52 protein-coding genes and 2 pseudogenes are annotated in these 57671 nt (G+C 33.8%); 5 read left to right on the plus strand and 49 right to left on the minus strand.

Annotated elements, in window-relative coordinates:
* Window positions 1-249, plus strand: a 249-nt coding sequence (locus IGI63_RS16020; protein ID WP_429976315.1) for a hypothetical protein, incomplete at its 5' end; no start/stop codon positions are given.
* Between the two features lie 144 nt (window positions 250-393).
* Here IGI63_RS16020 and IGI63_RS16025 read toward each other — a convergent pair.
* From IGI63_RS16025 to IGI63_RS16040, 4 genes are all read right to left on the minus strand, one after another.
* Window positions 394-2583 (minus strand): glycoside hydrolase domain-containing protein, encoded by a 2190-nt coding sequence (locus IGI63_RS16025; protein ID WP_429976316.1) that lies wholly within the window; start codon window positions 2581-2583, stop codon window positions 394-396.
* A 236-nt stretch (window positions 2584-2819) separates the two neighbouring features.
* On the minus strand, window positions 2820-3068 hold the full coding sequence (locus tag IGI63_RS16030) for a helix-turn-helix domain-containing protein (RefSeq protein ID WP_002408036.1): 249 nt from the start codon (window positions 3066-3068) through the stop codon (window positions 2820-2822).
* Between the two features lie 80 nt (window positions 3069-3148).
* Window positions 3149-4549, minus strand: coding sequence for a glutamate decarboxylase (locus IGI63_RS16035; protein ID WP_002408035.1), 1401 nt, complete (start codon window positions 4547-4549; stop codon window positions 3149-3151).
* A 12-nt stretch (window positions 4550-4561) separates the two neighbouring features.
* Window positions 4562-6013, minus strand: a complete 1452-nt coding sequence (locus IGI63_RS16040; protein WP_174126182.1) for an amino acid permease — start codon at window positions 6011-6013, stop codon at window positions 4562-4564.
* A 583-nt stretch (window positions 6014-6596) separates the two neighbouring features.
* Between IGI63_RS16040 and gltX the strand changes: the two genes are divergently transcribed.
* Together gltX and IGI63_RS16050 are read left to right on the plus strand one after the other, a co-directional pair.
* Window positions 6597-8108, plus strand: coding sequence for a glutamate--tRNA ligase (gene gltX / locus IGI63_RS16045; RefSeq protein WP_002408033.1), 1512 nt, complete (start codon window positions 6597-6599; stop codon window positions 8106-8108).
* Between the two features lie 149 nt (window positions 8109-8257).
* The gene (locus tag IGI63_RS16050; protein WP_002408032.1) at window positions 8258-9112 is read left to right on the plus strand and encodes a LysR family transcriptional regulator; all 855 of its coding nucleotides are present in this window, start codon (window positions 8258-8260) and stop codon (window positions 9110-9112) included.
* 746 nt (window positions 9113-9858) lie between these two features.
* On the opposite strand, the gene IGI63_RS16055 is transcribed toward IGI63_RS16050, so the two are convergent.
* The 36 genes and pseudogenes from IGI63_RS16055 to IGI63_RS16230 form a co-directional block, all read right to left on the minus strand.
* Window positions 9859-10662: a CHAP domain-containing protein gene (locus tag IGI63_RS16055; RefSeq protein ID WP_002408030.1), complete on the minus strand. Its 804-nt coding sequence runs from the start codon at window positions 10660-10662 to the stop codon at window positions 9859-9861.
* 1216 nt (window positions 10663-11878) lie between these two features.
* Window positions 11879-12883, minus strand: a complete 1005-nt coding sequence (locus IGI63_RS16060; protein ID WP_429976317.1) for a DUF4767 domain-containing protein — start codon at window positions 12881-12883, stop codon at window positions 11879-11881.
* A gap of 124 nt (window positions 12884-13007) precedes the next feature.
* Window positions 13008-14243: a peptidoglycan bridge formation glycyltransferase FemA/FemB family protein gene (locus tag IGI63_RS16065; RefSeq protein WP_002408623.1), complete on the minus strand. Its 1236-nt coding sequence runs from the start codon at window positions 14241-14243 to the stop codon at window positions 13008-13010.
* Window positions 14244-14359: 116 nt separating this feature from the next.
* Window positions 14360-16132: a phage tail tip lysozyme gene (locus IGI63_RS16070; protein ID WP_002408624.1), complete on the minus strand. Its 1773-nt coding sequence runs from the start codon at window positions 16130-16132 to the stop codon at window positions 14360-14362.
* A gap of 64 nt (window positions 16133-16196) precedes the next feature.
* The gene (locus IGI63_RS16075) at window positions 16197-16427 is read right to left on the minus strand and encodes a hypothetical protein (protein ID WP_002408625.1); all 231 of its coding nucleotides are present in this window, start codon (window positions 16425-16427) and stop codon (window positions 16197-16199) included.
* 289 nt (window positions 16428-16716) lie between these two features.
* Complete coding sequence (locus IGI63_RS16080) at window positions 16717-17658, minus strand: conjugal transfer protein (protein WP_002408626.1); 942 nt, start codon at window positions 17656-17658, stop codon at window positions 16717-16719.
* 13 nt (window positions 17659-17671) lie between these two features.
* Entirely contained in the window at window positions 17672-18676 is a 1005-nt protein-coding gene (locus tag IGI63_RS16085) for a lysozyme family protein (RefSeq protein ID WP_429976318.1), read from the minus strand.
* Between the two features lie 3 nt (window positions 18677-18679).
* The gene (locus tag IGI63_RS16090; protein WP_002408628.1) at window positions 18680-20557 is read right to left on the minus strand and encodes an FUSC family protein; all 1878 of its coding nucleotides are present in this window, start codon (window positions 20555-20557) and stop codon (window positions 18680-18682) included.
* Window positions 20541-23009, minus strand: coding sequence for an ATP-binding protein (locus IGI63_RS16095; RefSeq protein WP_429976319.1), 2469 nt, complete (start codon window positions 23007-23009; stop codon window positions 20541-20543). The genes IGI63_RS16090 and IGI63_RS16095 overlap by 17 nt, the downstream gene beginning before the upstream one ends.
* Complete coding sequence (locus IGI63_RS16100) at window positions 22987-23385, minus strand: conjugal transfer protein (RefSeq protein ID WP_033656129.1); 399 nt, start codon at window positions 23383-23385, stop codon at window positions 22987-22989. The genes IGI63_RS16095 and IGI63_RS16100 overlap by 23 nt, the downstream gene beginning before the upstream one ends.
* Before the next feature lie 183 nt (window positions 23386-23568).
* Window positions 23569-23874, minus strand: coding sequence for a hypothetical protein (locus tag IGI63_RS16105; protein ID WP_002408632.1), 306 nt, complete (start codon window positions 23872-23874; stop codon window positions 23569-23571).
* Window positions 23855-24814, minus strand: a complete 960-nt coding sequence (locus IGI63_RS16110) for a hypothetical protein (protein WP_429976320.1) — start codon at window positions 24812-24814, stop codon at window positions 23855-23857. The genes IGI63_RS16105 and IGI63_RS16110 overlap by 20 nt, the downstream gene beginning before the upstream one ends.
* Window positions 24815-24831: 17 nt before the next feature.
* On the minus strand, window positions 24832-25899 hold the full coding sequence (locus tag IGI63_RS16115) for a PHP domain-containing protein (RefSeq protein ID WP_429976321.1): 1068 nt from the start codon (window positions 25897-25899) through the stop codon (window positions 24832-24834).
* A 100-nt stretch (window positions 25900-25999) separates the two neighbouring features.
* Entirely contained in the window at window positions 26000-26500 is a 501-nt protein-coding gene (locus IGI63_RS16120; RefSeq protein WP_002408634.1) for an antirestriction protein ArdA, read from the minus strand.
* Between the two features lie 22 nt (window positions 26501-26522).
* Complete coding sequence (locus IGI63_RS16125; protein ID WP_002408635.1) at window positions 26523-26744, minus strand: hypothetical protein; 222 nt, start codon at window positions 26742-26744, stop codon at window positions 26523-26525.
* A 17-nt stretch (window positions 26745-26761) separates the two neighbouring features.
* Window positions 26762-27943, minus strand: a complete 1182-nt coding sequence (gene mobT, locus IGI63_RS16130) for a MobT family relaxase (RefSeq protein ID WP_025188438.1) — start codon at window positions 27941-27943, stop codon at window positions 26762-26764.
* 238 nt (window positions 27944-28181) lie between these two features.
* Window positions 28182-28502 carry a hypothetical protein gene (locus IGI63_RS16135; RefSeq protein ID WP_002408638.1) on the minus strand — a complete coding sequence of 107 codons (321 nt, stop codon included), beginning with the start codon at window positions 28500-28502 and terminating at the stop codon, window positions 28182-28184.
* 16 nt (window positions 28503-28518) lie between these two features.
* Window positions 28519-29523 carry a DNA cytosine methyltransferase gene (locus IGI63_RS16140; protein WP_002408639.1) on the minus strand — a complete coding sequence of 335 codons (1005 nt, stop codon included), beginning with the start codon at window positions 29521-29523 and terminating at the stop codon, window positions 28519-28521.
* Between the two features lie 11 nt (window positions 29524-29534).
* Complete coding sequence (locus tag IGI63_RS16145) at window positions 29535-30890, minus strand: FtsK/SpoIIIE domain-containing protein (protein WP_429976322.1); 1356 nt, start codon at window positions 30888-30890, stop codon at window positions 29535-29537.
* Window positions 30890-31264 (minus strand): YdcP family protein, encoded by a 375-nt coding sequence (locus IGI63_RS16150; protein WP_002408641.1) that lies wholly within the window; start codon window positions 31262-31264, stop codon window positions 30890-30892. Before IGI63_RS16150 ends, IGI63_RS16145 begins: the two co-directional genes overlap by 1 nt.
* Before the next feature lie 2 nt (window positions 31265-31266).
* The gene (locus IGI63_RS16155; RefSeq protein WP_429976323.1) at window positions 31267-31593 is read right to left on the minus strand and encodes a YdcP family protein; all 327 of its coding nucleotides are present in this window, start codon (window positions 31591-31593) and stop codon (window positions 31267-31269) included.
* A gap of 103 nt (window positions 31594-31696) precedes the next feature.
* Window positions 31697-34922 (minus strand): annotated as a pseudogene (gene ecbA / locus IGI63_RS16160) (MSCRAMM family collagen-binding adhesin EcbA).
* Between the two features lie 449 nt (window positions 34923-35371).
* Window positions 35372-36520, minus strand: a complete 1149-nt coding sequence (locus IGI63_RS16165) for a tyrosine-type recombinase/integrase (protein WP_429976324.1) — start codon at window positions 36518-36520, stop codon at window positions 35372-35374.
* A gap of 58 nt (window positions 36521-36578) precedes the next feature.
* Entirely contained in the window at window positions 36579-36941 is a 363-nt protein-coding gene (locus tag IGI63_RS16170) for a DUF771 domain-containing protein (RefSeq protein ID WP_429976366.1), read from the minus strand.
* Between the two features lie 372 nt (window positions 36942-37313).
* Window positions 37314-37523 (minus strand): helix-turn-helix domain-containing protein, encoded by a 210-nt coding sequence (locus IGI63_RS16175; RefSeq protein WP_429976325.1) that lies wholly within the window; start codon window positions 37521-37523, stop codon window positions 37314-37316.
* Between the two features lie 75 nt (window positions 37524-37598).
* Window positions 37599-37988 carry a sigma-70 family RNA polymerase sigma factor gene (locus IGI63_RS16180; protein WP_185420938.1) on the minus strand — a complete coding sequence of 130 codons (390 nt, stop codon included), beginning with the start codon at window positions 37986-37988 and terminating at the stop codon, window positions 37599-37601.
* Window positions 37989-38002: 14 nt separating this feature from the next.
* Entirely contained in the window at window positions 38003-38467 is a 465-nt protein-coding gene (locus IGI63_RS16185; RefSeq protein WP_429976326.1) for a hypothetical protein, read from the minus strand.
* Window positions 38468-38866: 399 nt separating this feature from the next.
* Complete coding sequence (locus tag IGI63_RS16190; RefSeq protein ID WP_429976327.1) at window positions 38867-39577, minus strand: dihydrofolate reductase family protein; 711 nt, start codon at window positions 39575-39577, stop codon at window positions 38867-38869.
* A gap of 5 nt (window positions 39578-39582) precedes the next feature.
* Window positions 39583-40749, minus strand: a complete 1167-nt coding sequence (locus IGI63_RS16195) for an MFS transporter (RefSeq protein ID WP_429976328.1) — start codon at window positions 40747-40749, stop codon at window positions 39583-39585.
* A 9-nt stretch (window positions 40750-40758) separates the two neighbouring features.
* Window positions 40759-41394 carry an NAD(P)H-binding protein gene (locus IGI63_RS16200; RefSeq protein ID WP_429976329.1) on the minus strand — a complete coding sequence of 212 codons (636 nt, stop codon included), beginning with the start codon at window positions 41392-41394 and terminating at the stop codon, window positions 40759-40761.
* Between the two features lie 27 nt (window positions 41395-41421).
* Window positions 41422-41733, minus strand: a complete 312-nt coding sequence (locus tag IGI63_RS16205; protein WP_185420948.1) for a carboxymuconolactone decarboxylase family protein — start codon at window positions 41731-41733, stop codon at window positions 41422-41424.
* 14 nt (window positions 41734-41747) lie between these two features.
* Window positions 41748-42161 (minus strand): cupin domain-containing protein, encoded by a 414-nt coding sequence (locus IGI63_RS16210; RefSeq protein ID WP_429976330.1) that lies wholly within the window; start codon window positions 42159-42161, stop codon window positions 41748-41750.
* A gap of 31 nt (window positions 42162-42192) precedes the next feature.
* Window positions 42193-42705 carry a flavodoxin gene (locus tag IGI63_RS16215; RefSeq protein ID WP_429976331.1) on the minus strand — a complete coding sequence of 171 codons (513 nt, stop codon included), beginning with the start codon at window positions 42703-42705 and terminating at the stop codon, window positions 42193-42195.
* Between the two features lie 95 nt (window positions 42706-42800).
* A complete protein-coding gene (locus IGI63_RS16220; protein WP_429976332.1) occupies window positions 42801-43682 on the minus strand; it encodes a LysR family transcriptional regulator in 882 nt (293 codons plus the stop codon).
* A gap of 309 nt (window positions 43683-43991) precedes the next feature.
* Complete coding sequence (locus tag IGI63_RS16225; RefSeq protein WP_429976367.1) at window positions 43992-45458, minus strand: 6-phospho-beta-glucosidase; 1467 nt, start codon at window positions 45456-45458, stop codon at window positions 43992-43994.
* A gap of 18 nt (window positions 45459-45476) precedes the next feature.
* Entirely contained in the window at window positions 45477-47333 is a 1857-nt protein-coding gene (locus IGI63_RS16230; protein ID WP_429976333.1) for a beta-glucoside-specific PTS transporter subunit IIABC, read from the minus strand.
* A gap of 216 nt (window positions 47334-47549) precedes the next feature.
* Between IGI63_RS16230 and IGI63_RS16235 the strand changes: the two genes are divergently transcribed.
* Window positions 47550-48434, plus strand: a complete 885-nt coding sequence (locus IGI63_RS16235) for a MurR/RpiR family transcriptional regulator (RefSeq protein ID WP_429976334.1) — start codon at window positions 47550-47552, stop codon at window positions 48432-48434.
* Between the two features lie 65 nt (window positions 48435-48499).
* Here IGI63_RS16235 and IGI63_RS16240 read toward each other — a convergent pair whose 3' ends face one another.
* From IGI63_RS16240 to IGI63_RS16265, 6 genes are all read right to left on the minus strand, one after another.
* On the minus strand, window positions 48500-49492 hold the full coding sequence (locus IGI63_RS16240) for a cyclophilin-like fold protein (protein WP_429976335.1): 993 nt from the start codon (window positions 49490-49492) through the stop codon (window positions 48500-48502).
* Between the two features lie 17 nt (window positions 49493-49509).
* Entirely contained in the window at window positions 49510-49911 is a 402-nt protein-coding gene (locus tag IGI63_RS16245) for a MerR family transcriptional regulator (RefSeq protein WP_185420966.1), read from the minus strand.
* 87 nt (window positions 49912-49998) lie between these two features.
* Complete coding sequence (locus IGI63_RS16250; RefSeq protein WP_429976336.1) at window positions 49999-50943, minus strand: alpha/beta hydrolase; 945 nt, start codon at window positions 50941-50943, stop codon at window positions 49999-50001.
* 288 nt (window positions 50944-51231) lie between these two features.
* Window positions 51232-52527: an MFS transporter gene (locus tag IGI63_RS16255; protein ID WP_429976337.1), complete on the minus strand. Its 1296-nt coding sequence runs from the start codon at window positions 52525-52527 to the stop codon at window positions 51232-51234.
* A 236-nt stretch (window positions 52528-52763) separates the two neighbouring features.
* Complete coding sequence (locus IGI63_RS16260; protein ID WP_429976338.1) at window positions 52764-53627, minus strand: aldo/keto reductase; 864 nt, start codon at window positions 53625-53627, stop codon at window positions 52764-52766.
* 12 nt (window positions 53628-53639) lie between these two features.
* Window positions 53640-54515 carry an aldo/keto reductase gene (locus IGI63_RS16265; RefSeq protein ID WP_429976339.1) on the minus strand — a complete coding sequence of 292 codons (876 nt, stop codon included), beginning with the start codon at window positions 54513-54515 and terminating at the stop codon, window positions 53640-53642.
* Between the two features lie 113 nt (window positions 54516-54628).
* Here IGI63_RS16265 and IGI63_RS16270 point away from each other — a divergent pair, with 113 nt between their 5' ends.
* Entirely contained in the window at window positions 54629-55492 is an 864-nt protein-coding gene (locus tag IGI63_RS16270) for a LysR family transcriptional regulator (RefSeq protein ID WP_429976340.1), read from the plus strand.
* A 196-nt stretch (window positions 55493-55688) separates the two neighbouring features.
* Here the strand turns inward: IGI63_RS16270 and IGI63_RS16275 are convergent, their stop codons facing one another.
* From IGI63_RS16275 to IGI63_RS16285, 3 genes and pseudogenes are all read right to left on the minus strand, one after another.
* On the minus strand, window positions 55689-56309 hold the full coding sequence (locus IGI63_RS16275; RefSeq protein ID WP_429976341.1) for a hypothetical protein: 621 nt from the start codon (window positions 56307-56309) through the stop codon (window positions 55689-55691).
* Between the two features lie 89 nt (window positions 56310-56398).
* A complete protein-coding gene (locus IGI63_RS16280; protein ID WP_429976342.1) occupies window positions 56399-56722 on the minus strand; it encodes a winged helix-turn-helix transcriptional regulator in 324 nt (107 codons plus the stop codon).
* A gap of 109 nt (window positions 56723-56831) precedes the next feature.
* Window positions 56832-57650: pseudogene (locus tag IGI63_RS16285) on the minus strand (IS30 family transposase); the annotation flags it as partial.
* Between the last annotated feature and the right edge of the window lie 21 nt (window positions 57651-57671).

Raw genomic sequence — 57671 nt, forward strand, 5'->3', positions numbered from 1 at the left:
ATTGATTTTCTCTATATAGGAATAATATCTATTTCGGATGGTATTTTACTCCTATTTACTCGCAAAGTTGACAAAAAAAAATCCCTTATACTTCAACAATATTTAAAAACACATCCAGAAAACGAACTGAACATTGTAAAAATCAAATCCGAAGAGAAAGAACAAATCAATACTCATATCACAAAGTGTAGTCGTATACTATTTTTACTAGGAATATGGGGAATTATAGGCTATTTATTTTTAAACTAACAAATGACAAACGAGGGACATAAGTAAAAACAATTTATGTCCCTCGTTCTAAATCTTAAGATAATCAGTTGTACAAAATCAGCTCCTTCTTATTTTTTGAAGCTAAACACTTTTGCTCAGTCTTGTTTTTCTAAATCAGTATATTTAAAATTTGATTGAGCTCATAAGCGAAGTTAAAGTAGAAATAATGAATGAGAAGGCTGCCACAGCTGTAACTGACACACCACTAGAAATAGCCCCCCCTGCCAAAACAATCACCACAATTGCAAACAAAAAGTAACCAAGAAACTCATTACTTACTTTTCCTTTAATCCAATCAAATGCATCTTGGAATGGTTTACCAATTTTGCCTAAGTCAATCTCAAGATTATATTTTACAGACGTTGTAATTTCTGTACCATCCACTGTATTTTTTGTCATATTAAAGGTAATCGAACCAGAAATGACACCATCCTTATAACCACCACTAAATTCAGCATCACCTGTTTCAATGGCACTTGTTAATCCAGAAACACTGTCTTCAAGTTTCGCCGTAATTCCAGATCCCAAAACATCTTCAATTTTGGCAATAAAGGCTGGATCTAATTTTCCATTCATTATACTAAATTTAAGTGAAAAGTCCTGTGCATCTGGCGATTGAGCTTGAGCGGCTAATGTTTGCGTTAGTTTAAAGATACCCCATTCAAAAATAACAAATTCTTTGCCAAATTCAAATTGTTGACTATCTAATATGTCATTAATTAATTTAATTCCTAATCCTCGCAACATACTAACGGCGGGATCTTTTTTTGACACTGCTGTCACACCTGAGTCCGTACCAGATACATTCACTTTATCAATCATAACCAGTCCAGCACCAGTGCCAATACCGTCTGCTGGCTCATCAAACTGATCAAAAGACCAAGAAGCTGGCTGCGAAAATCCTAAGTTACCTGACCAACCGGTAGACATATTGGATACATAACTAGCTACTGCGTATCCTGCATCAACTACACGCATGCACGCATTTCTTGTCCCATAAATCCCGATGTTGTAGCGTCTATTATAGTTCATCGTATCAAACAGACCGTTAAAATAAGGAATAATATTGGTAGTAATATCTGAGTCTAACGCATCAACATCCACAGCAAAATAAATAATGGTCTCCGTAGCAAACCCTAGATTGTCTGCTGCTGCAAAAGCTGATCGCGCATCTGAAACCCCTTGTCCATACGTGTAATAATCAACCGTTGGAAAATTATCTTGGTAAATAGGAATAATGGCCATTCCAGCTCCGATAATATTATTCGCTTCACCAATTGTTAAATACTTAGGTTTAAATTCAGAACCGACTGTCCCCGTTAAATAACGTCCTACATATTTAATACCAGCCTTTTTTAAAGTTTCAATTTGGGCAGGTGTCAACTGTGCAGCAGTATCCACCGCGGTAAAAATACGATTTGGGTCTCCTGAAGATAGTAACAATGACATCACCGTTGATAAATCGGGATACCCTGTTTCGACATTCTTTAAATGCAAGAATGATTGGAATAATCCAATAGCAAAAGAAGTTTCAACGTCTAGTGATCCTGAAAAAGGGACACTACTTGGTAATACGTTGATTAGATTTTGATACAATGCATACTGGATTAATGTTACTAATCCAGGGTAAGAGGCTAATTGATGATTACCTGCAATTTCTCCGTAGTCTTTTTGAGTGGTGGGACCAAACACGCCGTTAGCGATATCCCCTAGTTCTTCTTCAACTTGCACTCCATAAATCAAGGCTGTATTAGTTGCACGCTGATAAATCCCATCACATGGTAAAATCCCTGTCCATTGGTAATATTTATTATTTAAATCTTGTTGCATTTGTCTTGTTCGTTCATCACCGCCAGGCACTAATACAAAGGCACTCATATCAAATAATGCACGGGCCCACATCGAATTGAATTTACTATCTGGGTTGCTAAATCCAGCAGCTTTTTTTAATTCAGTTAAAGCTGATACATTTTCTTTTGAATAAGTATCATCAAATTTTCCAGAACCCATTCCTTTACAACGAAATCCTGCATCAATTAACTTTACAATATTTCCATTTTTATAACCGATAGCTAAGTTAGGAGTTACTTGATTATCCCAAGCAGCTGCAGTTCCAGCTCCAAAATTATTTACTGGTGTATCTGTAACTTTCAGCTCTAACTGAATTGCTCGAATGATTCCATAGACTGTATCCCACCCTGTTTGTCCTGTTTCTGCTACAGTACCGTAGTTTGGATTGCTTCCAAATGTTTTATTTAACCATTGTTGGACCTCTAAAACCCAAGGATCTCCTAGATTTTTACGTGTGGCCATTTTACTCTCCTCTTTTCTCTTTTTTTGTTTATAATTGGTGCCTACCTGTGTTTATTTAGTTAGTATCAGCTATGTCTTTGCTGTCATTACCAAATATATTCTTGCTAAAATAACCTCTCGATGACTAATGCGTTGCGATAAATTTATCAACTCTCACGTTCAATTTTTTCTGTTGTGACCACCATAATTTTTCTTAATAACTCCACCGATTTCCATAAAATTCTATTCCTTGATATCTAGTGATTAGGAACTTGGTATTTCAGAATGGCTTCTATTAATTTGGTTTCTAAACTCCTACGAAAAAATTCATCTACATGAACAGATACACTGCCTTGCTCATCATAAACCTTCTGTAAAGCAAACCGACAGATATAATTTTGGTAGTGACTTAAAACCAGTGCTATAGACTCTGCATCCCCTTTCTGAGCAGATAAAATAGTAGAGACATCCAACATATGCAACTGCTTTTCACTTCTTTTTTTCACTTAGCACCTCCACTGAATTAGACTAATTAATAAATTTTCCGAAAGATAACGGCTATTAATCATTTCTCTAGCTATAATCGTTAAATGATTGATTGCATTGGTTTAATTATGGTACAAGTTTCCAATTCTTTAATACTTAACTTTAAGTCTTCAATAAAATCACCACACACTGTCATTGACATTGACGGTCTGACTACAATGCGACTGATCGTGGTGTCTTCTCGATTTTTAGGTAATGGATACGCAGGAACTTGCCAGCCATGTTTAGATAACACTGACTCTAAATCGTATAAAGACCACGGAACATCCATATCCTCTCTCAGTTTCCAACAAACGATAGGCAATTGAGACCCATCATTTATAATTTCAAAAAATCCTGTATTTGAAATTTCTTTTGAAAGTTGTAAAGACACTTTTCGAACGCCTTCCATAATTTTTTTATAACCATAATATCCAAAGCGAATAAAGTTGTAATACTGTGCAACAATGTGTGCACCACTATGAGAAAAATTAATCGCTATCGAATCCACTCGATCGCCTAAATAAGCGACTTCAAAACGCATACTTTTAGGTAAAATGTCATAATTATTTTTCCGCCAAACAATCCAACCAATTCCTGGATATACCATTCCATATTTATGTCCCGAAACATTAATTGAAACCACGTTTTCCAGTCTAAAATCCCAAGGTTCAAAGCCATCCATAAAAGGAGAAAACAATCCGCCAAATGCAGCATCAACATGAATACGTAGTTCAACTTTTGCTGTTCTATTGTACTCGGAAACTAATTTATCTAATGTTGCAATATCATCCACTGCTCCTGTATAAGTTATTCCGTGAATGCCTATGACTCCGATAGTATTCTCATCAACATGATTCATAACCGAACTAGTGTCCAAAGACATATGCTTTTTATCGACAGGCACCGCTCTTAATTCAACATCCCAATATACACAAAATTTTTCCCAGACAACTTGGTATCCAGACATAATTACTAAATTCGGCCGATGATTTTTTAAATCTAAAACATCTATTCCAACTTTTGAAGCACGCTCTTTCCATGACTTCAAAAGGGCCAAACCTCCTAACATACATCCTTCTGAAGAGCCAACTGTCGAAGTACCAATAAAATCTTTATTTAGTTTTTTAGAATCCCCGATATTCCATAAATGAGCAATCATACTAATACAAGCATTTTCTAATGCCGCAGTTTTTGGATATTCTGATTTATCAATGGCGTTTGTATTCAAACTATCTAAAATCAATGCATCGGCCTGTTCTTCCATTTGGGTTGTGCAAAATGTGGCTAAATTTTGATTTGCTTTCGCTTCATTCAAGCGAAAATGTTTGATTAAATCTCTTGCTAAATTTGCATACATTGGACCTTCTGGTAATTTAGTATTTGGTAATAACTCCTGAGAACCTTCACTTCCTAAAAACGAAGCCTCTAAATATTTTTGATAATCTATTGATGTTGTCATCCTATTCTCTCCTTATAATGAATCATTATTTTGTAATGCTGACTTCCAACTCTTTCTTTTTTTGTACATTAAGAATGGAATAATAAGAACTATTACAAAAGCAGTTAGTAACATTAAAAGATACGCATGCTTTTCATTTGTAGGCAAGGTTTTATCAGGAACGAACGAGACAACAAACCCAAGTAGAGACAATAAAAACCCTACTATGCCAACTAAATATTTTATAAATTTAGATTTTGTGAAACTATAACTAGGAATTAATCCTTCATCTTTTTTTGTCTGGAGCACGATATAGCCAATAAACATCATCATGTACATCAAAGTATATATAGCAACCGTCAAACTCATCGCAGTTCTAAACGATAAGTTATCTTTCGAGCCGCCAGCGCCAAAAGTTAATAGTGCTCCCATTATTGAAACAATTACTCCTTGTAAAATCATGATATTGGTAGGGATATTATAGTCATTCACCTTAGAAAATCGTTTTGGTAAAAATCCTTCTTTTGCTGCTTCATACATACCAGTATTCGGGCCTACTACCCAGCTGCTAATTTCTCCTAATACCCCTGTTGCAAGAAGTATTCCTGAAAGTTTTTCAATAATAATCCCATGACTTGCAATAGAATCTAATAATCCACCAAATGCATATACTATCCCGTTACTGAGTATGATTTTTTCATTTGGAATGGTCATCGCAATTGCCATCGATCCCACAATATCAGAAACCACAGCACAGATTCCCAAAGACAGCATTACTTTGGGATATGATGCTGGATTTTTTAAATTTTTAACATGTGGCGCTGAACCTTCTGCACCTGCAAATGCTAGAATAAATGGTACAAAACCAATTAATGTTTGAATACCTAAGCTATGAGGCATAATTGTATGCCAATTAATCGTTATATAGTGATCATGACCTTGGATCAAATAAATAATAAACATAACTAACAGAATCAAAATTGGAAGAATCACTCCAATGGTAAAACACCATTGTGCAATTTTCCCAGTAATTCTCGTCCCATGTTGTTGTAGAGCAATTAACCCCCACAAAATAATCATCATCAAAATAAATTTAACTATAGGGTTATCATTGATAATTGGTATATTCAATGAAGCGCTAAAACAGCCAATAATAAAGTACATCATCGTATTAATTCCAACTGTTATATGGATCCATTGATAAAATAAAGCTAGCCAACCATTTTTTTCTCCCAGTGTCCCTTTTACCCACGTAAATATTCCACCTTTTTCCCATCCATCAATAGAGGCCATTTCTCCTGAAGTTAGTATCACAGGTAAAAACCATAAAACAGCGGCTAAAAATAAAAAGAAAAAAGCACGTGGTCCTTGTTTCGCAAAAGCAGCAAAACCATAAACCGTCATAACCATAGATGTTGTCATTGAAAACAACTGAAGCGAGGTAATCTGGTTACGACTATCTTTTTTATTTGATTCGTTACTCATTCTTAAATTGCTCCTCTTCATGCATCTTTTTAGTTGTGCTATTTTGCAAAATAGACTTCATTACGACTTACTATATGTTTACTTCCTTTCTTTTTCATTGACATTACATTTAGTCAATTCTGATTTGAGCTGTATACTAGCTACGCTAATTATATTAGTATGGTTGAACATCTATGTATAACGATTATTTTTCATATTAAATATTCTAAAAAGGAATATTTTCTTTTTAACTAGATTTAACAGCTATGAAAAATGAAAATAAATAAGTCGAAAAATACTCTTAGATCTTTATATATCAATAAAAAAACATCATTCAGAAGGATTTTTAACGGATCAAAAAAATAGACAAATTAAAAAAAACGATTCTAAATAACTAAATCAAACAACGATAAAAACTTGATGAGCATTGTTTTATTTTATCCCTATGCTATAATCAGCGCATATATTCAATAAGTTAATAAAACGATTAATTGTTAATTTTTTCTTACATTTTTTTTACGGAAGGAAGCTGGTTCTATTGATTTTCTACACAGAACAAATAAAATTTTTTATTTTATAAGAGGTAAAAATTGGAGGGATTGACTTGAGAAGAGAAAAAATAGAAATAACCGGAGAAGTTCGAGTAAGATACGCACCAAGTCCAACAGGGTTTTTGCACTTAGGAAATGCCCAGTCCGCTCTTTTTAATTATTTATTCGCTAAACATTACAAGGGCACCTGGGTTTTAAGAATTGAGGATACTGATTTAAAAAGAAATGTACCCCACGGTGAAGAAAGTCAAATGGAAAATCTCCATTGGTTAGGTATCGACTGGGATGAAGGGCCAGATAAACCAAAAGAAGAATTTGCACCTTATCATCAAAAAGAGCGTGTTTCTTTATATCATAAGTATGTTCAACAACTATTAGATGCAGGGTTGGCCTACAAAGATTATGCAACTGAGGAAGAACTAACTGAGTTGCATGATCAACAAATGGCAGCTAAAATTGCTCCCCACTACGATGGCCGTTGGTATGGTGCAACAAAAGAACAAATAAAAAAAGCCGAAGCTGAAGGTAGAAAACCAACAGTTCGTCTTCACTTGCCTAAAAATCATGTCTATTCTTGGGATGATATGATTAAAGGGACTGTTTCTTTTAACTCTGATAATATTGGCGGAGACTTTATTATTGAAAAAAGTAACGGGATGGCAACCTATAATTTTGCAGTCGTAATTGACGACTACTTAATGAAAATCAGTCATGTACTACGTGGCGATGATCACATCGCCAATACGCCGAAACAACTTGCTGTTTATGAAGCATTAGGTATCCCTCAACCACTATTTGGTCACATTACATTAATTTACAGCTTAGAAACCCACAAAAAATTAAGCAAGCGTGACAAAAATACCTTACAGTTTATTAGTCAATACAGAAAATTTGGTTATTTAAACGAAGCATTAGTAAATTTCATTGCTTTTTTAGGCTGGTCCCCTATTGGCGAAAAAGAGTTGTTTACTAGAGATGAGCTAATTGAAGCTTTTGATATTCATCGAATGTCTGCTTCCCCTGCTTATTTCGATCAAAAAAAATTAGACTGGATTAATAGTGAATATATTAAAAAAATTCCAATTGCTGAATTAGCCAATCGAATAGTTACTTTAATAAATGCAGCTGAAACAGATACAGCATTAAAATTAAAAGAGCTAAAAATGCAAGAGAATCTAGATTTTATAAAAAAAGTGATTCAACTTTACCGTGCTGAAGCAAAAACACTAATGACTTTTATGGAAAAAATTTATTTTATTAAAAATTCAGATAGACACAAATTTTCCTATGCAGACTTAGCAGAATTTGATAAAAATAATGTCCATAAAATTTTATTAGTTATGCAAAAAGAAATCCAAAATACTGTTGAACCAATTGACTATGACTCCATTCTATTAGTTATACAAAAAGAAACTGGCCAAAGTGGACGTAATCTCTATATGCCATTAAATGTTGTTTTTACAGATAATAAATCTGCTCCACAAATAACTGAACTGTTAGCCATTATGCCAAAGAAAAATGTTGAAATTATGATCGCTAACGCCTTAAAGTCGTTAAATCAATAACAAATAATTATTTACGAATTAATTTAGATAAGCAATGTTAAATGGAAACTTTGACCAGTAACCAAAGCTTTCTATTTATCATTGCTTATATTTTTTCAAAAACAACTGATTTACTTGAACTATCAATTTTTAAATGAGGATGTGTTTTTATGAACCTAGAAGATATATCTATTTATTGTAAAATCTGTCAAGAAGAAACTTTTTTTAAAGCATCTGAACATGAGCATATGTCACAATCAGCAATTTCTAAAACTATTCTTAGATTGGAAGATTTTCTTGGCAAAAAGTTAATCGAGCGTAGCCGTGGAAAACATAAAATTACTTTAACTCATGATGGAGAAATCTTTTTGAATTATGCAAACAAAATTGAAGAAACAATTACTGAGATGAACAAGCATTTTCTATTAAACGATTTCAGACATATCCCAATACTTATAACTGATTACGCAATGGAACAAAATGTTTCTAAAATTTTTAATCAATACGAAAAATTATGTCTGTTTAAAGAAGATACTTGTAGACAACTTAATGTCCAACAAGGAGAGATTCGAATAATAGAAAGTCCAATTAAATTAGATTCTAATCCTCATTTTGAAACAACCTTATTTTACCAAGAAGAACTCTTTCTGGTTTGTTCAAAAGATAATACATTAACCGACTACTCAGATTATCGTGCGTTATCTTTCATTCAAAGCCAGGTTAATTCCTCTCTAGCTCATAGCGTACAAATTTTTTTCGATTTGTATAAAATACCGAAAAATAATATAGTCATTCGAGAAGATTTACAAATTGTTAAAAACATGCTGACTCTCAGTAACCGTGTTACCATTCTTCCAGCAAGTTTTATTGGCAGTAATGATGGACTTCAAAAAATACCCTTAACCCACAAACTTTTTTACTATCACTATTTAGTTAACAGCACAACAATGTCGGCAAAAGAACAAGAAGTTTTAGAACTGATAAAAGATAAATTATTGGGTTTGGAATCAATCACTGTTAAATAGCTTTTTACTTTTGATATTGGTATTTTTATCAACATCAAAAAGTAGAGAGCCTAAAATGAATAATAGTAGAAGTTCATTTTAAGAAAATTTGCTTTTTAACAACAAATTATTTTGCTACTTAAAAAGAAAAGTAACAACTATCTAGTTTTATAGCTAAAAAAGGCTCAAAAAATTTTAAGTTTTTGACCTCTTTGTTTTTAGGTAAAAATTACACAACTAGCTTGTGTCTTATTCATAACATAGTATTTTATTGCAAATCCAAAGAGCCGAATTTTTTAGTTTCGGCTCTTTTTTTGTATCTATTTTTCTTTAACTACTTTGGGACAAGTTTAATCCGTAAGGGCGAATTATTTATAGGGAGTTAAACACCTATAAATATTACGAAAGACGGTGTTCCAAATGAATCCATTATTAATTGAAGCAGTTAAAATTTTAATCGTTGAGTTCTTATTTTTGCTTTTCCCAAAAGAGTTCGATAATCCTTTAACAAGATGGATTTTCGAATGGGCTATTTCCAATTTGTTAAAGATAATTTTTTACTATGTGAAAAGAAAACTGCAAGAACACAGATCAAAATAGTCAACAACAGGAAAAAGGGTATAATTTCCTATATTCTGTTGAAGTATGCCCAACTTGAATGTCCTGCTACGTATCTAATAACAATTTGAACATAGAAAAGAACCAACAGGGTATACCCTGTTGGTTCTTTTGGTTATTTATCTATACTTGCTTTGTCAATAACATCATTAAGCAATATTTCTCCAAGTGTAAGTTGCTACATGATCAGCGTGACCGTAGTCTACAAACATGTTAGGGAGTGCATACGGAGATACCAAACGTCCAGGTATAATCATTCCATTTCCATTATTGGCAAACCAATAACTGTGAAATACTATTTTAGAACAATACGTAGGATCTAAGCTTGTAGGCGCACCTGTAATTCCATAACTAAAATTTTTTCCTCTTATATTATTGTTTCCCCAATTGGCAGATTGTGCTGGTTTGTAAGCAGCCTTTGGTCTATATACTTTTGTCCATGTATCTTTTGTAGAATTACGAGCAATCATCCATTGAAACAGACTAATTGTTGATGGGTGCTTTTTGGGTCCGTCTATACTTAAGATAGTACCATCACCTAGGTAAATTCCTGCATGACCTACTATCGGACTAGACGAAGTACTATTGGTAACTAGAATATCACCTGCTTGTGGTCTCTGAATATCTCTTTTTTTCCGAGCATGTTCTACAACAGGATCTTTAGGTTCCGGATATGTGACAAACTCATAAAATTCTGAGTATGTTATGGTGTTGTCTAATTCACCTTTTTTTATTAAATCAGTGTATTCCTTCTTAATAGCACTCTCATCTAAACCAATATCTCTCTTTTGTCTAACTGCTTGTTCTCTTGCTTCAAAATTATCTAGTTCGACTCCTGTTAAATTGTATTTGTCCAGAAAGTCGTCTATTTCATCAGCACTTGCTTTTGATGGAGCTATAAAGAACAATCCAACACTCAACAGAAAAATAATCCCCAATAACATTTTTTTCATTTACTTCTTCCTTCTTTCTTTTAAATATTTTTGAAAACGCTTCCCTTCTTCACTTTACCATAGTCTTGAATCCTTTTAAAGGATTTCTAAGTTAAATGATATAATAATCATTATTTTCTATATATGATATAATTAAAGAAAATATCTAGGAGTTGAATAATATGGATCTATTTTTTGAAGTGATACGTGTTACTGGTGGTTTTTTGTTATGTTGGTTAGTATTTGTTATATTTTGTGCCACTTTAATTTTTCTATCAATAAAACATTTTAAAGAGTCACATATTCTTCATTCGTTTATTATTATTTTAGCATCCTTATCAATAATAATTACTACTTATATGGCATTGGGACTTTTCATAGCCATTCTTAATAAGTAGTTTACTAGCAAATATCAAGTAATTACATCCAATATTTTCACAATCTTTGGTGGTCATTACTTTAGAGGTTAGTCCCCCAATCGCATTATTTGTCTCTTTATTTTCTAGTAATCTAGTATCTATTTTTTCACTCCCAAACTTTTATTATTTATCTTTAGTAAAATATTTGTCTACTCACTTGTAAAATGCTATAAAAGAATTGTAGGAAGCACAAATCACTTCTTTACAAATCTATCTCTTTGGTCAGTCGGCGGAAAACGACTGGCTATTTATCTGGTAACAAAAAAGCAATCAGTGGTCGTTTGCTTTTTCCATTATCATAATGTAATTTTATTATTTATCTCCTCTTAATTGTTGGTAGTGAGTCAATTCTTATTCATCCGCCGTTTGTCTTAACCATTGAATTAATCCCACTGTATCAAAAGTTAAAACTACTTTTTTCGTTCTACTTCCCTCATGTGTTCCTTTTTTACTAAGTATAATAGTACTTAGCCATTCTACTGGTACATCAGGAGTTGCAATTACATAGGAAAATATTTATTCTGAACACAAATTTTTCAAAACTATTGAATTCAACAAGTACAGCAAGACAAACCAAATAGATCAAAACTTTTGATTTTTTGACCTCTATACTTTGAATTAAAACAAGACTCAATAGCTTGTGTCTTATTCAAAACATAGTATTTTTCTTATAGATTCCTAAAATTAAAAAAACTCCAAAAGCTAGACTTTGAGGTCTAAATTTTGGAGGATAGCTCATAGTTTGGAGTATTTTTAATTTTGAAATGAACCTTAAATTATAGAATACGACTATGATAACAAGTAAATAGTAAAGATTTCTATTGATGATCCAAAGTCCTTAAAACTTTATAATCACTGTTTTGCACGAGTAAAACGCTACTTGGGTTATCGGGATAAGCGGCATTACCATCAAATGATACAACAACAGTATTCGTACCGACTTTCGTGAATTGTGTGTATGAGCCCCCAGCACCGCCCACGTTGGCAAAATGCAATGTCAACGTGTCGCCTTTTGTTTCTACCTCGCGCCAATTTGCCCGCTGATAGTTATGCCAGTCAATTTGAGTTGAAATTTCGTTTGCCGTGTTTTTATACATTCCTTCATAAAAATCAATCGCTTCCTCTTTTGAAGACCACGGATTTACTGAAATATTTGGGATTTGTTCTTTAGTAATTGACGGGGCACCTACAATTTTTTCAAACCCAGCCCTCAACTCTGCATTATCTGTTGCTCCAAAATACAGATAGCCATAACGATCTCCTTGATTTTGCATCGTCACTAAAACTAAGGGCTGATTGTTAACGATGGTGAATAAATACAAATGCTTTTGCATTTCTGGTTGCGTTTCTGCATCAGAGTAAACAGCAACTAACGCATATCCATCCTTCACTTGTCCATTTTCAGACCATTCTAAATAAATGGGATGCTTACCAATCGCTGGTTGCATAGTAACCTTTCCTACTAGACCATCAGGCGCTTGAACACCATTAAAATTGATTGAATTTCCTGGTGTATATTCTTTATACATTTGGTTCATCCGTTGCCCCCAATCAGCCATAAATTGTTGTAGCTGTTCCTTTTTTTGCGCAGACCACAACTGATTTTCGGTTTTAGTAGAAATAGAAGGATTCCTTTGAGTCGTACTAGATTTTGACTCCGTGCTCATTTGACTTGCTTGGCTGCTGTTAACGGTAACAGGTGCTTTCATTTCTGATGTTGCTGTTGGTTTGCTTGATTTGCTTGCAGTGCTATCGCCACTTTTGTTGGAAGAACATCCTGATAAAATACTCAATAAAAGACCTATCAAGATTATTTTTTTCATTGGGAATCCCTTCTTTCTGACAAGAATACTATACAACTTTTACTTATAATAATTGGTAATTACTTTTTATTTTATATAAATATTAAAACTATTAAAAAAATCAGCACTAATTGTACTGATTTTTTTAATTTTTCAAACTTCGATAAACCGTTTTCATTACTTGGTAAATATTATATTTGATTGGATTTACAATTAACAGATAAGTTCCTAACTGTTCTTCAACTACCCCACCAAATCCTTTTTTAAAGTTTAATACACCATCAGAACCATCATAAACTCCTTCAACTCCATAAAGATTAAACCAAGTTAATCCTTTATCAATAGCTCGTTTCATCATTATATGTTGTAGAAAATAAGAAGGTGATAAAAAATTCTTATATTGCTTATACATACCTCCAAATAAAAATATCATATCTTCTGAACGCTCAATAAATAATCCAACAGCTAGAATCTTATTTTTATTTTTTTCATTTAATGGTAAAAACACTTGTACATCTTCTAATCGTTTTTCTAACGCTATTAATTCTGTATCAATATTTTTTTTCTGACCACTTTTAGAAACATCAGTATAAATTTTCTTTTTTTTCTGCTTTAGTCTTTTTATTTTCTTTAAAGTTTCTTCCACATAACTATTAAAATTAATTTCTACTGCCATATATTTTGCTTGATTACCAAATGAATCATATAAATCCTGATAATAACTTAAACCTTTATCTTGAAAATTTTGACGACTTGCCGTATGGTGCATAACATCTTCAAATAATGGTAATTCTTCTCGAGAAAATTGATGAATCGTCATACCACTTTTTATAGATTTGTTTACTTTGGTTCGAGTAGATGAATGATAAGATTTTAACAAGTCCCTTTCAGTGAATCCAGTTAAATTTTTTTTGAAAATAACTCTTGGATTGTCATTAATATAAGTATGTGTGAATCCATTGTGCTTCAAGCCGCAGTTAAGTAATTGTTTATGAATACTCGCTTGTGGTTCATCTAATGGTACACCTTCTGCGTTTAAATGTTGATAAAAATAATTTGGTGTAACTTTCAATAATAATCCGTGATTTTTTTTTATATACTTTTTTATTTTAAAAAAAAATTCAATTACAAGTTCATTATCTTCATAATTCATTAATGGACCAGCAGAGATAGAATAGTACTTTCCTATCTTAATAGATTTAGAAGCCATTAGAGCCGCAGCAATAATTTTTTGTTTTCTTTTTAGACCAACAAAAATAGTCTGCCATTTTCGCTTTCGTAATAATGTACACATCTCTAAAGATTGTAAGTAGGAACCTTGTGGATGTTTATAAGAAAAAAAATAAAATTCATCATTTGTAAGTTCTACAAAATCACTCATATACTCACCTCTAATTCCAAAAAGATATTTTTTAATTTATCTTTTTACAAAATTTTGAAAAAACGAGTATCTGTGACAAATATCTTTACGTATTTGTCACAGAACCCAAATTATATTTAATTAAAGAAACCTGTCCCCCACACTGTATTTATCTTACCGTCATCTGGACCTACTGCTACATAACGTCGAATACCAGTTGAACTTACATAACTAATCCATGCATAACCATTAATAAAGATATAACTATCATAGTAAACCGCATCACCTGAATCAAACGCCCCCACAGCTACACTAGTTGGATCCGTATCAGCACTAATAGGAAGAGTTCTGTCTGGATAAAAAGTTCCAGTTTTAGCTATTAAAATAGGATGACCTTCATCACCTTGACCCGTATCTCTTCCTGGATAATCATTTAAGAAGCCTGTTCCCCAAACAGTATCTGTGCGTCCATCATCCGGCCCTACTGCTACATAACTTCGTGTACCTCCATATGATATATAGCTAATCCACGCATAACCGTTAGTAAAAATATAACTATCATAAATAATTGGCATACCCGGACTATAATAAGCGATTGCAGGACTATTAGAATCTGTGTCTCTACTCACTGGTAACTGTATGGTTGGAATAAATACTCCTGAATATGGAATTAAATTACCATTTCCTTCAGGAATATTATTTAAAAAACCCGTCCCCCAGACAGTATCTGTGCGTCCATCATCTGGTCCTACTGCTACATAACTTCGTGTGCCTCCATAAGATATATAGCTAATCCATGCATAGCCATTAGCAAAAGTATAACTATCATAAAGAATCGGCATACCTGGATTATAATAAGCAAGTGCTGGGCTATTAGGATCTGTATCTCCACTCACTGGTAACTGTATAGTCGGATAAAACACACCAGAATATGCTATTAATCCAGTATCAGTACCTGGATCAGGATTTGGGCTAGGAATTCCATGACCATTTCCAATGTAATGATAGATAGTATTGGGATAATTATCACCGCCGCTGTTTGTCCGCCACCAATCATGATCATTAGTAGAAATACCACGATCTGGTCCACAACCGACGGGACCATGACAATGAATAATATTATTAGCATCGACGAAAATACCTGTGTGACCAAAGTTTTGTCCTGTAGAATGTCCGCGTACTCCCCAAATAAAAATATCACCTCTTTGAGCATTTATCTGCCCACTAACAACTGGTAATTCAGTCCACTCAGTACTCTCCAAATCTCCAAATAAAGTATCTGTATTTCCAATAATGTGATCAGCCGAAATGAATCCTCCAGCTTTTAATGAATTATAAACTGAGCTTGAACAATCGTAAGTATCTGGACCGTATCTATTGTCCATTGAATAGCAAACTTTTCCTTCATGATCTTTCATCCATTTAATCATTGCCTCAATCGCCGTATCTACTCTACTAGGATCTTGGTTATTAAATTGATTATACCAATATCTAGCTTGAACTTGACGTATTGGTTGATTAGGATTACGCGGTCTTTCGTAACATTTAATAAAAATATCCGCTAATTCTTCAGGTGTAAGCGTACTTTGAGTAAACTGAAAAAAACTCATATCTGGATTATAAAATTGTTCGTTGTTAGTAACTTCCCATTCTAATCGATTACATTGTGAAATAACATTTTGATAAACTAATCCATTGCTTTGCGCCCAATTAATATATTTGGAAGCTGGTGTCCATTGGACTAACCCATAACCACCGTTCATATTACCTACTATATCCGACTCCCATCGATCAGCAATAATGCCACTTTCAGATTGCATATTTCCTAATAAACCAGCAACAGATTGTTGGGTCCATCCGTTTGAAGTCAGATAGTCCCAAATTTGCTTTGCAGTTTCTCGTTGTCCCATTGCTTTCCCCCGCTTTAATAAAATATTTTTTAATTCGAGATCCCTCCTTTAAAAAATTAATGATTTAGTTCTTAGTTTTAGCAAGCATATATAGTACGAAAGAAAGAAAAAGTATGCTTAATCCATACATAATAATTCCCACTAATCTGCCCCATTTTTTTGCTTTCTCATTAGAATAATCATTAAAAATATTTCCGGCTATCAGAAATAACCACTTTTCTCTTCTAAATTGCCTACCTACTATAAGGAAAAAAAATCCTAGTATTATCAATATAATTTCCACTAATAAAACCATCGAATACTCCTTGTTCTAAAGAATATAGTTTTCTATTAATTTCCATATGAATAACCAATGCTTAAATAGAAGTTAATAAAAAGCATTTGATTGTTAGCGCATTCATAACTACAATTTAAAACTACTTCCGTTTTAAACACATGTCAATACTTGACTGATTATAAGAAATAAACTTTCTCTTAATCATTACATTACTCGCCGATTAAAAAGAATATACATTAATATTTATAAGCTTCTATTAATTTATATAGATATTATTTTTGAAACTTAGCTATTCCTAAATTTAAATCTAATTTATTTTATCAATCACCCAATTCTGTTTCTTCTCCAATTTCACCTGATACTGACAAACTAACGTAGCTTTTGTTTCTTGATTCAAGTACTTAACTGAAACTTCGACTCCTAATCCATCCTTATCTTTTCTAAAATCAGGTATTTCCAGTTCTGAATACAAATAGTTCTTATTTAACGGCTGAATAGTTTTATCTTTTACGTAGTAAGCCAACTCATCCTTAGTTGCTTTCGGATACAACTTGAAGAATGTTTTCAAAAACTTCGTCACTTCATCCCGTGTTTTGGAATCAATCGTACTATCGTTCTCCCATTGTTTTGGATGAAAATTCGATTTTCCTGGTTGACTAGTAATCGTTGGATTTTGGCTAATTACCTTATCTCCATTCTCCGCTTGATGGACAGTGACTTGGTATGCAGAAGAAATAACACTTGATTTTTTTCCTTCGGTTATTCGTTGTTCTACCGTGAAATTCACTTGAAAATCTCGTTTACTTTTCTGAGTGATTTTAAAAATATGAATAGCTTGAACTTGGGAACTCGTAGGAATATCCGTACGAATCAACTCTTGATTCAGCTGTTGAAGTTCTTCTGTTAAATAACCATTGATTTTCTTGGTACGATTTTCAATCGCTGCTTTTCGATTCTCCCAAGTAAAGTAGTCTTTCGCAAAACTTTCTACATAGCTTTGAATACCTGTTGTATCCACTAACTTTTCTTCTACTTTCACTTTTTCGTGAATCGTTTGACGATCAATCGCAGTAAAATTTTTATAAATTGCAAAGCCTAAACTAAGACATAATACTGTCCATAAGAATAGGACAGATTTTCGTCTCTTGCCTATTAATAATACTGGGACTTTACGGTTGTTCTCAGTTTTTTTGAGCGTATTCTTTTTTACTTTCTTTTCTCTTTTTGTCTTTTCAATCGTAATCTTCATTTCTTCACACCTTTCATCTTTTCACACGTCCAGCACCAATTAAATGCGCTTGCCAATAACTATCGGTTAAATCACCATATCCAATTGGATCTCCGGCGTTATACATTTTCATCTTTCCTACATAAATTCCCACATGGGTCACGTATTCTCCGGCATCATACGTTGAGTGAAAAAAGACCAAATCGCCAGCCTTTGCTTCTTGAATGGAAAGGTGTGTCGTAACATCATATTGGGCTTGTGCGGTTCTTGGTAATTGAATTCCTACTTTTCCATAACACCATTGGGTTAAGCCACTACAATCAAAACTCGTTTCTGGGTTAGAACCGCCAAAAACATAGGGATATCCTTGATACTTTAAGGCTTCATCGATAATTTTTTGAACGATCTTATCATCAAACGTTGGTGCTTCCTGTTTAAGGTATTGTTTCACCAAAAGTACATAAAATTGATTCCCATAAGCGTATCGCCAATAGCCTTTGGCTGCTGCGATTTCATTAGGATAAGGAACCTTTCTACAACCTGATTTTTCTTTGGCAAAAGCTGTTGCTAACTCATAGCTGTATTTTTTACCATGTTTTGTCACATAATCTAGAAAACCAGAGCCATAATTATAGCTCTGGATTACACTTTCAATATCACTGCCTTCTCGTTTCATCTTAGTCACCATTTGTGAAAAATAAATACAAGCTTGTTTAATGGATGCTTCGGGACTTAAAGAATTAGGAGCTAGACCTAATGATTCGGAACTTTGCATCACATCTTGTCCTTTTCCACCTGTCTCCACTTGCATAATCGCCAATAGATAATAACTGTATTCACTAATATGATTCTCTTTTGCATATTTATTAACAAATTTTTGATAGTTAAGAACTTCTTGACTAACGGATAACTGAGTTTCAGAAGGTTCAGCGGATGCAGAAGAATCTTGATCCGTTGAAAATAGTAATAGACTAGTTAACAACAAACCTAATAGGCTTAGAAAAAAACTACTTCCGAAAAATAATATTTTTAGTTTCATAAATCATTCCTTCTTCTTCACAGATTTTGTGGAACTATTTTTCTGTTTCACTATATTAGGTCTCGTATATTTTGGAGGAGTCTTTTGAGTTTTTCGTTGATGAACTTTTCTTGCTGTACGATCTACTTGGGTCATTTCCCTTTGAGATCTAAGAAGTTGATAGGTTCTTTTTTTATCTTTTAAAGCTTTATTTTTATAGGTAACGGTTGGCTGTTTTTGGTGATTTTTATAGTTCTTTTTTGTTACTTCTTTAGCTAAAATTCTTCGTTTATTCTTTTGATTCGCTATATTTAATTCGGGATTCTTTTTATTTGAATACTTATTTTTATCGATTGTTTTTTTATGTTTGTTCAGAGGATTTTTATCCTTAATTTGCTTATTTTGCTGTCTGTTGTTAGTGGTTAGTGTTAAATTCTTACTGCTGTTTTTCCGATTAGGTGAACTAGTTTTAGATCCTTTTTGCTTACTTGGTCGTTTTGACAGAAGAGAAGTACCTACTAACGTTCGTCCAATGTTGCGTTTTAGACTTCGGATATTTCTTTGCGCCAGTCTTTTGGGTCTCTGGGTGATTCTTCGTCCAAAATGTTGACTATCTCCACTGTGCAAACTAAACATCCCCATCAAGTCACTTAATTTGAGATAAATGCCACCAAATGTAACGATTTGTAAAAAAGCAACCATAAAAAATGGATAGTTTCCTGATAATGCATAAAACATAGAAGAGATACTAAAAGCTGTCGTAATAACTAACGTTATCCCCGCACGCATCATAATTGTATTGAATAGCTTTTCAATTGCCTTTTTGGCCATTCCTTGATACGTCGGTAGCATCGAAAGTAAAAAACTGATTGGTAGAAACATCGCAAAAATCACGAATAGTATTTGTGAAAAAATCATGATGCCTGTTAATAAGAAGATAAAGACCGAGATGCCTAAATCAAATAGAAAGAGAAACACCACGGTTCCTAAACGATTCATGGTTTTGGTAAGCGTCAAATTTTTATTGTTGTGTTTGGTAATTTCCTCTTTGACCACTTCTTCACGTTTCTTTCCATTTTCACTATTTGGATCAACGGCTAATAATTTATCTACTCGCTTTACACCAATTTTTTCTTTGTTCGAATCATTAAATTGTAACAATAGCCAAGGCTGTTGAACTTGAATAGCAAATAAACTATCTCGAATCAAATCTACACTATCTTCTCCTTTGGTTGTCTCATCTGGTACTACTATTTTCGTACCTAAAGATAACGCTGCTGAACTAATATCCGTTGAAAAATCATTAATCTTCTTTATATAACTTGGCGCATAGGCAATAAAGGAAGCAGACAATAAAAAAACAGTCACAAAATTAATGACTGCACGTATCCCTTTAGATGTTTCCTTTTTAATTAAACCCACATAAGTTACATAAATCCCCATAAATAGAATAAAAATCAAAAGAAAGCCAATGTAAAAGCCCTCTTTGGAAAAACCGTGGCTGGAAATTCCAGCTAAAACTTGAATATTTTTACCAATCGCATCTGCAGTATCTGAAATAAAATCGAGCCGATATGCTTCTTGAATCACATAACCGGTTGCATTTGAAATATATAAACTAACGGTCCATAAAAAGTTAGTAATAGCATATAGACCATACATGACAGATTTACCTACCCCATCTGACCAATTCCACGGTAGCCAATCCCATGAACTATCTACAAAAAAATCCAATTGATAATGATCTAAGCTATACGTTGAATAGAGATTACCGGCATCAATTTTATTGTCTACTAAACCACTAGCATTTGCTGAAAGGGTAAAAAAGCTCATTAGTCCCCATAGAAAGAAGAGTATCACTACTATTCCTATGAGTATTTGTTTTTTAGTTTTCTTTTTCATGAGACTCACCTGCTTCTTTCAATAAAGGTGGTCGTGTATCAAAGGCTTGAAAGAGTTCTTCAAAGACAGGATGAAATTGAAGAATCCCCACATGACCATATAAATCTTGAAATAAACATTGACCATTTTCTAAATTTCGCAACCGTTTTTGATTCTCTTCATCTTCTTTATCAATCCCAAAGAACTCTAGTGTTTTCTTAATTTCATGAATATCTGTACTACGAAAAGCAAATTTTAAGCCAATGTTATTTTTCAAGCGCTCATCCAATAAATCATCACTGTTTTGCGTAACGAAATATACCCCAGCATTCATGGAACGCCCTGCACGAACCAGTTTATTCGATAATGTTTTTCCTTGTGCTACTTGCAAAATTGACCACGCTTCATCTAAATCAACAATTTTAAAAACTTCCCGCTGACTATGAATAAAATCTAAGGCAAAGGTACTAATAACCATCAACATAGAAACACTCAATAATTCCATCGTGGTATATTCTTCAAAACTTGTCTCCGCATCTGGCAACACTAAGTCTGCTACTTGGATAATGTTTAACTGTTTTTCTAAGCTAATAGATTGCTCCACTGAACCATCAGAAAATAACAATTGAGCAAAATCGTAATCAGTAAATGATTCAATGTGATCGGCAATATTCAGTGAAATAGCACTATTTTCTTTACGTAATTCTTCAATCACACAGATTAATCCACGATTATTGCTTTGAGTAACAGAACGAATGGCTTTACGTAAGACAGGAAATTTTTCGCCATCTCGACTAGAAATTCCCGTTAAGAACGTTAAAATATCAATAGCTAAACTTTCTGAATCCTTACTTCTTTTCATGATGACATATGGATCTAACATTCCTTGATTTTCACTTTTACTGGTTAAATTCAAAATGTTAATTTCATTGGCAATATCTGGTAATTTTTCTTGCCAATTGCCTCGTTCTGCTTTCGGGTCAAGAATCAACGCTTGACCACCAAATAATACTGCATAATAAACGATTAAATTGTTACTAAAAGATTTTCCTCCACCTAACGAACCAAGGAAAGCCGATGCTAGCGCATTCGTAACAGAACCCTTCACTCCTTGGCTAGCTAAACTAGGTTTTAAATAGACATTTTGTCCTGTGTCTACATTGTAGCCAACATACATGCCTTCTCTTTCCCCTAATTTTTGAGTAGCACCAAAACCTAATCCAGCTAAGAAATCTGAAGTAATATATTGAATATAATCGTTGATATACCTCTTACTGGCTGGTAAAAATTCTTGATGTAAGCCCAGCATATCGCCAAACGGTCGAACTAATTTAACATTTAAATCATCATAAAAATCCATGACTTCTTCACAACGTTGCTTTAATTCTTCTTCATTTTTAGCTGAAACTCGGACGACATAGCTTAACTTATACATAGATTCTTTGGACTTATCTAAATTAGTTTCCAATTCATCAACAGAATCCAATGCTTCTACCACACTATTTGTTGTTTCATTATTTGACTCCCACGCATGATTATCTAAGTCTTTTAATTCTTTTTTCTTATTACGAACTGTCGATAACGCTTTTTTATTGGGAACAATTTCAATATTCATACTTGTATCAATAGGAAACGAGAATTGTTGTTGCTGGTAGTAAAAGATTTCTGACGATGGAAAATCCAACTCGCCTACAATTAAGTTGATGGTTAAATAGGCCACTAAAATGGACTGTTTTTCATGCTCAATTTTTAAATAACGCTGTTTCTCTGTGACTAAACAACGAGTTGGACGAATAAGATCGTAACGTTTGATTAGAGTTTCCTTGCTTAATTTCCTCTTAGGGAGCACATACTCATATTCTTCATAGGTTGCTACTTCTCCTCCATAAATATGTTCAATTAAATAAGCAAAGTCTTTTGAGAATAAAGGTTGAATTTTAAAGCGGCGTGAAATTTTAGCCACTAATAATTTTTCCAATTTCTGATAACGAAAAACTTCCTCTTGAGGGATTGAAACAAAATCACCCATTAACTGATGATTCACTTGATACGTAAATGCATGAAGTATTTCTTTAAATTCCTTACCAATATTTTTAACCGTCAATTCCTGATCTGTAGATACGAGTTTAAACCCAATAAAAAAACGATAATCCAATTGATTATCGCCAATCATTGAGACCAAAGCTTCGGTCTGCTCTTCTATTTTTTCTTGGGCAATTGCCTTTAAACGTCCTGTAATTTCTGCTTTAGAACGTTCTTGCGTTGCTCGTAGACTCGTTTCGGTGGAGATTTGAAGTGCATGGATTTTTCCTTCACGATTTTGCGCAATTAATTGTTTAAATTGTTCATGTACTTCATATTTTTGTTCTTCTGATAAAAACGAATAGTTATACGGTAGTAATTCATAATACGCAAAACATTCGCCATCCGTATTCCAGACTAAATTGTTTTCAATGTACTTGATTTGGGTCATAGACTTTACTCCTAACTGTTGTTATTTCCAGTTGCACTTTTTGTTTATTTAACGTTACTTTCTTTCCTGCATAGGTTACCTTTGGACGAGCAAGATACAAAATAACTGATCGTAAAAAGCCATAAGGACGTTTTCCATCAAACGTTTTCTTAGACATAAACCATGTCACACATGTAGGAATGGCTAAATATTTTAGAAACGCGCCTTGGATAAATACTAGTGGTGGCAAATTTCCGAAAAGAATCATTGCCAATAAGGTTAAAACGAACCATGCCATTTGGCTAAAGGTAACAGGAAAAGGCAGTTGAAAATCGTTGATCGCGTAGATCACCTTTTCAACTGCCCAGATACTGGTGTAGCTTTTTAGTTTTTTCATAGATTCCTCCAAAAAAGTGGCAAATAAATAATCTGCCACTCTAATTCTAACCTCTTATTCAGAGTAATATGTTTTTTACTTTTATATAATTCAGTTGTATATCGAACGAAATTTATTATAAATATAAAACTATCACATATACATTTGTAGAAATCACTACTATAAATTTACTTAATTCAATATTTACTCATTGGAGTATTTTTGAAAAGCTGTTGAAAATTGCTGGTTTACTCTATCAATTATGCTATCCTTTTCTTGTTTCAACTCTGTAAATTTAGTATATAAATTTCTATATATAATTTTATGGACTCCATGTTGTAGTATTTCTTCATTAAATTCATCCATTTCAAATGATTCACTATTCTCAATAGCAATCAAGATTTTTATTAGTTCGTATATATCCTCTTTTGAAATTTTATCAATTTCATTCCACTCGTGAGATCTTGTCAAAAAATAACCTTGATTGTTTTCAATCTTCAAGTATTTCATATGCTTCTCTTCTTTCTTTATATGACTTTTCTCCAGCTTCTAAACAGTTCAATTGAACTGACAAATTACTTATTCTTTCTCCATTCTTACTAATTAATTCTTTATCAGTCGGAAATCCATAATATATTCTATATACTGCTTGATTGTTCTCGACAATTCTTTTCGTGTGTATCACAAAATCAGGTTTTATTGACCCACCAATAGTATTATTGTGTGTAGAAACAAAAACTGGCATATTTTGTGAAATACTCCTTAAAACTTTATTTATCTTATTATTTAAGAATATATTATCAAATGATGATTCGGGTTCATCTATTAGAAGTAAATCGTAAGAAAGTGCCCCTTCTATTTTCCTCAAAAAATTATATTCAGCTCGTTGTCCACCTGAAATAGGTTTCATATCCTTATTTAGTATTTGTACTTCAAGTTTTACAAAATATTTATAATAATTAGCTGGCTCAAGAACCGAATTATCTTTGATTGCTTGTAAATACTCAAACGGATTATTATATTTTTTAAATATATCTAAATAGGATGTTTTTTTACCGATTACATTAATTACTTCCTGTGCTCCTTTAAAAGGTCGCTTTGAATTTTGAATAGTAAAGTCATAAATTTCTCTTGAGCTTAGAATTTGCTCAGATTGTAAAAAGTGAACTAATTCATTAAATTTTTGAATTTTTAAATAGTCCTGAGCAATATTTCCAAAATCTATGTTTGCTATACTTTGAATTCTAGTTTTTAAAGAAAGTTCACTTTTTATTTTATTGACTAATGAATTAGTCTTCTCTTTTATTTCAATTTCTAAATATATTTGTCTATATTCTAAAATCAATTCTTTAATCAATTGTTTCAATTGATTTTTTGGAATTGAATTTAGAATTATGTGTTCGTATTCTTTATTTTCTATTAAAAGTTGAGTAGCATTAATAAGTTCCATCAATGTATCTAGTTTTTTTATTTTAAATATCTCTTCTGAAAAAAGCTTTGCCTTTGCAAAAGCATCTTTTTTTCAGTACTTTCTGCGTTTTTTATCAAACTAGTTACATACTTTTCTATTTCTTTTTGCGTATTTTTAGGATTAATTAATATTAAGTCTTTAACTATTTTTCTGAATTCTGATAGATAATCTGTCGTATAAATACTTTCGTCACTAGATAACTGCTGATTAAAGTTTTTTTCTGATTCTTTGTCATCTTTTTCAACAAGTTCAAATTGTTTAATATACCGCACGTTACTTTCATTATTATATATTTCATCTAATAAATGAGTTTTTCCTGATGAACGTTCTCCTATTAGAATATTAAGCCCAGTTGAAGCAACTATACCCTGATGTAATTCAAATAAATTTTTACCTTCTTTTGTAGATAATGCAACTTTTGTTTTATCGCTCAAAGCTAATTTAATAGCAGAAAGTGTAATCTCTGAAATATTTAAATACGTTTGATGATTGCTAAAATTAACTAAATCTTCTGATATTCGTTGATCACTGAACAATACTGGTGTTAAATCATCAGGTCTATTTTTCAAATCCATAAACTTTCTAGTTGAACTAACTTCTCCAGCATATATATTACAAACATCTTTTAAACTTTGTAATGTTTTATCCGAAATTTCTGGAGATTTAATATAATGAGGGATAACTAAATAATTTTTTAGTTTTATAGGAGGAATAACTTCAAAAAACTGATTTAAAGTCAACGACGATGATTGCTTTATAATATACTTTGAAAATCCTTCACAAGTTATTGCAAAATCTTTAATCTCTGCGTCCGTCTTATTATCAGCTATAACTAATAAGTGCCCTTTTTCTAAATCGACCTCCACTCCTGGAAATACAGTTATGTTTAACTCATCCTTGATTAGCTTAAATTGTTCATAATCAAAGACATTATGATTTGTAATTGCTATTGCATCAATTTTTCTTTCATTAATATAATTTTTCAATGTCTCTATTGAAAAATTAAATTCTTTAGAATCACTTATTGTTCTGATAGTGTGTATATGTAGGTCTAATTTTTTCATTAAATCACTCCTTATAGACCATTATTACACATTGAGAAAATAATCACAATACCGTAGTATTATATCTAGAATAAGTAAGAGAAATTCACTAGTACTGTTTTCATCCCTCATACTCAAAAATCCCATTCCTAGTAACTAAAAAATTCCCTTCCATTTCCAAATCTCGTCCAAAGGCTTCATAATTAATATAATTCACCAAATTTGCTGGTATTTCTCCTAATACACCTTCTTCTACTAAAGAAGCAGCGACATCAGCCATTGTTTCGCAATCTGAATAACAGACAATATCATCTTTATGTTCCACCATTTCTTCAAAGCTATTAAAAAAGGCTTGCTGAATTTCTTGAATAGAATCTTCAAAAGGCATACCTTCCAACTCTTGTGCTAATGCGGCTAATCGATTTAGTTCTTCCAAAGAAGTATATTCATCGACTTCAAAAGGTAACTCATAATCGTGAATCGCATATTCTTCATAAATTTCATTTAAACCAATCTGCTCGACTACTTTTTCTTCATCAACTGGTAACGTAAACCATTCACCAACTAGTTCTCCTTCGTTATATTTTCCTAAATTCGCAATATAGACACGCAGTTCATCCATTTTATTTTAAATTCCTTTCTGTCTATGCACCCACGATTCGGTTGAAAAGTCCTAGTAAAACATCTTTCACTCCTTGGGCATTAAAAACCAGCCCGACAGCTATCAAGGCAATCACTAGAAATCCAATCAACTTGGAAAATTCTCTTTTAAAGCCTAGGTATAAGCCAATCACAACGATAGCTAATAACACTAAGGACTGAGCGTTACTCAAAAACCATTGATATAAATTCTGTCCAAAATTCATTCTTTTTCCTCTTTTCCTTATAAAATTAGTTCATTAAGTTTGTGACTTTGTTGTACCAAAATCTTTTGATGTTTTTCGGTTAATTCTGCTTCTGCAATCATTTTGCTCACATGATTAGTCTGCTGAAGCTGGTCTAATTTCATCGCCATTTTTAAGGTAGGAGCTACTTGATGGGCTAGCCAGTTTAAAGTTCGTTCAATGGTATAAGGTTGCGGTTCTGTCGTTAACCGTAGTTCTTGGCGATTTTTCCCAATAAACCAGAGCCACCTCTCATTGGTTGGCCACTTCGATCGTTGCTTACTTCCATCATTATCCGCAAAGCGTAAATAATGGTTAATAATGGAAAAAGCCGTTTTTTCAATGTTTTTATTTTTCACAAAGTCCATTAATGCTAAATACGCACGTTCATTTTTCAAGCGAATTTCAAAACGATTTTTTGTTTCTGCTTCTTCTAGTGGAATTCCTAATTTCACGTATTGTTCGTAATCTTTTTCATACAAACAAAAATATACCTCACTTTTTAAACTACCAATGTACAAGGTGTTGCCCATACCAACTTTTTCATTATTCCTCAATAATTCACCAGAACGATAGCTTTTAAAACTACGAAATAAAGAAATACATTCTTCGTTTTTACATTTCTTCGTTAATTCAGGAATAGCTAAAATTCCCGTTCGATCATTAATGGCTAAATCCAAGCGCTTAATTACTGCACCGACTGCCAAACAATCGCAGAAAAAATCATGCCACGTTCGTTGTTGGGCTAAGAGAAACGTTTCATATTGACGACAACCACGCCCTTTTAGTTCAAGCAAAACACCTTTTTCTTTCTCTTGGGAAACCATCACAATAATATCTCCCATCGCATACTGTTCTTGATAAGAATAAAACGCATAATCTTCATGAATCATATAATCAAAACGCAAACGTAAAATTGTCTCCACTATTTTCTTAACATTAGTCGTTGGAAAACGAATCCGGATATAATCAAACAACAAGGTTAATGGTAGTTCTGGATTAAAGCTTTCTAAATGTTGAAAAATTTCTTCTCTCAATGATTGAGAGGGTTCTATTAATCCAGTTTCAATTTTATTGAAATATTCTCGAGAAATGCCACAAGCTAAAGCTAACTTATTTTGTGATAGCCCATAGTCTATTCTCTTCTGTTTCAATTGTTCAAAATTAAATTTTTGTGCCAAACGCATTTCCTCCAAATCTGTGAACCAAAAAGTCTTTGTTCACACTTTGTATACTTGATATAAATGTTGATAATACAATATTTGTTTATCCTATTTACACATTTGTTTGTGTTTTTCTACCCCCCTGTTAGATAAAGGGGGCTTGTGCCTCATGATTGGACTTCGTCCAATCATGAACAGGACAAATCATTGTGAAGGGCAGTTTGCTTGAGGCAAAGCCCTCCACAATGATTGCCTATCATGGTTTTAATCCATCAATTCCTTCCTTTTGAAGTTGTTCTCTTAAACCATCTAAATGAAGACTGACATTTGGAAAAGGCGAACAATCTGAAAGTCGAGAAAGAGTCGCTAAAATAGATTGAAATTCAATGCGTGCATCGTCATCCACGTCTTGTACTTCTGGCTCTCCCAATCCTTTCACTCCATTTTTACGTACCTCAAAATTTAAGGCATACAACTGTTGAAGATAAAGTAATTCTTTTTCATCTTCTCTCGTCACATGATTTTCATATTCATGACAAATATCGTATAATTCACCGATCAGCGCATCGTAATCCATTGAATTCACCTTTCTTTCAATCCTTTAATTGTCTGACAATATCAAAAATAACCGGAACGGTGACAGAGTTTCCGGCTTGTTTGTATAATTGTGTTTCTGAATTGACTTTGGCTGCTCGTTCAAAGGTCCAATCTGGGAAACCTTGTAGACGCCAGCATTCTCTTGGCGTTAACTTTCTGATTTGATAATGATCAGTAATCACTGCTTGATTGTCGCTCGTTAATAAGGTATGCGCCACTTGTTTACCTACTCGGCCTCGCCGCGTTTGAGAATTGGGATAGGACAAATTGACGCTATCTCCTGGGTAGACACGTTCGACCTGTTGATTGGGCTTTCGAACTAATATTTTTGGCGATTCTACCTTTGTAGTTAACGTTGGTGAAAGACTATCCGTTGAGAAAACGCGACTGCTTTGTTGGTATTTTTCTGGTAATTTTCCTACAACAATTATTCCTTTCTTCGGATGAATAACTGGCTTGTCTTCTCTGGTGAGAGGAAATATTTGTGGGGTACGTTCTGCTCGAGAATGTCCAATAATGAATACTCGCTCTCGATTTTGTGGTACATAGGCTTTAGAGTTAAGACACGCCCATTCCACATCATACCCAAGTTCATCCAGCGTTCGGAGAATCGTCTCGAACGTAGCCCCTCTTTCGTGGTTGAGCAATCCTTTGACATTTTCAAGGAATAAAAACCGAGGTCTGAGAATAGCGGTGAAGCGAGCAATTTCAAAGAAGAGAGTTCCTCGAGTATCTGCGAAACCTTGTCTTTTTCCCGCAATTGAAAAAGCTTGGCACGGAAATCCGCCACAGAGAATGTCGGTATGTCCGATAGATCGAATAAATTCGTTTGAGACACTAGTAATGTCATGTAATTCTATTTCTCCTTTCGTCTGATGTATCGCTTGATAACTCTTTCTGGCATATTTATCAATTTCACAAAAGCCAATACAATGGTGACCTGCCATTTCCATTCCTAATCGAAAGCCACCAATACCAGCAAATAAATCTAAAAATTCCACAAGCTCCTCCTTTATTGATGGTTATTTTTTTCAATAATTGTTTGAATTTCAACTAAAAAATCATGCCCTTTTGGTACAATTGGTGTATAAAATTCACTAATGACGTTGGTTCCTGTATCAATATAGCCACGGCCTTTGATTTTCTTTAAGAAAAATTGTTTATTGGTTTCACCAAACATCATGGAATAGCCTAAATCACTCATTCTTCCCAACGCCACACGCAAATTAAATTGGTCTCGAATGCCATCACCTAAATACTTTGCATCGGGACGTTGACAAGCCAAAATTAAAAAGAAACCAGCTTGACGTCCTAGCATGACAATTTGTTTCAATTTATTTAGAATATTGGCACTTTCTTTTGGCGTTAACATTTCCATAAAGGCTACATACTCATCAAAAATTAAAAAGTTAGGAGCCAAGTCTAAATAAGCATAGTTTTCTCCTGTTTTATAGTTGGGTATCTGCTTCATGTCTTTGCTACGCCGCATCATTTGACTATAAAAATCTTCCACACATTGAGAAATATCTTCTTTAGAAGAAGAGACATTCGGCATCACGGTTTGTAAGTCAGCTAAATCCGCATTTTTAGGATCCAAGACAAATACAGTGGCTTGGGCTTTTACTAAAGCTTCAATCAGCGTTAAAATAAAATAGGTTTTCCCACTACCTGTTCCACCTGCAATTAACAAATGTGGTAAGGTATCATAGGACCAATTCAAATTTTTCATTAACTTTAAAGAACCTTTTTCTGAATACATCTCCTCACTAGAAATTCGGTTGGCAATCATGTCGTAAAGCAACGTGTATTCTACATATGAGTCTTTTAGCTCTTTCTCTGTCAACTCACAATAAAGCCCACTTTCTAATTTCTTTTCAAGATTCAATAGTGGTTCTTGGTATTTTCCTAGAGAAATTTCAACTAAAATATGAATCAACCCATTACTCTGTCGATAAAAAGCTTTAGGAAAATAAGTTATTCTTTCTGTTGAACGTGGATTAAAATCTTTAAAAAAGTGAGTATTTTGTACTTGCGTAACTTCATACCAATGATTCTCCATGAGCATTCGCGCCAATTTCTGACGATGTTTCAAACTTTGCCAATGATTTGGGAAACCCTTTAAATACAAAATCATTACTATCCCTTGAATAAACAATGAAACAAAAAGAGACAGCCAGTGAAATGTACCTAGCTGTCTATCTAAAGGTTGGTTTTGAATAATTGTATTCGTCATATTGTAAAGTTGTTGCCAGTGAAAAAAGCCTACTATAACAAACAAAATCGTCATATTTACACTAAAGACAAAACGATAAATTAACTGCGTATCTCTTGGATAAATCTTTTTGCCTTTTCTACGTTGAAACCTCATTATTTCTTAGCAATAGGCTTTTCTTGTTGTTGTGAAACAGTGCTATTCTTTTTCAAAATTAAATCTTCCGCTTTAATGAACCAGCTAACAGTCGTTCCTTCTCGGAAGACATAGTTAGCCACAGTATCTACAGTTGGTTGTACCAGTTCAACTTCCGCATCATAAGGAAATTCTCTTAAGGGAACTTCCGCGGGAATACTAACTTGGATCATTCGTCCTTGCATACTGGATTTTAAATTATAGGTTCGTTCTTTGATTTCTGTACTAACCGTACCATCTTCGTTTTGTTTCCGAACTTCTCGACGTAATGCAGAAAACTTTAATGTCCCAAATGTTTTTTCTTGGTTAATAATCATTCCTTCAGCTAATCTCATATTTACATTCCTCCATTTACTTTCACTAAATCATCAACCATCAAAAGATAATTCGTATAGCCACGGTTATCAATTTGATAGCCTTCTACTTGAATCTTTGGATTCACTACTTTGACTAATTCCCCAGCCTTAAAAATCTTTTCACCTGCTTCTGGTGCTACAATAATTTCAATATCATCTGCTCGTTGGATATCCGAATATAGGTGATAACTGCGACCAATAACTACCCGATTTCTGCCACTTCCTTCAGTTAGAACTTCTCCTTCTCCGGCATAGGTCAAGTGACCAAAGGTTTTCTCCATATTCGGTACGACAAATTTTAATTCCATCTTTTTTCCTCTTTTCTTTTTATTAAAATAAGCACGTTATTTCCAGCAAAACTGGTGGATAACGTGCGCGCTGTAAACCATGATTCTGTTTTTCATTCATCCATTAGTCACGATGGCGCCAAACATAATAGCCTGCAACAGCAAACATCAAAGTAAAACCAATTACCAATAATGCAGAAGAACGTTTTTCCCCAGTATTTGGGAACGATGCTTTCCTTTGATTTGGTACAGAAATCGTTGGTTTCGATTCTTGCGGAACGACAGGTTTTTGTTTTTCTTTTGGCATTAAAGTTTGTGTTTGTTCTTTTAAATCTTTGTTGTGTTCGCCATTTACTTTACCGTTTTTATCATAATTGGTTTCTGTAAACGTAAAACGAGTCCCTTTAGGATAACGACTCGTATCAATTTTTTCTGTCAAAATTGTTTTAGTAAACATGGCATCATCCACTACATAATCAATTTTTCCAGAAGACCAGATGAGTTGATTGGTACCATTAGGAAGTAACGCATAGAGTTTTGTTACAAATGCTTCTTTGGCTCCATCTAAAAGATCATGGGTAATTTTTACATCATCATACATCGCCAAAATATCGCCATAAGTAAAGGTATTACGACCATCTGCTCCATGTGCTTTAGTTTGAATAGTTACCTGTTGTTTAGTTTTTGCTTTCACAATTTGTGCTTGGTTATTCAAATCATCATCAATAGCGATTGGTTTTGCTCCTTTGTCATAAACTGCTTGATTTTCGTACACTTCATTAAACAAAACCAACGTTTTACCGGCTACTTGTTCTGTCGTTAATGAATATTTCATTTCCCAAGTTCCTGCTTTTTGCTCATTTGCTAGAGTTGTTTTATCTTCCTTAACAATGATTGGTTTCGCCTGTTTATCTTTTTCTTGGGCTTTTTTCGTTGCTACAACATCTACAATTTTTGTGACAACATACCAATCTTTTTTGACCGTATTCAAGTTATAACTTAAACGATCCACTATCGTTGGATTTTTCATTGTTTCTAAATTTTTCTCTCCTGATTGCCAAGTAGCTAAAGAAGAAAGGCGATTTTCTGTTTCTGGTTTGTCATAAAGCATAAGTCGGTTTAAGTGAACGGAAAAAGCTTGATTCGTTAATTCTTTATAGGGTACTTTGACTATTTTAATAGGATCTTTCTGACCTTCTTCGGTAATAGTAAAAATGTACTGACTAGCTTCATAATTCGTAGTATTTTCTTGGAAGGTAGAATGAATTACTAATGGTTGAATCTTTTGAAAACCAGTTGGTGCTTTTACTTCTTCAAAACGGTAATCGCCAAAAGGAATATTTTCAAACTTGCCATAGCCATCAAAACCTAACACTTCGTTAAAGCCAGTTGTTGTTTCATCTTCTGCACCTGTAATGGGTAACGTTGGTTTAATCGGAGTTAATTTAAAGGTTAAATCATTGAAACCACTACTAGTTGAACCAGAAGCTGAATTCGCAAATTTGAAAAAATCAAAACCAAAACGAATCACTTGTTCTTTGGCAGTTACGTTTTGTGTAATCACGGCATTTTCTTGATGATCATCTACTTTGGCAATGTCTACTGGGTATTTTGTTTGGTCTAAGGTATAACCAATAGGTGCTTTGGTTTCTTTCCAATAATAGTTGGAAATGGCTAAGTGTTTCACCCCCACTTGATTTTCTTTATCAACGGTTAACGTTACTTCTTGTTCAGAAGCTTTCTCTCCTTTTATAACTTCTGGATGACTTTCATCTTGCCATTTTACAGGTGTATCTTTGGCATGATTTTGATTGGTTTCTCCATAGAATAAAGTATATTGTGCCCCTTTAAACGTAGCATTTCCTTGCGTATCCGCTCCTGTATCTTTGTCTTCTTTGGTTAAAGTAGTTTGTCCTGTAATTTCTTGGTTGGTTCCTTTTACATATTCTACTGAAATAGGCACGGTTTGATTTTGATAAGCTAAGACCACTTTGACTGGTTTAAACGTATTTACAAACCCTGCACTAGTTTTGCTCTCAGTTACATAATAGGTTCCTAATTCTAATGCTTTCAAAACATCTTTTGACGTTTCTGCATGTCCTTTTGCATCCGTAGTTATCGTTTGAACAATCGGTCCATCTGGAGTCTCTTTACTTATTTCAAACTGATTACCCGCTAATGAGTAATGTTCGTTCCAAAGGGTGGTTCCTGTTTCAACACCTTTTTTATCTAAAACAATCTGTCCTTTTTCTCGAAGATTTTTGGACACTTTTTCAATCGTTTCACCTGCTTTGATGGTGGCAGAAAGCGGCGTTGGGTCAATCGTATAGGGCGCTGGAACAGATTTTTCAGTGATAGTCACTTTGGTATTATGAGGAATCCCTTCAATTAGGCTAGTTCCATCATTTCCTGTTGTCACTTCTTGTGTCGGAAACTTTCCGCCAAAATCTAAATGAAAGACTGTTCCTGGTAATTTTTGACCTGACTCTTTATCTATTTTTGTAATTTTTAATTTGCCTTTTGTTTCTATGTCCAGTTTGACTGTATAAGTCGTTGGTTTATCAATGGCACCTGCCATCACGGTTTGTACACCTGCTTTTTTATAAGCAACTGGTGTTCCTGTTCCTTCTGACTTTTCTAATGTGAGTACACCCGATTTTGACTGTTCATTCGTACTCAAAGTTAATTGGTTACCATTCACATGATAGTCAATGTTCGCAGTATTTTCGACCACTTTATCAAATTCTGACAAGTTTAATTGATTCGTATCTGTTAAAAACAGTCGATTTTCCTAAGTTTAGTTTGGTTGTCGTTCCATCAAAGCTGGGTTTCTTTTGATAGTCTTGGACAACTTTATTGATTTTTGCTTCAATGCTTGGAATATCTACTGTACTTCCATCTGGACGAGTCATGGTATGAATGGTATAACCATTGGCTGCTTGCCAAATGATTTTTTGTGCAACGGCTTGGGTATCAGGATCTTGACCAACCTTTTTCCATAAAATGGAAACTAATTTTGCGCGGTCTGGCATATCGGGTAAAGGATTTTTTTCATAACCTGGATTGATTGGATTAATAATATTCACTTCTGGCTCAATGCAGAAAACAGGTTGCTTCTTCCCTTTATAATTAGCATAGGTAGGGGCTGTATGCGTATTAAAAACTTTTCCATTATTATATACCCCCGAAACATTGTAAATATTATTAGCATCATACTCAATTGTTACTTCTTCAGGATAATCTCTTTCTTCCGCATGAGCAACAAGTGGTGTTATACCTGTATTTACAGTTTGGAATAGCAATACTAAAGTAGCTAGTAATTTACTATTTTTTATTTTTGGTCTTCTCATCTTTTTCCTCCTCTCGTATGTTGAATATAAAAAAAGACGCTCAAATTTTGAACGTCTTAATTTCTTATTTGATTATATATTGATATATTTAAATCTTCATTTGTTAATTACTTTTAACTAAGTTATTTTATATTTTCTAGTAAAATAATAGTGACCATATTCAATAACTATTAAAAGCCCTTTATCTAATTAAATAACTACTTTTTTTACAAGAAAAAATATAAAAAATTTCATTCGCACCATTTTCGCACCACTATAACGAAAAAAGACTGTTAAATCAATGATTTAACAGTCTTTAGTATACCGGCGGCCAGAGCCACAGGATAAAAAATACCATTAAATAGTTTTCAAATCTCTTTTATTTAGCGGTTCCCCTAAAAATACCTTTAAATATATTTCAATTACTCGCACCATTTTCGCACCCAGCTTTTTCATTATTGAATAACGACTTAAAAAAGTGAGTTCATCAAACCACGAGTTTTAGACCTAGTTCTTGCATCATATTCTTGAAAAACATGATAATATGTTTTTCTAATTTCTTCTGGCATGTCTCCAACAATTAAAGCCACTTCTTCTACAGCATATCCTTGATAAATTAAGAAGGAAACAAATGTATGTCGACAGCAGTGTATAGAAAATTTTGGCTTATCTATTATGCCACACTCAACAAGAATTTTCTTAATCTCAATATTGGCTTTACGGTTATTACATATCCCATCTTGCCAATCAAAGAAAACTTGTTTACGAGGATTGGGAATATTCCTAGCTTGGCATCTTTTTGATTGATACTGCCATAACTCTCTAACAAGCTCAGCCAAATTCTGTGACATTTCTACTTTTCGATAACTATTGGCATTTTTACAAGGAAGCCAATCAGTCGAATTTGAAGGAGGTTCAATGTAGTCATAGGTCTTGTTGATGTCTATAAAACCCTGCTCAAAATTCAGATCATCAATGGTAAGTCCAACAATTTCAGAAAAACGACATCCTGTTAACAAAGCAAAGATTATTGCATAGTAGATAGAAGAATCCTTATTTCTATGTTGCACCACATATTGCACAACTTTTTTATACTGAGCATCATCAATATATTTTTGATAGACTGGTTTCTCCTTTGTCTTATCTCCTAGCCCTCTTAAAGAGCTTCCAGAAGTAAACTCAACAGAGATATGACCTAGAGCAAACGCTTGTTTTACACATGCACGCATGTGAGTGTGAAACTTTTCAAGCGTAGCTGGTGCATAATCTCTTGAGAACCTATTTAATAAATCCACGTACCTATCATTAGTTAAATCAGATAATGAGAGTTCTCCAAGATAATTTTTAATATATCTCTTGCTATCTTGATAATGTCCTTGGGTCTTTCTTGAGCTAGATTCCTTTTTATATTTCTGAAAAAACCATTCAAAGTATTCATAAAAAGGAACAGCAAAAGCCATTTGTCTATCCTTTGAAGAGATTGATTGTGCATATTCTACTGCTTTCACGGCTTCAAACTTAGTTGAAAAGCTACCTAATGCTTTATTTTCATACCCTCCAGTTTCTTTTTTTACACTTATAAAGGCACGCCATTTTGTACCACGCTTGCTAACACCCATTCAAACACCATCTCTTTCCAGATGAGTGTTTAAACAGCTATATATATGGTCAATATTATTATACCTCATTTTTTTCAAAATTAGTAAAAATTTCTGGAAAATTCTCTTCAATAAAAGTTAATAATTTGCTTTCTAGTATATAATATTTTCCTGAGTTACCACCTTTAGGATATGCGACACATCCATTAGGGTTCTCTTTAATATCTAATGTCTTTTTGAATTTTGGATTTAAAAGAATTAGCTCATTAAACATGGGTCTACTAAGGCAAGTATGCTTCTTTCTAAAATCCTCTACAGAAACGCAGTTTCCTTTAAACCCTAATCCCTTTAAAGCTTTATATTCATCTTTTTGGATTAGAACAAAATTTTCGGGCAATACGATACGTGCCTGATACTCAATGATTTGTTCCAAATTTGTCACCTCCAATTTTTAACCTATCTATACTTACTTTTCTTATATAACTGTTTCATTTTCTAACCACTTTTAAATCGCTTTAGGTAAAGCACATAGGAATTTCACCTCTCCTCAGTCTACGGGAGCCTTGCGGAAGTATCATTATATTCTGCCACCGTCATTGCAACTTGATTGCCTAAATCAAATTCTGCATTAACGATAGATCGCTCACTAAAGTCTTGGCGTAGCTATGCTGTAGCTCTGGCAACAGAAAACGTAATTTAAAAGTTCATTATTCAATTTTCAAGGAACGGTTGGCATTATTTTTGCCTTCACTAGATAAATAGACAAAGACAGATATTTTGAAACTTTAAAATTTCAAAACATCTGCCTTCTTGTTTATTCTTTTAAATATTTATCAATATCAAATGTCTGCACCGCCACAATAAATTGAGCGGCTAGTTCTTGGTAACAATCCTTATTCACTTGCTTTGAGTATCGTCGCGAATGATTAATAATTGACGGCTCAAAAGAAAGGAATAATTTGAGCAATGCCTCTTCATCTCCATTTTTTGCTTTTTGAAGAAGAGGTACTAAGTTAACTGCCATAATATCTCCACCTTAATCATCAAATTTATGATTTTAAACTTTTTTCAGGTGGCGATTTATTTCGAGCAACTAACTCTAAAATAGAAAGTATTCTTTTAACTTGGCAAAAGCTTTGCGCTTTTTTTTAGAAATCATTTGGCTACTTAAATGAAGTTTCTTTCCAATTTCTGCATCTGAAAGTTTTTTTGAATACTTCTCACTAAGAATAAAGAATTCGTCATTAGTTAGACATGAAAGACTTAAACGAAGCTGTTCATTTTCAAAATTCATTTCAAAAATTTCTTCTGGAGTAAATACCTTTTCATTGAGCCTTTCCGTTTGTTCTCTTTGATTAAACTCTGTCAGTTCTTGAGATTCGTGAGAAAATATCTTTCCTTGCTTATTATAAAAGGCATTTGCTTGACGTTGTAAAGTAACAGTAATATAACGAATAAAAATATAAGTAACGTCCATTTCTGTTTTCATTTATCAAACGCCTCCTACAATTTTGGCAGGTGATATTGCCAGTAACCACGATAGGCACGCTCAATCGGCAAAGAGCGCTCTTTTAGCATTTTAGGTAAAATGTTACAAGTTAAGTTCTTGTAGGAAATACATAGTTCATATTCTGTATTTATTTTTTTTAACAATTGCTGATTACTCAATGGTACTGGGCTTTGCTTTAAAATAGACAAAATATTTTTAGATACACGATCAAAGGAAACATAATGTTGCGTTTTATTTTTTCTAAATAGGTAGTCTTTACTCAGTGTTTTTTCTTTTTCTAATACTGAAATATTTTTTTTATTTCCAGACAATATTTCAGCAGATACCTGCTCCATAGAGTTTAAGTTATCTAAGCGTTGCTTTAGTTCCTCATATTGCTTGTTTAGCTCTCTTCTTTCATCAATAAGTTTTCGTAACAGGTCGTAGATCAATTGCTTTTCTTTTTGAATATCTGACATAAATATCCCTCCTACATGATAAATAGGTGGGATCCTCTTTTTTGAAACCTTAAACTATTAATAATTTTTCAATTTGGCTATTTTTGCTTAAAAATTTTTCTTTGATTCATAATTCTATAAAAAAAGTGCAAAAAGACATTAGACTTTTCACACTTTAAAGTTTGACAAAAAAATTATGATTTAAATTTGGCTAAAATTTTTCTCTATCAGAGCTACACAGCTAATGTTACCATTTCCATCAACTGATAATAGAGATAATAGAAGTAAAAGAATATCAATAATCGTACTACAATCCACTCTTATTGAAAGAATTTCTTTAAAATAAATTTTTTCACTGGTAAAACTTAAATGACTAGATTAACTAATGACCACTTTATATAGCTACTTATTGCGAAAAATTTAGATAGCAAGATAAGTCAACCACAACGTGTCTTTTTCAATAATTTCAACTTTTTCTAAATTGAACCCGATTGGTGTCATTGTTTTTTCTTCGTTAGCATTTTCAAAAATAGTATTTGTCTCTCTTTTCCCATCCGTGACAGGTACCATTACTATGCTCACCTCATCAATAATTCCTTCATCTAAAAAGGAACAATTAATTACACCACCACCAGAAACCATGAGTGTTTTAATCGCAAATAGTTCATACAATTTTTCAGAAGCAAGTGTACAGTTAATTCTTTCTTCACCGGCAAAAATATATGATATATTTTTATCTCTTAAGAATGCTACATAGCCATCACTAGCTTTATTCGTCAAAATTTCAATAATGTGTGCATTTGGTCGATCCGAATAATTAATTGAATTACTTTCCCATCCAACTTTACCTGACGGGTCCGCAGAAACAATATACATTTCTGCATCAGACACGGCGACAAAATCTTCTCTTGGATAAATTTTATAATCATCCTTTATCACTGGTTTTTGGAAATTCGTGAAATTTTCTTCCATTGTGACTCTACCACATAGCCAAGCTTGACTATGATAGCTCTCATTTATTGTTTCATATGCTTTACTTCCACTTTTAGCATACTTCGAACTCATATAATCTCCGCTGATTTTTCCATTGATTGATGTGAGCATGTGGCACACAATATATGGTCTTGTCATACTAGTTATCTTCCTTTCTTTGAAAACTCTTTTGTATTCAAAAAACTTTTTTCTACTATCGGTAATAAGAGAGCTAATACCAACATCAACAAGGCTTCTCCATAGAAAAGCCCGGATTGATTTAAAAAAGGAAAAGCTTTTTGTAGTAATGAAATTGTTATAGGGGTAAACGCAGTACCAATATTAAAAAAGATTAGCAACTTTGAGGTATTCGCTTCTGCATTTTTACTGCTCTGGTTAATCTCGTTGAAGACATAAGGAATAAATGTCCGAAAAGATAGACCACAAATTACAACAGCAATTGACGCTATTAGCATATTTGGTGCAATTGCTAGAAGTAACATTGCTGTACTCATACAAATAAATGAAACAAAAATCGTCCATTTCTTTAAGAGTCTAACTGTTTTCCCAAAAAACATACCCGCAGTCATTGCACCAAATCCAACTAACGCCAATAAATTGCTTCCATCAGTCGCATCACCGATTCCTTTAAAATAAAGTAACGACGTCACCTTTACTGCAACAGACATATAAACAGTGACCGTGACAAAAACCAAAACAAGATATTTAATGAACGCACCATCAATTGTCCTCTCTTTTTGTTCTTCCCTTTTTTTTAAAGGAATTACTTTCGTTTCAGGTACAAATAGACTGAAAACAATTAGAATTGGTAACGCTATTAAATAGACACTAAAAGAAAAACGCCAATTAACTATCAATAATTGTCCCACAAGGAAAGTGATTAACATGCCTCCAACACCTTCAAAAGCACTTTGCATTCCAATGACCGTCGCTAATTTACTTCCTGAATATAAATTGGATGCTATTGCATACAGCAAGGGGTTAAACAAACCTACTCCTACACCAAAAAGAATTCTGCTAAAAAAAAGGATTGAAAAGGATTTTACAAAAATTGGAATAAGTCCTGCAACTAAAACAATACTAATGCCAAGTTGTACTGTTCGTTTATAACCAATTTTTCTACCAATTTTAGGACTGATTAAAATGGTTAAAATGATAAATAATGAAGGCAAAGTGGTTAATAGTTCTATGAGCATTTCATTGATCGTTGGATAGGTTTGAGCAATAGCTGGAATATTTCCAGCTATTGCTCCTGCGGAAACGACTAAAAGTGAAACGGACAGTAAAGATATCCTCGTTAATTTATTCATAGTCCCTCCTTAAAACATCGGACGATTGCCATCGGTACCAGGTTTAGAAATTCCCAAACTGGAATAGCTATGTTCTTCATCATTTTTGATGATTTTTACGATTAAATCAGCAATACTTGCTCTTGAAATAATTGTTCCCTTATATGGTTCTCCTTTTTCTGTTAATTCATAATCAACCTCTGGATTATTATCCATATATGCTGCTCTTACGATTGTATAGTTGACATCCGAATTCTCTATTACCTCTGCTGCCCTACGCGTATCATTCATCACTTCTGAACCAATTGATTCTTCAACCCATTGTCCAAATTCACCTGGTACTTCATGATACAAACCAAGTCCTGTTACATATATGAGGCGAGATATGTTATTTTGATTCATTGCTTTGACAATGTTTTTAGCCATTGGTTCAAATTCTCCACCTAAATTAGCATAAACAATATCCTTATCTTTTATCTCATTACTAAGTTTTGAATAGTCGTTGACATCTCCTTCTACAACCGAGACTCTATCTGATTCCATTTCTCTTAATCTTGAACTATTTCTAAGGTAAAGTGTTAATTGATCATCTGTTTCTTGTAAAAGTCTTTGTATGACCAACTTCGCAATTTGACCATTTGCTCCTAGTATTAATATATTTTTCATTACTATTCTTCTTTCTTCGTAAAATCTTTAGTCAAAAATTTTTTTTGCTATAGAAAAAGCACTCCAAGCTTTTGGCCACCCTGTATAAAATGCTAAATGCGTAATCAGCTCTACGATTTCAGCTTTTGTCACTCCATTTGTTTTGGCGATTTTTAAATGAGCCTCAAGTTGTGGGGCACCCATTGCTAAAAGGGCAGAACAGGTAACCATACTTCTGTCATGAGCTGACAACTCATTTTCTCTAGCCCACACTTCACCAAACAAAACATCATCGTTTAATGCTGCAAATTGTGGGGCAAATTCTCCTAGTTGTTCTCTGCCGGCTGTTTGTTTTTTCATTATAGTTCCTCCTTTTATTTTTCTAATTTGTTGTACCATTCATCATTTACTGATTCTAACCATTCAGGGGTTCCAGCAGTGATAGCAATGTGTTCAAACCAGCTATCCTTTGTTGCACCGTGCCAATGCTTCACACCATCATGCGTAACAATAACATCTCCCGCTTTTAAATATTGCGCTTGCTTACCTTCTTCTTGATACCAGCCTTCTCCTCCAGTTACTAAAAGTAATTGAAATCCCTCATGATGGATATGCCAATTATTCCGACAACCAGGCTCGAAGGTTACGTTCGATACACCAACATTAATCTCAGGATCTGAGATTAATCCTTGCAAATAACTTTGTCCTATAAAATACTGTGCATAAGCATCATTTTTTTCTCCAATTGGAAAGATTACCCCGTTTTGTACTTCTTCATGTTTTGCCATTCTAAATTCCTCCAATACTATTATTTTAGTTTTACTCGTAAGCAAGTAACCAATTTGTAATTGCTACATCTGAACGTTCTACGCGAGAACCTCGAATTGGTAATCCGCATTTTATCATTGCATTTGGACATTGCTTTTTTAATTCTTCTAAACTGCTACCCATTGCACTTCCTTCATGAGTGCAAAATGGAAAAATAGTAAGATCAATTGTATCAATTTCATCTAAAAAGGTTGCGATAACCCTTGGATAGCTTCCCCACCAATTTGGATAACCAAGAAAGAGCGTGTCAATCTTCTCACGATTAAATTTAACCGATTGATAAGCAACTTTTTTACCATTTAATTTTTCCTTTTCTGCACGATTAACAGTTTCATCATAGTTGAATGAGTATGTTTCTATTTCTTCCAATTTAATGAGATCAATATTTAATTGATCAGCTATTTTTCTGGCTACTACTTCTGTATTACCAACTGAGATTTCTTGCTTTTTACCGTTAATAAAATTTTCTCCGTTTCGAGAAAAGAAAACGACTACCGCAGTCACACTAATTCCTCCCTATAAATAAAACGAGTAGTACGATAACTATGTTAATCGTACTACTCGTTTTATTCTTCGTCTAATGCTTTTTTTATATACCGCTATGCTTTAAAAGCATGTTTGAAACGGAGTAATAATTCTTGAACAACAGGTGTTTGAATGCGATCTTTCCAAACTAACATGCAGTTTGTTTTCACTTCTGGTTTCATTGGAATAAACTCTGTGCTTTCTAAGTTTCTCTTTGCAACAGCTCCTTCAATAGTCAGAGCAACACCTACTTTATTTTCAACTAAAGAGAAAACGTTGAACAATAGATTGAAGTTTCCAACAATATTTAATTGATTAAAAGGCGTATCTGCCCAAGAAGCCAGCATTTTTTGAACTTCTTCTCTATTAGAACATAAAATTGGTAATCCTTTAATATCTTCTCGAATAATACTGCTTTTCCTTGAAATAAATAATTCCTTAGAAACCAAGAACCCCCATTTTTCTTCCCTTGGTAATTTTAATATATTTACATTTTCTAATTTTACTGGCTCAAGCAAAACAGCTAAATCCAACAATCCCTTTTCAAGCCGATCACTAATATCTTCACTAGTGCCTGTTACCAAATTAAACGTGACATTCGGATAGTCACTTACCATCTCCTCAAGCATCATTGCCACAGTATCAGAATTATCAGCTTCAACACATCCAATTGTGATAACTCCTTCCAATTGAGATTTTTTTCTTTCAATAAAAGTGCGTTCCAATTTGTCGCTTAATTGAATTAATTCTTCTGCTCGTTCTTTTAGAAAAATACCATCAGGTAATAGATAAAGATGGTTTTTTTCTCTATGAAAAAGGGGAACACCAACCTGCTCTTCTAAATCCCGTATTTGACGACTCAAAGTAGGTTGGGTTATGTCCAATAACTTAGCCGCTCTTGAAATATTTCCTTCTTGTGCAACCGTCCAAAAATAACGTAAAAGTCTAATTTCCATATCAAACCTCGCTTTTTCTTTTTACTATACCAGATTTTTCTAAGCAATACCCCTTTTAATATTTTTCGTTCAAAACACTTAAAGATTAACAATTATTTTTTTAGTGGAAAAAATTTCTAATTTCTCTTATTATAACCGGTATTCAGAATAAAACTCGTCCTTTTTTTATGCTGGTCATATCAGACAAATACTAAAATTTTGAAAACTAAATTTACAAAAATAAACTAGAGAAGCGATTTTATTAAAAATTTCCTCAAATATTTAAAAGCACTTCTACAAATTGTCCATTCATAGAAGTGCAATTTTATACTATTTTACAGTTGTATCAATTGAAGTGGAAATATTGTCACTTGTCAGATTTTCTCCGTTAGATTCAATTACTTGTTTGTACCAATAGAAGGATTTTTTCTTAGTTCGCTTCATTGTTCCATTCCCTTCATCATCGCGGTCGACGTGAATAAATCCATAACGTTTACTCATTTGACCAGTACTTGCAGCAATCAAATCAACACAACCCCAGGTGGTATAGCCGAGTAATTCAATACCATCAATTTCTACCGCATCTTTAAACGCTTGTATATGTTTGCGAATATAATCAATACGATATTCATCATCAATAAACCCATTTTCATCAGGAACATCTACTGCGCCTAGGCCATTTTCAACAATAAATAACGGTTTTTGATAACGATCATACATTTGATTTAATGAGTTTCTTAACCCCAGTGGATCAATCTGCCACCCCCATTCTGTTGATGGCAAATTAGGATTTTTTATGGTTCCAAAAATGTTTCCCGTTGTGTGTTCATAATCTTCAGAATGCGCGCTAACTGTTCGTGATGAATAATAAGAAAACGACACAAAATCGACAGGAGCTGAAGCTAAAATTTTGACGTCTTCAGGTTCAATAATAATATGCAGATTCTCACGCTCAAATTTCTTTAAAGCATAGTTTGGATATTTTCCTCTAGCTTGTACATCAATAAAGAAATAGCCTTCGCGATCACGGTTGATTGCTTCTTGATAATCTTCAGGCCGGCACGTGTAAGGATAGTTGTTTCCTCCAGCTAACATACAACCAACTTTATTTTCTTGATCAAGTTCATGAGCAATTTTTGTTGCTAAAGCACTTGCAACTAGTTGATGATGTGCAGCTTGATATTTAACTTCTTCTTGATTTTCTCCTTCCTCAAAAACAATTCCTCCACCTACAAATGGTTGATGTAAAAGAATATTAATTTCGTTAATCGTCAACCAGTATTTTACTAATCCTTTGTATCGGGTTAACACTGTACGAGCATACTGGGCATAGAAATCTATCAATTTGCGATTTCTCCAAGAACCATACTTTTTGATGAGATTTAATGGAACATCAAAGTGAGCGATAGTAACTAATGGTTCGATTCCATATTTATGAAGTTCGTTAAAAATATTCTCGTAAAAAAGCAAGCCTTCTTCATTTGGTTCCGCGTCATCACCATTTGGAAAGATTCGTGACCATGATAATGACATACGATAGACTTTAAAGCCCATTTTGGCAAATAGTTTAATGTCTTCCATGTAGCGATGATACATGTCAATCGCTTCTTTCGCAGGATAATAGTAATTATCATCCCACTCGAGCATTTTCATCGTTCCTGCCGCCACTTTCTTGCGATCTGATCCGCAAGGCATCATATCAATATTGGCTAGACCACGTCCCCCTTCAAGGACACCGCCTTCCACTTGATTGGCAGCGGTCGCGCCGCCCCATAAGAAATTTTCTGGTAATGTCATCATTTATACTCTCCTAACTTAAACTTGTATTGTTAACATTGCATTGTCATTATTCTTCGCTCCAAAGACATCATAATTTATTTCCTTGTAACTTGCTGTATTTGTCACAACAACTGGAATTTGCGTCACATAACCTTCTTCTTTCAATTTGTTTAAATCAAAGGTAATTAGAGTTTGTCCTTGAACGACTTTATCTCCTTGTTGCACATGAGCCTCAAAATATTTTCCGTTCAAATTAACTGTATCAAGACCCACGTGAATTAATAGTTCAACACCATTTTCACAAACCAAACCAATCGCATGCTTCGTTGGAAATAGCGTAGCAACTGTCCCATCAAATGGAGCAACCACTTTTCCTTCGCTGGGTTCGAACGCGACACCTTTTCCTAACATTCCAGAAGAAAATGCCTCATCTTTCACTTCTGATAGATCTAACATTTTTCCAGTAATTGGACTATGAATCACTATCGAATCTACTGCGATGGCTGGTGCAGATGCTTTTTCATTAGACTCTTCATTCTTCTCAAAACGAATACTAAGGAGATATGTCGCTACTGCGGTGGTGATCATTGTGATCACAATAGCGATTAAGATATTTACCAAATTCGAAATGTCCTCTCCAATATAAAGAGGAATTGCTGGTAACCCAGATGATCCTGTAGCAAACCGAGAAGCACCACTAAGACCTGCATAAAGTCCGCCTAATCCTCCACCAATCATAGTAGCAATCAACGGATATTTTTTTGGTAATGCAACCCCGTATAGTGCTGGTTCTGTAATTCCCATCAAGGCAGTAATTCCACCAGAAGTAGCCACTTGCTTTTCTTTCTGATCTTTTGTGCGTGTACTTGCTACTAATGCAGCCACGCCTGTTGCGATATTTGACACCATCGCTCCTGGTCCAAAAATATTTGCATAGCCAACAGAAGTCAATTGTAAAACATCTAAAGGTCCGATACTTGTATGAATACCGAACATTACCATGATTGGCAACAATGTTCCCACGATGACGGCTGGTGCCCAAGGAGCAACCGCTCTAATTCCGTTAAAACCAGCGGCAATAAATTCACCAACATAAGAACCTAAAGGTCCAACAGCAACTAATGCGATGATTCCTGTAATCAAAATAGTCAACATTGGAACAAATACGATTTTTACTGCATTTGGTATAATTTTATTGAAAAATTTCTCAATAAATGACTGGCAAATAACAATTAGCATTATTGGAATAACACTTGCTCCATACCCTACCAATCGAACGGGCATTGCAAACAAGTTTACAGGTTCACCTGCTGCAATCAGTGCCGCAAAATTTGGATGAAACAAGACGCCTGCTAAAGCCATTGCTAAAAATGGGTTACATTTTAATTTACGAGCTGCAGTATTAGCTAAGAAAAATGGCAAGAAATAGAAAACTGCATCCGCCATAAAATTGACAATGTAATATGTTTGGCTTTCATTTGACACTAAATTTAACAAAACCAACAATGCTAAGAGAGCTTTGATCATCCCAGCACCACTCATCGCTGGAATAATTGGACTGAAAGATGTGGAAATAAATTCAATCGCTAAAGTCAAGAAATTTTTCTTTTGTCCGTCTCCAGATTCGACTGATGTGTCAATATCGCCTAGCAACGGTAATACTTCGTCGTAAACTTCTGATACATGAGTACCAATAACTACTTGGAATTGACCGCCACTATTGATAACACCTGCCACACCATCAATTTGCTTCAAGTTATCCATATCAACTTTTGATTCATCCTTTAAATCAAAACGTAAACGAGTTTGACAATGAATTAAGTTTTTAACGTTTTCTTTCCCACCTACAAGTTTTACAATACTATGTGCTAAATTGTTATACTTATTACTCATAGTTATTTCTCCTTTCAATATCGCCGCGCGCTTTGTTCAACAAATATAACGGCAATTGCATCCGCTTTCAATGTTTTGGATAAAAATTGGTCCATAGTTTCTCTGTTTTCTATTAATTCATCAATTTTTTGAAACTATCTGAAACTTCCTTTTGATAATGATTGAACTTTTCTAATTTCGAGTATAAACTTATGATTAAGGGAGTGGACAAAAGCGATGAAATTATTACAAAGAATAGAAGAATACACTGTTAGCCAAAATAGTACCAAAAGAGAAATAGCTGAATTCATTTTAGAAAATAAGTACGATATTCACAAATTTTCAATCAACCAAATAGCTAAGAAAACTTTCTCTTCAAAGTCTGCTTTAGTAAGATTCGGTAAAGCTTTAGGATTTAATGGATGGAAAGATTTTTCGAATAAACTGATTGAAGATGTCCGCTATGAACAAACACATTATTCTGAAATCGATCCCAACATCCCTTTCACACACAAAGATAATTATGACGAAATCATAAAAAATATAGCGACAATACAAATGGAAAGCATTCAAGATACTGCGGATAATATTGATATCTTACATTTAGAAAACGCAGTAGAAATACTTCTTAATTCAAGAAGAATTGTGGTTTTAGGTGTCAGTCCTAATAATCTCTTAGGAGATATTTTTAGGAGAAAAATGACAACAATCGGAAAATCAGTGGAAGTTATTCAAAGTGGAGAAATTGGAATTACGGTAAGTGGATTAACAAAAAGTGATGCTGTAATAATAATTTCCTACTCTGGAAACGATGTATCAAGAGAACCAATGAGCTTTATTCCACAATTGAAACAACAAGGTGTTAAGTTAATTGGATTGACTAGTGACGGAGGAAATTATATACATCAAGAAATAGATACGATTTTAGGTATCTCTTCAAGAGAAAGACTTTATAAAAAGATCAGTAATTTTTCAACTGAAGAATCAATTTTATTTTTGTTAAACGTTCTATATGCTGGAGTTTTTTCCAAAAATTATATGAAAAATTACAACTTTAAAGTTCAAAACTCAATGAATCTTGAAGAAACTCGAATTTTTCATCAAACAGATATTAAAGAATAGAAATATACTAAAATTAGAGGGTAAACTCGTTGACGGATGAGCTTACCCTCTAATCTTAGTATATTTTACTTAACAAGTCTTATTTCTATATCTACATTATTATCTAATCTCTCCACTTCCTCAATATTAGAAGTTACTTTTCCTAAAATCATTAGTCCTTCAGGATCGGTATCCGGTTCAGCAAAATAGAGTGCAAAAAGATTTCCTGGTGTCCAAAAGGCTAAGTCGCCAATACTATATCCAGTTTGAAGATTTTCTGAAGGAGCTAAATTTTCTTCTAGTCTGCCGTAATACTCATGATCTCCCATTCTTTGCATCGAAATAGTTTGTGGAAGCTGTTCTTTAAATTTTTGAGCAGCAAGGCTATTGTTTAATTCAGCTTCAATCACAGTATATCCGGTTTTAATTTCAATCTGATTACTATTCGAACTCTTTATTTTTAAAGAGTTTCGACTCGCTGTATCCAATGTCTTAAACCATATGCTTACATTTTCTGTAATCTTCTGGTCATCAGATAATTCGGAAGAACTAACTCCGAGACCATTTTCTAAATCATGATTTGCGAGTAAACGCTGAAAGTGCTCTTCATAATTACCCCTACTATTTGCATAAGTATAGAAAGGGGCAATTCTCAATTTTGAGAGTTCTTTTGTCTGGATAAAGCTTTCTAATGGAGTGGCTAGTGTATCTGACCAAACGGGTCCTCCAAATAATACTAAATCATAAGCGCTCAAATCCAGATTATCCTTTTTTAATTCAGGCAATTTGCCAGATGAACGCTCTTCTTTGGAACGTTTGTGTGCTTCAGATAAGCTTTTGGGATAAGGATTTTTCAACTCAATTTCATATATGTCGCCACCTGCTACCTCATGAATTTTCTCCGCCAGCAGTTTAGTATTCCCTGATAAAGAATAGTAAACCACTAAGACCTTTTGTTTTCCGATATCAGAAGAAGCTTTAGACGAGGATTCCTTTGAATTTGTCGATGAGCATCCAGATACTAAAAGAACTATGGCAACCAGACCAGTAACCAACATCAATGATTTTGATGTAAACAATTGATTCCTCCCTATTCTTAGTGTGATGATTCCATCTCCTTAAATTTATCAAATAAATCTTCTCCTAGTTCATTTTGATAGATACTTATTTTTTCATTTAGGATGTCTAAGTTTTTCTGATAAATTTCGATTTGTTCAATAACTTTTTCCCTATGTCGAATTAATATGTCTATCAATTCTTTAGGATTATAGTCTTCACTCTTTCTCAATTCAGTATATTTCTTCATATCCAAGATCGACATTCCCGTCTCTTTCATATGAAGTAAAAACTCCATCCATAATCGATCTTCCTCTGAATAGTAGCGCAGATTCCGTTCTCTTTTTTCGGGAATAATCAGACCTTCTTTTTCGTAATAGCGAAGGGTGTGAACACTAACACCTAAAATTTTAGCAAATTCACCGATTTTATAATCTTTCATCGTACACTCCTTATCATGTCGAAAAGCTTTCCAGTTGGAATTTTTGGATCTTTTTTTACTGTCATCGCACTCTGCTTGCAGCCTGTTCTATGCGAGATGTTCACCAAAGAAATCAGTGAGTTTATCAAATGGAATCAAATCAAGTTTGTCATATAAATCAACATGTCCTGCATGAGGAACAACATATAATTCTTTTGGCTCGCTAGCTTCACCATAAACATCTTCGCTGAAGAATCTTGAGTGTGCATTTTCTCCAATAATCAATAAGATTGGTCGTGGAGAAATAGATTTAATATACGTTAACAAAGGAAAGTTCATAAATGACATACTACTAGTAATGGTAAACTGAGTTATTGAATTAGGGTGATACCCTCTAGGAGTAGAGTAAAATTCACCAAATTCTTTACCTATAGGATCTGTAGTTTCATCAAATCCAATAGCAGCACCTCTAGGCCCTAGAGTTGGTTGATTATTTTCAAAGTCTACGTAGCGTTGTTCATTTATGTCATCTAACATCTTGTTTCTTTTGGCCTCACTTAATGAATCTCCTCGTTGTGCCCGAGAAATATCATACATACTTACAGTAGCTATCGCTTTGATTCGACGATCGACCTGAGCTGCGCTAAGCGCAAAACCACCGCTGCCACAAATACCGATTGCGCCGAGTTTCATTTTGTCAACAAATGGACGTGTACCAATAAAATCAATTGCTGCACTAAAGTCTTCAACAAAAATATCTGGAGATGATACATGGCGAGGCTCACCACCACTATATCCATTATAAGAAGGATCAAAAGTCAGTACAACAAATCCTCTTTGAGCTAATTCATTTGCATATACCCCTGGGCCTTGCTCTTTAACCCCTCCATACGGCGTTCCAATAATTAAGCCTGGATAAGTCATTTTTGAATCTGAATTTTTAGGTATATACATATCTCCAGAAATTTTAATCCCATAACGATTTTTATACGAAACACTCTTCCTTTCAACATTTTTATTCAATTCAAAAATATAATTTCCATTTTGTGTCATTTTACTTCGTCTCCAATTCTGTTTAAATTAAATCCTTATTCATCACTTTACTCTACTCCTTTTTATCAAATTTATTCCTTTAAGGATTTGACTATGGATTTATCATAAGTAATAGAGTTAACTCTATGTCAACCACTTTGCTTCCAATTTGCATTTGTTAATTTAAAACAGTTATTTAAAAAGTGAATTTGAAGACTCAGAAGTCAACTTCTTCTTTTTTTAGCAGCCTTAACACATATCAAAAAATGAGATATAATACATTGATTATCTGGGAGTCAATCACTCCAATCATTCAGACCTAATAAAAACAGCTATTACAACAATTGAAATAATGGTAAACACAGCCATCAAAATCATCTCAATCTGAAATTGATTCGTGAGAGAGACAATCAAGGACAATCCAATAGGACCTCCAATTTGGTGCATCGTATTAGTAACACCACTTGCGGCTCCTGAAAGTTCATTTGGCGCTTCGTGTACACCAGCAGAAGTCACTGGTGCAAGGATTAATCCTTGCCCTAAACCAAGTATTACCATTGGAATAAAAATGGCCGACCAATAACCACTAGTAATATCAGAAAAGGCCAAAAGAATTAATCCCACAGCAAGAATGATTTCGCCTATCAGTAAGACTCGATTGTTGCCAAACTTGGAAGTTAATCTAGGCAATTGCATGGCGATTAGAAAATTAACGAGTGTAAGAGGTAAAAAAGCCATTCCAGATTGTAATGCTGAAAAACCATACTGTGCTTGCATCATTTGTGGCAAAAAGAACCAAAATGGGAGCATCGCCATCATAAATAAAAGTCGCACAACGTACGCTCCAGATCGAATCCGATTTCTAAAGAGTACCAATGGCAAGATGGGAAACGAAATACTTTTTTCACGAAGGATAAACAACCCTAAAATAAGAATTCCTAACAATACCAAAAATCCCATACCTTCAGTAAAACCATAGATAATACCAATCAAACCGACAACTGATAACAGGCTACCAATATAATCAATTCTTTCTTTCCTCATTTCAGAGTTCTTCACAAAGCGCAATGTGAGATAAAACAGAATGATTGTAAATGGGACATTGATCAAGAAGCCTGCACGCCAAGAAATAAGACTTGTTAAACCACCACCTACTAATAGTCCAACACTTGAACCAATACCTGCTGTTGCTCCGTAATAGGAAATAGCCTGTTGTCGCATATTATTCTTGTAGTTATCCATAATTAAAGCAAGAGATGTAGGCGCAATAATTGAGCTCCCAATTCCTTGAATCGCACGCATGGTAATCACCATAAATGGCGTTTGCGATAACCCAATGACGAGGGAACTAAATCCGAAAATTAGTAACCCTATTAAAAAGATTCTCTTTCTTCCCAATAGATCTGAGAGTCGCCCACTTAATAATAGGAAACCGCCAAAGGTAAGTGTATATGCACTGGACACCCAAGATAGCGACGTTGCTGTCAAATGAAGACTCTCCCCAATTTGGACGGAACTTGTAAAGATGATCGAGTTATCCATTAAAATTAAGAAATACGAGAGGAGTGTGATTGGTAAAATGATGCCAAATTTTTGCTTAGTCAAATTTCTAACCTCTTTCTATTCTATTTTTTGTAACTAGCTTTCGCTCTTTCTAATGACATTATCATTTTTATCGTGAATATAAAGAACCGCTAACTACTATATTCATCTTCCAAGTAGAAAATTTCCCCGCTTTCTTTTTGTTACTTTTGATAGCAAAAAAACTTCTATAGGGTGAGTAAAAGCACATAGAAGTATTTTATTTGTATATGGTAATTTTAGTAATATCTTTCGACTGATCATAATCTTAATTCACGTAAACTCGATCCAAAGATTTGCTCAATTGTATCTGGATCATGATGGTCGAAAAATTGACTCTTGTTCCTATCTAACGTTGAAATCAAATTCATATCTTCCATTGATAGTTCAAAGTCAAACAGTGTAATATTTTCTTTTTGACGATTAACGTGCACCGACTTAGGTATCAGGATAATGTTCCGTTGTAGTAACCATCGAAGAATGACTTGTCCAGGAGTTTTTCCATATTTTTCACCAATCTGTCTTAATAGCTTATTCGTAAAAATCCCATTTTTTCCTTCAGCAAAAGGTGCCCAAGCTTCAACCGCCACATCTTCTTTTTGATTCCACTCAACTTCTTGTGTTCTTTGAAACCAAGGATTAACTTCTATTTGATTGACAACTGGTTTAACATTCATCATTAATTCCAAATTCTTCAATTGGGCGGGCCAAAAATTTGAAACCCCTAAGGACTTTATTTTTCCCGCTTTTTGTGCTTCTTCCATAGCTCGCCAAGCACCAGCAACATCACCATAAGCTTGATGCAACAAAAAAAGATCAATATAGTCAGTTTTTAGCTCTTGTAAATCATGGTCAATCGCTTGTTTCGCTTTTTCATAGGTGAAGTTCGAAACCCATAATTTTGTCGTTAAAAAGATATCCTCACGTTTTGTACTACTCCGACTGATAGCTTCACCAATTGCTAGTTGATTATTATAAGCTTCAGCGGTGTCGATTAGTCGATAACCATTAGATAATGCCGCCTCAACTGTACTTCTAGCTTCAAGATGATTAGGGATTTGAAAAACGCCAAAACCTACCTGTGGCATTTCATTCCCATCATTCAATTTTATTGTTGGTATCATTACTTTGTCTCCTTAATCTTGTTTATGAACATCAAATGCACTTAGCAACATTTCTTCTACTCCAGCTGCATCTGGATTGTGTCTGCCCTGCCCACGATCTAAGCTGCGAATACTGTCCATTTCATCACTAGTTAGTTCAAAATCAAAAATATCTTGATTGGATTGCATCCGCTCTTTGTGTACTGATTTTGGAAAAACAATAATTCCTTCTTGGTGTTCAAAACGTAGAATTACTTGTCCCACATTTTTATTGTACTTATTGGCAATTCTTTGTAGTGCCGATTCATTAAACAATTCAACATTTCCTTGTCCCAACGGTCCCCAAGCTTCCAGAATCACCTGATTTTCAGCCATAAGTTTTCGTAGCTCTTTCTGTTGGAAATAGGGATTAAACTCAACTTGGTTTACTGAAGGTCGCATTTCGTCAAATAAACCTTGTTGTTGCCATTTTGTCCAAAGTGTAGAAGTCATATTAGAAACTCCAATAGAACGAATTTTTCCAGCGGCTTTTGCTTCAACCATTGCTTTCCATGCTTCTGATAACTTTCCATAGGGTTGATGAAGCAAGTATAAATCCAAATAATCAACCCCAAGTTTTGAAAGTGAAGTTTCGATTGCCTGTTTGGCATCTTCATAGGCATAATCTTGTAACCACATTTTCGATGTTATCCAAATTTCTTCTCGAGCAACACCACTATCCTTGACTGCTCTTCCAACTTCTTCTTCGTTAAAATAAGCAACCGCTGTGTCAATATGACGATAGCCTAAATCTATTGCTTTCAAAACTGCATTATAAGTTGCACCCTCAGTTGGAACTTGAAATACTCCAAATCCAAGTGCAGGTATCCTGTTTCCATCATTTAATTGAAAAATTGGTGTTTTGTTCATAATCAATTCCTTCCTTTCTAATCTATAGCTAGATTATAAGAGCAAATAAAGTACTTGAAAATAAATACTTTTACATGCTAGTATACACTTAGGTTAAGCTAGGAGGCAAAAACATGATTGACTATTATTTATTAGAAGAACTCACTGCTTTTGCAAAATTTGGCACACTTGCAGCCGCAGCTGACTATCTTGGTATCTCACAACCCGCAATTACACGAGGAACTCAAAAACTAGAAGAACAATTAGGTGTTAAATTATTCATTCGAACACCAAATAGAATCACCTTAACAAAAACTGGTGAATATGCCGTACAAAAAGCACAACGACTATTAGATGCAAATCAAGCGTTTGTCGAAGACGTGATAACCTTTAATCATAATATGGAATCCGTAACTATCGCATCCACGGCTCCAGGACCTTTGTTTGTCTTAAATCAAACAAGGAGAGATAATTTACTCATTCAACAAGAATTAATTCAGACAAATAAAATAGCTGAACTTCTTTTAAACCGAAAATATACCTGTATCGTGACAAACCAGCCATTGAGCAATCGTCGCATTCATTCGAGCTACCTCGGTCAAGAACATCTATCAGTCAGAATTAATAGTTTTTCAAATCTAGGAGGGAAACAATCAGTTACTTTTGAAGCTCTTTCTGGATTAAGTTTTATTGTCCGCAATGACATTGGCATCTGGGCTGACCTCATACATGAAAAGATACCTGACGCAAAATTTATTTATCAAAGCGAAGCAGATTTTACAGAGATTCGAAATTATTCGATTTTCCCTTATTTTGAAACAAATCTTTCTTCCATAAGTTCCACCTGGGATCCAGAAATATCCAATGACCGTGTTCCTGTAGAAATTTCTGATAACAGCGCAACTATGAATTTTTTTGCTAATTATTTAATTGAAAATCAAGAGATAATGTTACCACTGATTAATTTGTGGCAAGATGAATGGAAGAAGTTTGATTAGAAAGCCTAAAAAATTAATTAAGGAGGAATTTTCTACTAGCATTGTCTAATTAAGTGCAACGTTTTTCATTTGATATAAGTTTAAAATTCTTCAATTACTTTTTCTTATTGTATAAACTGTTTTTCTCTGCTATATAAAGAAGGTGAGTAGAATAATCTACTCTACTCACCCGTCTATATATTACTATTTATTTGACTTAAGAAGCTTCATAGTCATATGAAGTAATCTTTAAATCTTTAAAGAACCCTTGTGTGCCAATATCCACAAACAGCCCAATTGAACCTCTTTCTTCAGAACCTAATATTAAATTATTCACAATAAGAGCTGGTGTTTCTTCGTCATTCACATAGAAATTTGCAGTTTGATCCTCAATGACAGCTTTTATTGTAATCCATTCATCAAGACCTATATTAGCCGAAGATTCAAAATCTGTAATTCCTCGCTCTCTAAAATAATCAAAAGTGTAATTGGGATAGGAAAAATATTGTGTTCCCCTATTTTTTCTAATAGGATCAGACACTCTTCCATTTGCGGGTCTGATATAAAATGATTCAAAGGAAGAATCATCCTTATTAATTCGAAAAGCAATTCCTATGAATCCTCTTGCGAAATCAGGTGCCTCTGGTAATAGCCTACTTAGAACTTTTACTTCAATTACTCCGTTGTGAAATGAAATGTCTTCTATTTTGCAATAAGTGTTCTCATCAAATTCCATTATTTTTTCACTTTTAATTACCTGCAGGACTAGTTCACCCTCAAATTCTACTAATCTAGAAGTGGTATGAACAGGCGTAAATTTAAATGATTCTATACTCATTTGCATCTTCTCCTCATCAAAAACTGTTTAAATCAATATTAAATTAATAGAATCTTTTTGTGAAGTAGGCACAAAAATATAACCATGATTTATAATTGAGATTTGTAGTATTTTCCCCATTGTCTCATAGATTCGATAACTGGTAAAAATGATTCTCCTAGTGGTGTTAATTGATACTCAACATGAGGAGGAACTTTTTTTAAATCTATTCTATCCACAAGACCATCATCTATCATTGAACTCAAGCTTTCAGTTAAAACCTTCTGAGAAACACCCGCCAAAGAACGTTTAAGTTGTGATGTTCTTTTGGGACCTGAGATAAGATCTCTAATTATTAAAAGTTTCCATTTACTACCAACTAATTGAACTGTAGTTGCAACGTCACATAAAGGCATTTCTTCTTTTTTTATCATTATATTTCCTTTCAAATTAAATCTATTCTTTTTTTAGCTAGACAACGTATATTATACTCTGTCTCTTTCACTTTTTCATATGTTTAACAAATTTTTTGTAAATATCTCCTCACTGTTGCAAAATAAAACTTAATGACTTATCGTAAAATATCTCATATGGGGTTTTCCAATTCAGGCATTTTCTTGGGCGGTTATTTAATTTATGAACGACTGAGCGAATATACTCTTCTGAAACTGGAGTCATATCCGTCCGTTTAGGCAAATACTCTCGTATCAGTCCATTTGTATTTTCGTTTGTTCCGCGCTGCCATGGAGACCAAGGGTCTGCAAAGTAACAATCAATACCACATAATCTGCTGAAGTACTTGTATTTAGCAAATTCTGGTCCTCTGTCTGGTGTAATGGTTTTGCGATGTTTTTTGTGCAAGGGAGATAGCAATTTTACAATCATATCCCTTACATAAATTGAATCATTTTTAGGAATTCTTCCAGCTAATAAAAATCGAGATTTCCGATCAACGAGTGTGACAAGACATGATTTTCCTCGGTGTCCCAAGACAGCATCAGCTTCCCAGAGGCCAAGTTCTTCTCTATTTTCAGCTTTTGTTGGTCGCTCATGAATTGTTTTCACATCCGTAAATCGTCCATGACGACCGCCGATTCTTTTAGTCACTGATTTTCTTCCCTTTCGTCTTAACATTTTTCGTGCACCAGGACTTCCTACAGGAAATCCTTCATCAAATAGACCATTGGTCTTCAAAAGGTAGCTTACGAGTGATTTCCCTATACGGTGACTGTTCCAAGATTCTCTTTCTTCCGCACTTCTGCTTGTTCTTATGATACGATTTTTGAGCTAGAGAAGGCGAATAAGCTCTAAACTTTTTAGTATTCCTCTTAAGTTCCTCATAACAGTTGAAGGGCTTCTTTTGGGAAAAGAACGATTAATCGC

The sequence above is a fragment of the Enterococcus sp. DIV0086 genome (genome assembly GCF_050498705.1).
Classification (GTDB): domain Bacteria; phylum Bacillota; class Bacilli; order Lactobacillales; family Enterococcaceae; genus Enterococcus; species Enterococcus faecalis.

What these genes read in the sequence shown, in the direction of transcription:
- IGI63_RS16025 (WP_429976316.1), bottom strand. Translation starts at nt 2,583, where the DNA reads ATGGCCACACGTAAAAATCTAGGAGATCCTTGGGTTTTAGAGGTCCAA.
- IGI63_RS16035 (WP_002408035.1), bottom strand. Translation starts at nt 4,549, where the DNA reads ATGACAACATCAATAGATTATCAAAAATATTTAGAGGCTTCGTTTTTA.
- IGI63_RS16040 (WP_174126182.1), bottom strand. Translation starts at nt 6,013, where the DNA reads ATGAGTAACGAATCAAATAAAAAAGATAGTCGTAACCAGATTACCTCG.
- IGI63_RS16050 (WP_002408032.1), top strand. Translation starts at nt 8,258, where the DNA reads ATGAACCTAGAAGATATATCTATTTATTGTAAAATCTGTCAAGAAGAA.
- IGI63_RS16055 (WP_002408030.1), bottom strand. Translation starts at nt 10,662, where the DNA reads ATGAAAAAAATGTTATTGGGGATTATTTTTCTGTTGAGTGTTGGATTG.
- IGI63_RS16060 (WP_429976317.1), bottom strand. Translation starts at nt 12,883, where the DNA reads ATGAAAAAAATAATCTTGATAGGTCTTTTATTGAGTATTTTATCAGGA.
- IGI63_RS16065 (WP_002408623.1), bottom strand. Translation starts at nt 14,243, where the DNA reads ATGAGTGATTTTGTAGAACTTACAAATGATGAATTTTATTTTTTTTCT.
- IGI63_RS16070 (WP_002408624.1), bottom strand. Translation starts at nt 16,132, where the DNA reads ATGGGACAACGAGAAACTGCAAAGCAAATTTGGGACTATCTGACTTCA.
- IGI63_RS16075 (WP_002408625.1), bottom strand. Translation starts at nt 16,427, where the DNA reads ATGGTTTTATTAGTGGAAATTATATTGATAATACTAGGATTTTTTTTC.
- IGI63_RS16080 (WP_002408626.1), bottom strand. Translation starts at nt 17,658, where the DNA reads ATGAAGATTACGATTGAAAAGACAAAAAGAGAAAAGAAAGTAAAAAAG.
- IGI63_RS16085 (WP_429976318.1), bottom strand. Translation starts at nt 18,676, where the DNA reads ATGAAACTAAAAATATTATTTTTCGGAAGTAGTTTTTTTCTAAGCCTA.
- IGI63_RS16090 (WP_002408628.1), bottom strand. Translation starts at nt 20,557, where the DNA reads ATGAAAAAGAAAACTAAAAAACAAATACTCATAGGAATAGTAGTGATA.
- IGI63_RS16095 (WP_429976319.1), bottom strand. Translation starts at nt 23,009, where the DNA reads ATGACCCAAATCAAGTACATTGAAAACAATTTAGTCTGGAATACGGAT.
- IGI63_RS16100 (WP_033656129.1), bottom strand. Translation starts at nt 23,385, where the DNA reads ATGAAAAAACTAAAAAGCTACACCAGTATCTGGGCAGTTGAAAAGGTG.
- IGI63_RS16105 (WP_002408632.1), bottom strand. Translation starts at nt 23,874, where the DNA reads ATGAAATACTTGAAGATTGAAAACAATCAAGGTTATTTTTTGACAAGA.
- IGI63_RS16110 (WP_429976320.1), bottom strand. Translation starts at nt 24,814, where the DNA reads ATGGAACTTATTAATGCTACTCAACTTTTAATAGAAAATAAAGAATAC.
- IGI63_RS16115 (WP_429976321.1), bottom strand. Translation starts at nt 25,899, where the DNA reads ATGAAAAAATTAGACCTACATATACACACTATCAGAACAATAAGTGAT.
- IGI63_RS16120 (WP_002408634.1), bottom strand. Translation starts at nt 26,500, where the DNA reads ATGGATGAACTGCGTGTCTATATTGCGAATTTAGGAAAATATAACGAA.
- IGI63_RS16125 (WP_002408635.1), bottom strand. Translation starts at nt 26,744, where the DNA reads ATGAATTTTGGACAGAATTTATATCAATGGTTTTTGAGTAACGCTCAG.
- IGI63_RS16135 (WP_002408638.1), bottom strand. Translation starts at nt 28,502, where the DNA reads ATGGATTACGATGCGCTGATCGGTGAATTATACGATATTTGTCATGAA.
- IGI63_RS16145 (WP_429976322.1), bottom strand. Translation starts at nt 30,890, where the DNA reads ATGAGGTTTCAACGTAGAAAAGGCAAAAAGATTTATCCAAGAGATACG.
- IGI63_RS16150 (WP_002408641.1), bottom strand. Translation starts at nt 31,264, where the DNA reads ATGAGATTAGCTGAAGGAATGATTATTAACCAAGAAAAAACATTTGGG.
- IGI63_RS16155 (WP_429976323.1), bottom strand. Translation starts at nt 31,593, where the DNA reads ATGGAATTAAAATTTGTCGTACCGAATATGGAGAAAACCTTTGGTCAC.
- IGI63_RS16165 (WP_429976324.1), bottom strand. Translation starts at nt 36,520, where the DNA reads ATGGGTGTTAGCAAGCGTGGTACAAAATGGCGTGCCTTTATAAGTGTA.
- IGI63_RS16175 (WP_429976325.1), bottom strand. Translation starts at nt 37,523, where the DNA reads ATGGCAGTTAACTTAGTACCTCTTCTTCAAAAAGCAAAAAATGGAGAT.
- IGI63_RS16180 (WP_185420938.1), bottom strand. Translation starts at nt 37,988, where the DNA reads ATGAAAACAGAAATGGACGTTACTTATATTTTTATTCGTTATATTACT.
- IGI63_RS16185 (WP_429976326.1), bottom strand. Translation starts at nt 38,467, where the DNA reads ATGTCAGATATTCAAAAAGAAAAGCAATTGATCTACGACCTGTTACGA.
- IGI63_RS16190 (WP_429976327.1), bottom strand. Translation starts at nt 39,577, where the DNA reads ATGACAAGACCATATATTGTGTGCCACATGCTCACATCAATCAATGGA.
- IGI63_RS16195 (WP_429976328.1), bottom strand. Translation starts at nt 40,749, where the DNA reads ATGAATAAATTAACGAGGATATCTTTACTGTCCGTTTCACTTTTAGTC.
- IGI63_RS16200 (WP_429976329.1), bottom strand. Translation starts at nt 41,394, where the DNA reads ATGAAAAATATATTAATACTAGGAGCAAATGGTCAAATTGCGAAGTTG.
- IGI63_RS16205 (WP_185420948.1), bottom strand. Translation starts at nt 41,733, where the DNA reads ATGAAAAAACAAACAGCCGGCAGAGAACAACTAGGAGAATTTGCCCCA.
- IGI63_RS16210 (WP_429976330.1), bottom strand. Translation starts at nt 42,161, where the DNA reads ATGGCAAAACATGAAGAAGTACAAAACGGGGTAATCTTTCCAATTGGA.
- IGI63_RS16220 (WP_429976332.1), bottom strand. Translation starts at nt 43,682, where the DNA reads ATGGAAATTAGACTTTTACGTTATTTTTGGACGGTTGCACAAGAAGGA.
- IGI63_RS16225 (WP_429976367.1), bottom strand. Translation starts at nt 45,458, where the DNA reads ATGACATTACCAGAAAATTTCTTATGGGGCGGCGCGACCGCTGCCAAT.
- IGI63_RS16230 (WP_429976333.1), bottom strand. Translation starts at nt 47,333, where the DNA reads ATGAGTAATAAGTATAACAATTTAGCACATAGTATTGTAAAACTTGTA.
- IGI63_RS16235 (WP_429976334.1), top strand. Translation starts at nt 47,550, where the DNA reads ATGAAATTATTACAAAGAATAGAAGAATACACTGTTAGCCAAAATAGT.
- IGI63_RS16245 (WP_185420966.1), bottom strand. Translation starts at nt 49,911, where the DNA reads ATGAAAGATTATAAAATCGGTGAATTTGCTAAAATTTTAGGTGTTAGT.
- IGI63_RS16250 (WP_429976336.1), bottom strand. Translation starts at nt 50,943, where the DNA reads ATGACACAAAATGGAAATTATATTTTTGAATTGAATAAAAATGTTGAA.
- IGI63_RS16260 (WP_429976338.1), bottom strand. Translation starts at nt 53,627, where the DNA reads ATGATACCAACAATAAAATTGAATGATGGGAATGAAATGCCACAGGTA.
- IGI63_RS16265 (WP_429976339.1), bottom strand. Translation starts at nt 54,515, where the DNA reads ATGAACAAAACACCAATTTTTCAATTAAATGATGGAAACAGGATACCT.
- IGI63_RS16270 (WP_429976340.1), top strand. Translation starts at nt 54,629, where the DNA reads ATGATTGACTATTATTTATTAGAAGAACTCACTGCTTTTGCAAAATTT.
- IGI63_RS16275 (WP_429976341.1), bottom strand. Translation starts at nt 56,309, where the DNA reads ATGAGTATAGAATCATTTAAATTTACGCCTGTTCATACCACTTCTAGA.
- IGI63_RS16280 (WP_429976342.1), bottom strand. Translation starts at nt 56,722, where the DNA reads ATGATAAAAAAAGAAGAAATGCCTTTATGTGACGTTGCAACTACAGTT.